Source organism: Streptomyces violaceorubidus (assembly GCF_000717995.1).
Lineage (GTDB): Bacteria > Actinomycetota > Actinomycetes > Streptomycetales > Streptomycetaceae > Streptomyces > Streptomyces violaceorubidus.
On the sequence record NZ_JODM01000007.1, the window covers coordinates 1 to 55,782 of the forward strand.

Below are 55,782 nucleotides of genomic sequence, written 5' to 3' on the forward strand. Positions count from 1 at the left end.
GTGTTGGCGGACGGCGAGGTCGATGGCGGCGGCGGTGTTCTCGGGTGCCATGCCGGAGGAGCCGCGGTGGGCGATGACGTCGGGTCCGGTGGCGGCCTGTGCGGTCGTCGAGGTCGCCGCCAGGGCCAGACCGCTCAGCACCGCCACGACCACCCCGGCAGCCCTGCCGCTCGCGCGCCTCACCGCGCCGTCCCGGGAGCGGTCGGAACCGAGGGTGCCGGTGCGGGCAGGGCGTCGAGCACCGCGGTGGCGGTCGTCATCGCATCTCCGGAGGGCTCGTCGGGGTAGGGGTCGTGCCGCTGGTTCCAGGCGTTCTCGAGCGCGAACCAGTCGATGGCGGCCGGAGGCCGTCCCGTGACCAGGGCGGTGTCGAGGGAGTCGAGGTACGTCGTCCAGCGCGTCGCGTAGAAGTCGCAGACCAGCCCGGACCACTCCCGGTTGGCGTAGTCCCGCAGGCCGCCCGAGTCGCTGCCGGAGCGGTGGCCCCAGGTGGTGAGGATCGAGCGGGCGTCGAACTCGGCGGCGTCGCGCTCCGCCCCGGTGCGGCCCCAGGACCTGGCGTCCGCCAGCCACGGGCCGAGCAGGAAGCGGGCGTCGGTGGCGAGCAGCCGGTCCAGCAGGGCCATGTCGGCCTTCCACTCGGCCGCCCCCGCGCGGAACCGGGACAGGTCACCGGCGTCGTAGGCGGCCTTGATCTCCGGGAGCAGGGAGCGGCTGCGGTTGGCCAACGCCTGGCGGGCGACGTCGACCAGGTCGAAACGGTAGGCGTCGGTGGTCCGCAGGGCCGGTGCGACCTTCAGCAACTCCGCCAGCGCCCGGCGCACCGTGTCCGGGTCGTAGCGCATCGCGCCGGGACTCCAGCTGGCCGCCGAGGTCGCCGTCAGCCGGGGACGGGCGGTGAAGAGGCTGTCCTGCGCCTCGCTCCAGGTGCCCGAGGGCATGCTGTACGGGCCCGTGCGCAGCAGCTCCCAGGCCCGGGCCGCGTGCGGATCGGGTCCGCCGTAGCGGCGTTCCGCGTACGCGGCGAACCAGGCCGCGTGGTCCACCGGCCCCGTGCGCCAGGCCAGTTCGGCGAACAGCTCGTGGGCGACCGGATTGCCGCCGGTGCCCTCCGGCAGGTAGGCGATGCCCGCGAGCGTGCTGCCGGGTTCGCCGCGCCACCGGTCGAAACGCTCGGCCCACACGGCGGTGTTGGCGCCGACGGTGGTGTGACCGCCGAAGTTGGGGATGGTGCCGAACGCGTAGGGCGCACCGTGCCAGGTGGTCTCGCGGTCGAGGCCGTCGTAGCGGTCGGACAGACCGTCGACGATGAGCAGCCTGCTCTTGTCGACGGCGTCGATGATCTGCGTCGACGGATTGTTCTGCCAGCCGATCAGGGTCCACACCGCACCGGGGCGCGCCGTCTGGAGCGCCTCCATCACGGCCCGGGCGGCATCCGGGACGGGCACGTTGCCCGGTCGGCCGCCTTCGTGCAGCAGATCCATCTTGTACATCGTGGAGTCGCCGAACAGCTCACGCTGGTGGCGGTAGAACGAGGCGGCGACCCCGGCGAACACGTCGGTGCGCGGGTCCAGCCAGTCGGGCCGCTCGAAGCCGACCCACTGGCCCTGGGCGACGACCGTGCCGCCGGGGTTGCGGTCGGTGAAGCCCGGCGGCACGGTGCCGTAGTAGCCGGGGAGCACGGGCGTCATGCCCAGCTCGCGCAACCGGTGCGCGATCCTGCGGCCGAGTGCGGCGCGGTCCTCGATCAGCCGCTCGGAGACGGGCCCGGCGAAGCCGGACATGTTCTGCATCAGCCACCACGGCTGGTGCGCGGGGCCCGGAATCCAGGATCTGAGCTCCTCCGGCGAGTAACCGAACTCCTGGAGGGTCTCGTAGTAGACCGCGTCCGCGCCCATCTGCACGAACACCTCGTTCGCCCCGTGCAGGGCGAGCAGATCGATCTGCTTCTCGTAGGAGGCCCAGTCGCGGTAGGCGCCGGAGTAGCCGTCGTCGGTGTCGTTGAGCGCGAAGCGGTGCGGCACCGAGGCCTGCCGGCGGACGGTGCCGTCGGGCGCGGGCAGGGTGCGCGGCAGCTTGGCCGTGCTGCGCCCGGGCCATCCGATGTCCACCTTGGCCGTGTACTTGAGGTACCAGTTGACGCCGCTGAGGATCACCGCGGGACTGGTGCCGCGGACCCGGACGTGGCCGGCGCGGCCGGAGACGCTGAACCAGTCGCCGGAGGCGGGGCGGCTCACCGGGACCAGCGTGAACTGCGAGACGTGGCGCGGCAGCATCCGGGCGAGCGCCGCCCGGGCGGAGTCCGTGGCGAAGGCCGGTCCGTGCGGCGGGGACGCGGCCGCGGGGGAGGAGGCGGGGGTGAGCGGGGTGGTGAGAAGAGCGAGGGCGGCGGCTGCGCAGAGGGCAGCCCAGGGTCTGAGGCTTCTCACGGTCACCTCTGGGGAGTTGTCGACGGGGTGTTGGTGAATATGGGGGTGGGCGAGCAACCAGTCAAGGGCGCCCCGCCGCGCGCAGGTGGGTCTTCGGACACCGCCGGGACGCGGCGGCGGTGGCCGGAACTCCGCTTGTGGCTAGGAGGTTCGTCGCGCCTGGTACACGGAGTCGTAGAGGGGGAAGACGTGCCGCAGGCCGGTCAGGGCGAAGAGCTGCTTGGTGGGGGCGTCCGTGATGACCAGCTTCAGTTCGCCGTGCACCGACTGGACCCGTTTGAGGGCGCCGACCAGCACACCCAGGCCCATGGAGTCGATGAACGCCACTGAGCGCAGGTCGACGACGAACCGGCGGCAACCGTCCGCGAGCCGCTCGATCATGTACTGCTTGATCGTCGGCACGGTGTACACGTCCACCTCGCCGCGGATCTCCACGATGGTCCAGTCCTCGACGGTGCTGTGGCTGATCTCGATGGGAGGTTCCATACGTACCCAACGGCATGCCCTGGGCAGAGGTGGCGCCGCACATTCGTTCTGCATATGCGTGAACGACTGGCCAAAGGATCACCTCAGGTATTGACCGTGCCCCAGACTGGGCGCATGGAGTTCTTCTGCTACCACCGCGACCGCACCGGCTCCCTCCCCCTGCGCGAGGAACTGATCGAGGCGCACTGGTCCTACATGGACGGGTACGCCGCGGAGATGATCGCGCGCGGCCCGACCCTCACCGCGGACCGCGAGGTCCCCACGGGCAGTGTGCACGTACTCGACCTGCCCGACCCCGCCGCCGCCCGCACGTTCGCCTTCGACGAGCCCGGCCACCAGGCGGGCGTCTACCGCGACGTGCTGCTGCGCAGGTGGCGCAACACGCTGGGCCGCACCATGTGGGACTTCCCCGGCGGCCGGAGCGGGGGCGACAGGTTCCTGGTGCTGGGCCTGGGCGCCGGGGAGGCAGTCGACCTGGAAGTGCCGCCGGGACGGGACGAGCTGATCGCCTACGGCCCCCTGCTGTCCGACGACGGCGACACCTGGCTGGGTACGGCGGCGCTGGTGCGGGCACCGGACCCGGCCACGGCACGGGCCCTGCTCACGGTGGACCGGTACGCCGAGATCGAGGTCAGTCCCTGGCAGTTCGGCGGACGTCCGTCCTGAACCGGCACCGGCACCGGCGAGGCCGGGACGGCGCCGGACCGCCCTCGTTCGCACCGGGGCAAGGGGGTAGCGCCCTCCCGCACGCGGCACCCCCGCCTGGAGCCGTGCCGAACCGCGGGACCGGTCGCCGGCGCGCCTCGACCGGCTCCGTCGGCTCCGCCGTGCGGGGTCCGCCGTTCGGGCCCATCCTGGAAGCCGGGCCACGAAGCCCACAGACCGACCCACCGGGAGGTCCTGTGATTCTGCTCGCGCTGCTTCTGCCAGTCGTGATGATGGCCTTCCTCTTCGCCGCGGACGCGCTCGAAGACCTGATCTTCCCGCCCCCGGCGGCCCCGGACGAGGACGCCCCGGCCGGGGACATCGCCCGGACCACGTCCCCCTGAGCGCGGCGCACCTCGTTCCGCCCCCTTCGCGGCACGGTGACGGCCGGCTGGGACGCGGTCGCCAAGGGCACGCCGTACGCGTGGGAGAACCGGTACCGGTACACCGGCACCTTCCGTAGCGCCGACGCGCCGCCCGGCGGTGGGAGCCGCTCAGGGCGCCGGGGACCAGCGCGGCGGCACACCGGCGAGCCGGCAGACGAGGAAGTACAACGGGATCGGCGCGGTGTAGGGCGAGTCGCCGTCGGGGCCGTGGATCAGGCGCGGCCCCGACGCCGCCCGCGCGCCCGGCCGCGCCCGGGTCCAGGACGGATCTCCGGCGACGTAGGGGGCGCTGGAGGGCCACGCGACGCCGATGTCGGATCCGGAGGGGACGATCCACCACCAGCGCCCCTCGTCGGCGAACACACACCCCGCGCGGGGAAGGCGGGCCAGAATGCGTTCGCCGTGGGACGCGGGGGTGCCCACGGCATCGTGTCCCAGGCCGGCGCGTACTCCGGCGGGGAGGCTCAGGGGGGCCGGGCTCGGGCGGGGCCGGCGGGCGGTGCCGGACGGGCACGAGCGGTCACGGACGGTGGCCGGGGACGGACGTGGCTCACGGGTGTGCTGCAGGTCCATGGGGGGTGGGTCCTTTGGCCGCGACCGACGTCGGGAGAACGTTGTCAGGCGAGACCGTCCCCCGAGGGTGGGGGGACATGTCGCCGACGGGGCGGTCCTGGTCGTCGGTCGAGAAATGCGGGCGGAAGGGGCAGGGGGTGGTGGAGCCACTGTGTCATCCGTCAACAACCGTGCGCAACCAGCAAGTTGAAAATTGCAGGTGCCGGAGTGCATGCTCCTGCGGCGGGACGACGCCCGTGACAGACTGGCGTGTCCGGGCCCGGGCGCGGGACGGCGAAGGGAAGACGGTGTGACCACGGAGACCGACTGGGGCGGCGCCCCCTCCGTGCTGCGGATGATCCTCGGGAGGCAGTTGGAGGAGTTCCGCACCCGCGCGGGCCTCACCTTCGAGCAGGCCGGTGAGGCGATCGGGGTGAGCCACTCCACGATCCGCCGGATGGAGGCGGCCAAGGTGGCCCGGTTGCGCCTCCCGGACGTGGAGAAGCTGCTCCAGGTCTACGGTGTCCGCGACCAGCAGGAGATCGACACCTTCCTCAAGTCGGCGCGCGAGGCGAACAAGCGGGGCTGGTGGCACACCTACCGCGACGTCATGCCGGACTGGTTCGCGGCGTACCTGAGCCTGGAACAGGCGGCCCTGCACATCCGCGCCTACGAGGCCGGTTTCGTGCACGGACTGCTGCAGACCCCGGCCTACGCGCGGGCCCTGCTGGGCGCGGGCAATCCGCACGCCTCCACCGTGGACACCGAGCGGAGGGTGGCCCTGCGCATGCGGCGCCAGGAGATCCTCACCCGCCCCTCGCCGCCCCGCCTGTGGGTGGTGATGGACGAAACGGTCCTGCGCTGGCCCGTCGGCGGCAGTGAGGTGATGCGGGAGCAGGTGGACCATCTGATCGAGGTGGGGCGGCTGCCGCACGTGACCCTCCAGATCATGCCGTTCGCCGGCGGACCGCACCCCGCCCTGCGCGCCGGCGCCTTCGACCTCTTCCGGTTCCGGGCCCCCGAACTCCCCGACATCGTCTACCTCGGCGGACTCGTGGGCGCCGTCTACCTGGACAAGGGCGACGACGTGGTGGTCTACCGCGAGGCCCTGGACCGACTGGGCGCCCAGGCGGTGCCCGCCCGGGGCACCGAGGAGCTCCTGGGCGCGCTGCGCAAGGAGTTGTGAGCGCTTCCACTCGTACCGCACCACCCCCATGGAGAAAGGCGAACGATGTCCGACAGCGGATGGCCGGCCGACCGAATCGACACCGAGCACGCGCACTCGGCCCGGATCTACGACTACATCCTGGGAGGGAAGGACTACTACCCCGCCGACCGGGAAGCGGGTGACGCGATGGCGCGGGAATGGCCCGCGCTGCCCGTCCACATGCGCGCCAACCGGGACTGGATGAACCGCGCGGTGCGGTGGCTGGCTGAGGAGGCGGGCATCCGCCAGTTCCTCGACATCGGCACCGGCATCCCCACCTCGCCCAACCTGCACGAGATAGCCCAGTCGGTGGCCCCCGCCTCACGGGTCGTCTACGTGGACAACGACCCGATCGTCCTCACCCTCTCCCAGGGACTGCTGTCCAGCACGCCCGAGGGCCGCACCACGTACATCGAGGCGGACTTCCAGCGCCCGGAGGCCGTCCTCGAGTCCGACGAGTTCCGCAAGACGCTGGACCTGGCCGAGCCCGTCGCGCTCACCGTGATCGCGATCGTCCACTTCGTCCTGGACGAGGACGACGCGGTCGGTATCGTCCGCCGCCTCCTGGAGCCCCTGCCCTCGGGCAGCTACCTCGCCATGACCATCGGCACCGCCGAGTTCGCCCCCGAGGAGGTGGGCCGGGTAGCGCGCGAGTACGCGGCCCGCGACATGCCGATGCGGCTGCGGACCCTCGACGAGGCCCACGAGTTCTTCGAGGGGCTGGAGCTGACCGAGCCGGGCATCGTCCAGGTCCACAAGTGGCGTCCGGACGGCACCGGGGAGCAGGGCATCCGGGACGAGGACATCGCGATGTACGGGGCGGTGGCCCGCAAGCCGTGACGGTCCGCAAGCCGTGACGGTCCGCAAGTCGTGACGGTCCGCGGGCCGTCACGGCTTGCGCACGGCGTCGGGCGGCCGGGTCAGATCACGCGGAACAGGTCCGCGGCGGCGTGCACGTCGGTGAAGTCCTCGACGGAGCGGAGGTTGTCGCACAGCGCCGCGAGGACCGATCCGGCCGCCGCGACGCGCGGGGCGCCGATGCCCACGCCGAAGACCCGGAAGCCCAGCCGGCGCTTGGCCTCGTTCCAGCCCCGCATCCACGCCTCGGTGACGCCGCAGTCGTCGTCGGTGAGCATCACGATGTCGCCCCGGGTGCGGGCGGCGTCGTTGAACTCCTCCTCGAGGAGTTCGCCCGCCGCCGACAGGGGCCGCTGGTAGCTGGTGCCGCCACCGAGGGCGTCTCCGCGAAGTCGAGGGTGCGGGTGAAATCCGCCGGCCGGCCGGCCGGGAAGCGGAAGACCCGGAGCCTGTCGGCGGCGGAGAACACGATGCCGACGAAGTCACGCCCCGCGTGGCGGGCCTGGTCCAGCAGGGCCAGCGCGCACGCCTTCGCCCACGCCTCCCGGGTGATGCCGCCGGGCCCCGCCTCGTACATGGAGTGCGAGGTGTCCACGCAGGCGATGACGGCGCCCCGGCCGGTGGCCTGTTCGCCCTGGCTGTCGTAGAGCATCAGCTCCCGGGCGGCGTAGCGCGCGGCGAACACCGCGCGCAGCTCGGGCAGTCCGAGATGGGCCAGTTCGGAGGGGACGACCCGGGAGAGGTCGTCGCCGAGTGTGACCCCGATCAGTTCGCCGGTGGCGTTCTCCACCTTGCGCGCCCGTTGCCCGTCGGCCATCCGGCGGAAGCGGCCGATCAGTTCGGCCCACTCGGCGAGCCGGCCGGTGCGCAGCCGCTCGGCCAGCCGGGCGCGCTCGTCGAAGGCCATCCGCTCCAGCTCGCCGGACCCGACGCCCCAGGCCCGCATCAGCGCGGCCTCCCTCCGCGCGGCCGACGCCGATCTCGCCACCGCGCCGCTCGCGGCGGCACGGATGCCGGGTACGGCCACCGCGAGCGACCGGGCGGCGTCGGAGGCGGCCCGTGCCTGGGCGGCCTCCGCCTCCTCGACCGCCCGTCGTACGGCATCGGCGGCGGGTCCCGGCACGGTGCCGTCCTCTCCGGCCTCGTCGGCGGCCTGCCGGAGCGCCTCAGCCACGGCGTCCGCCGCGTCCTCGGCCTTCCGCCGGGCCCGCTCCGCCCGCTCGTCCCGGTCCCGGGCGGGCCGGGAGTCGTCCAGCATCCGGCGCAGCGCGCTGCCCTGGGCGAGCACCGCCATGGCGGCGGCGTACGGGTCGCCGACCGTCTCCCGGTGCAGTTCGGCGAAGTCCGGTGACTCCAGCAGCGCGGTGACGATCCGGTGGTTGACCAGATGGGTGGGCGTCATCTCGGTGGCCTCGCGCAGCCGCGGAGCGGCTTTGTAGGCGGCCAGGAACGCGTCGGTGAGGAGGTCGTCGGTGTGCGGTTGGCGCACGCCCAGGTCGTCGGCCAACTCGCGCAGCGCGGCCGACTGTTCGTAGGTGTCGCGCCAGGCGATCCGGTCGAAGCGGTCCGCGACCACGGCCCCGGTGTGCCGTGCGGTGGCGCCTGCCGACCGGGCCAGCCACCTCCCGGCCAGGTCCGTCAGCCCGCCGAGCCGGCCCGCCGACCCGCCCGTGTCCGGGTCCGTGCCCTCGTCCATGGTGCCGTCCCGCCCCGTGCTCAGAGCTGGGCCCGCACGGTGCTCGCGTCCACGCCCAGGGCCTCGGTCAGCACCCGGGCACGCACCGCGCGCTGACGGCCGGTGACCCGGTCGATGGCGGTGGTGGAGCGGCCCGCGCCCACCGCCTCCTCGCGCAGTCTCTCCAGCCGCTTGCCCGCCGTGGCCAGCTGGTTGTGGGCCTTCTTGATGACCCACTCGCTGAGCGCCTCGCGGGACTGCCCGGCCATCGCGTCGAGCTGGGCCTCCAGTTCCCCGATGGTGTCGGCGAGGTCCAGGGCCTCTTTGGCGTCGGGGTTGACCAGGTGCAGCACCTCCCGCTCGACGGTCGGGCGCTCGGCGGGAGAGTCCCACAACACGTGGGTCAGCACCGACAGATCGCGCTCCGCGACCGAGGAGCGCCCGTCGAGGTACGCGGACGCCTGGAGCAGGCCCACCGCCTGCCGCCAGCGGCGGTCGGAGGCGATCAGCTCCTTGCGGCGCAGGGCGGCCCGGAGCGTGCACACCGCGTCCACGATCCCGTCGGGCACCTCCACGGCGGGGACGCCCTCGCCCACGGCGTGCCGCAACGCGGCCAGGTCCACGGTGGTCCGCCTCGGCGCCGCCCGGCGGCCCACGGCGGAGCGGACCAGAGCGGCGAAGTTCGACGGGTCCTCCAGGTACGTGACCTCGATCCGCACCAGCAGCCGGTCGTAGATCGCGGCCGAGTCCTCGCCGTCGGGCAGCTCGTTGCTCGCCGTGATCGCGCCGATGAGGGGGCAGCGGACGGGCTCGCCGCCGCTCTCGGGGTGGTAGATCCGCTCGTTGAGATAGCCCAGCGTCTCGTTCAGCGCCGCGGTGGAACACTTGAAGATCTCGTCGATGAAGGCGACGTGCGCGGTGGTGGCGCGCCCTTCGTAGACCTGGCGGTACTCCCCGCGCGCCAGCGCGGCGACGTCGATGGGCCCGAACATCCTGGTAGGCGCGGTGAACCTGGACAGCAGGATCTCCCAGTAGGACGCCCCTACGATCCGGCCGGTGAGTTCCCCGGCCAGTTCGGACTTGGCCGTTCCCGGCGGGCCGAGCACCAGCGAGTGCTGACCGGCCAGCAGCGTCACCAGCAGCGTCCGCACGACGTCCGCCCGCTCGTAGAAACGGTCCGACAACTCGTCGCCGATCGCCCGGAGTCGCGCTGCCGTGTCCGGTGCGGCCGCTGCCTCCTGCGGATCGTGCGGGCCCATGGCCGACTCCTCCCGTGTCCTTCGGTGGCGGTCCTGGCGGTCCTGGCGGGCCGGCGGGTCAGAGCCTATCCCGCACAAACGTCCGCTTCGTCGTCCCGCCCCCGACCTGCCCCTCGGCCCGCGCCTCGGTGGTGCCATCGACCAGACTGTCCACCATGAACCATTTCTTCCCGCCGTCGGCCCGCATCGTGTCGGCCGTGACCGCTTCCGTCCTGGCGGCCTGCTGCCTCACCGCGTGCTCCGGGGGCCGGGGCGAGGCGCCGGCGGCCCTCCGCGTCAACCAGGTCGGATACGCGTCCGGCGAGAAGAAGTTCGCCTATGTCATGGGGGACCGGGACACGCTGGCCGACGCCGAGTTCGAGGTCCTGGACGAGCGGGGCGACACGGCCGGGCACGGCGCCCTCGGCCCTTCCCTCGGCGGCTGGAACGGCACGTACACCGCCGTGCGCACGATCGACCTCTCGTCGCTGCATCGCACCGGCACCTACCGGCTGCGCCTGCTCGGCGCGGGCGGGGACCCGGAGGTCCGCTTCCGGGTGGCACCGGCCGGGCAGTTGCTGGACCCGCTGCGCTCGGACACCGTGCGCTTCTTCGGCACCCAGCGGGACGGCGAGGAGGTCCTGGCCGACGCGACCGGACGGGTGCCCTCGCACCTGACCGACGAGCGGGCCCGCGTCTACGCGCCGTCCCGCACCGGCTCGGCCACCGGGGGGACGGCCGCCGGCCCGGACCTGACCGAGGTCGGCGGTCCCGTGGACGTCTCGGGCGGGTGGTTCGACGCGGGCGACTTCCTGAAGTTCACGCACACCGCCTCCTACGTCGTCGCCCAGATGCTGACCACCGTCCGCGACACCCCCTCGGTGCCGGGGCTGCGGGAGGAGGCACGGTACGGCCTGCGATGGCTGGACCGGATGTGGGACGGGGAGACGGGCACGCTCTACGCCCAGGTGGGGCTCGGGTCCGGCGGCAAGGGGGTCCGCGGCGACCACGACGTGTGGCGGCTGCCGGAGGAGGACGACCGGCTCACCGTGCGACCCGGGGACGCCGACTACCTGATCAAGTACCGGCCCGTCTTCCGCGCCAACGAACCCGGGGAGCCCCTCAGCCCCAACCTCGCGGGCCGGGTGAGCGCGGCCTTCGCCCTGGCCGCGCAGACCGAGGCCGAGGACCACCCGACCGAGGCCCGCCAGTGGCTGGACAAGGCCGCCGCCGTCTACGCCCGGGCGGACACGCGGCCCGACGAGGGCGCGCTGGTCACCACCACGCCCGCGGACTACTACCAGGAGCACTCCTGGCGCGACGACCTGGAATGGGCCGCCGTCGAACTGGCCCGCGCCGCCGACGCCCTGGGCGATCCGCGCGGCTCGGGGTGGAGCGGCGAGGCGGTCGGCTGGGCCCGCGCGGCCCTGCGCGAGGATCGCGGCGGCGTCCTGGGCCCCGCCGACGTCAGCGCCCTCGCCCACGCCGACGTGCTCACCTCGGCGGACCCCGACGAGGGCCTCGCGAAGGCCCTCGGGGCGGAACTGAGGCGGCAGGTGGAGACGGGGAGGCGGCGCGCGGCCGGGGACCCCTTCCGGTCGGGCGTCATACCCACCGACTTCGACGCGGTGCCGAACACCTTCGGGCTGCTGGCGACCGCCGAGCTGTACGCCCGTGTCACCGGCGACCACCGGTTCGACGACTTCGCCGCGCAGCAGCGGGCCTGGGTCTTCGGGGCGAACGCCTGGGGCACCAGCTTCCTCGTGGGCGCGGGCGCCCTCTACCCGCACTGCCTCCAGCACCAGGTCGCCAACCTGGCGATGAGCCGCACCGGCCGCGGCGACATCCTGCGCGGCGCGGTCGTCAACGGGCCCAACGGCGCGGGCCTGCTGAAGGAGCCGGAGACCTTCGACGGGGCGCGCCCCTGCTCCTTCACCCCCGACGGCCGCAAGTGGTCCGAGTTCGACGGCCGCGGCGCCGGTTACGTCGACGACGTGCGGGCCTGGCAGACGGTGGAGCCGGCGGACGACTTCACCTCGACGGCCCTGTACGCCCTCTCCCTGACCGCCGCACGGTCCTGACCCGGGGAGCGGCCCCGGTGCCGGGGGCCGGTCCCGGGGCCGCTCCCCGGGTCAGGAAGCGGTCGGCCAGGTCCGCAGCAGGGCGTCCAGCGCGTCGAGGATCTCCGTCCAGCTCTCCTGCGAGTCGGGGGCGCTGTGGCTGAACCCTCCCGAGGCCTCCAGAGCGACGAAGCCGCTGAAGACGCTGCCCAACAGCCGCACGGCATGGGTCTGGTGGGGTTCCGCCAGGTGGTAGCCGCGCAGGATCGCCCGCGACATCTGGGAGTGCCGTGCCCCGGCACTGGAGGCCGCCGCCTCCGCGTCGAGGGGGAACTGCGTGGCGGCGAAGCGGCCCGGGTGCGCAAGGGCGTAGTCGCGGTAGACGTTCGCGAACGCGGTCAGCGCGTCCTTGCCGGCCCGGCCGGCCACCGCCTCGGAGGCCCGGTCGGCCAGCTCCTCCAGGGCAAACAGCGCGATCCCGGTCTTGAGGTCGTGGGCGTTCCTCACGTGCGAGTACAGGCTCGCCGTGCGGACGCCGAACCGCCGGGCCAGCTCCGTCGGAGTGGTGCGTTCGAAGCCGATCTCGTCGGCCGTCTCGGCCCCGGCCCTGATCAGACCCTCGGTCGTCAGTCCTACCCGAGCCACACCCGTCCTCCGCATCGCTCACCCGGCAGCCATGGGAGATTATGAGCTTGCCTAACAAGTTTAGGCAAACTCGGCATCCCGGTACTCGCGGGCCGCCGTCATCAGCTCGTTGAGCGCGTCCCTGGTGCGGACGAGGTCGGCGATGTGCTCGGTCAGCCGGTCCCGCTCCTCGGCCATGCGCTCCAGTGCCGCATCGGAATGGTCCGCGCTGGGCGCGTCCACGCAGGGCAGCAGCTCGGCGATGGTGCGGCTGGAGAGGCCCGCGGTGTACAGCCGCTGGAGGAACCTGACCCGTTCGACCTCGTGCTCCGTGTACTGGCGCTGGCCGCCCGCGCTGCGGGTGCTGACCAGCAGCCCCTGGTCCTCGTAGTAGCGCACCGACCGGACGCTGACCCCGGCCCGCGACGCCACTTCTCCGATGCGCATGCCCTGCTCCCTGCCGTGATCCGCGGCACACATACTTGCCTCTGACGTCAGTGTCAGGTTCTAGCGTAACCGTCGTGCCCGAGATCCGGGCCCGCGGACGACCAAGGAGTCCTGGCATGACGTCCCTCTTCGACCGTTACCGGCTCGGCGACCTGACGCTGCCCAACCGGACGGTCATGGCCCCGATGTCGCGCGGGCGTGCCGCCGCGGGCGGACCTCGCTCCGGTGGACGAGGCCACGTACTACCAGGGCGGTGACGCGGGCTACCTGACCTACCCGGCGTACCGGCGCACGGCCTGACGGCGGCCCGGGGGGTCGGCGGGAGCTGCCGTTAGCATGTTCGAGCCCGCGACGATCCGTGCGAGCGAGCTCTTTGTCCGACCCCTAGCAAACGGGCCACACAAGTGAACACCACACCCACACGAATATCCCCGCGAAGAGGCCCCGGCCTCCTGTTCGCCGCGTCGCGCCGGCCGCGGGCGGTGCTGTGGACCGCGGCGGGTGCGGTGACGCTCGGTTTCCTCCTCGCGCTGGAAGTGGCCGCGCGGCACTACGGTGTGCGGGGCCCGATCACCGAGCAGGCCCGCGAGGTGGTCTTCGCGCCCGACTCGGGGCCGCTGCTGTACGCCGGCCTCGCCCTGACGATGGTGGTGCTGACCTGGCGGCAGCGCCTGGTCGCGGCCGGTGCCGCGGTCGGCATCGACCTGGTCTTCTGGCTGGTGCGCTGGGTGGTCGGCGCCGACATGAACTTCGGCAACGGCGCGCTGTGGGTGGTCCTGGGCTGCGCGGTCGTCGCCGTGACGCGGCGCCGGGGCGGCGAGCGCGCCCTGCTCCTGAAGGGCACCGGGCTGGGGCTCCTGCTGGTGGCCGGGCACAAGACGGGCGACACCTGGCTGCTCATCACGTCGCAGACCCGCAAGGCGGTGCTCGACCCGTACGTCGCCACCGCCGACCGGGCGCTGGGCAACCCCTCGTGGCTGGTCGGCCGGTTCGTCGGGGCCACCGAACCGGTCGGCGACCACGTGCTCCACCTCGTCTACGGCCAGCTGCCCCTGGCCGCCGCCCTCGTCGGGCTGTACCAACTGCGTCACGTGGCACGCGAGCGCCGTTTCCCGAGCCACCACCTCGTGCGCACCTTCCTCGTCATCGGCCTGCTCGGGCCCGCCGTCTACATGATCTTCCCGGTGGTCGGGCCGGTCTTCGCCTACGGCCCCGACGGCGGCCAGTGGGCGGTGGCCGACCTGTGGCCGCACACCCTGCCGCCGGGCGGTACTCCGCACCCGATCCCGTTCGACGACATCACCCCGCGCAACTGCATGCCCAGCCTGCACACGGCCTGGGCCACGACGCTGTTCCTCCACTCCCGCAAGGGCTCCGGAGCCATGCGGTTCGCGGGGACGTTCTGGCTGGTCGCCACCCTCACCGCGACCCTCGGCTTCGGGTACCACTACGGCGCCGACCTCATCGCCGGTGTGGTGTTCGCGCTCACCGTCGAGGCCGCGATGCGCGCGTTCGCGCGGGGCTGGGACCGTGCGGCCCTCGGGCTGGTCGCCTACGGCGCGGCGGTGTTCGCCGCGCTGCTGGTGTCGTACCGGTTCCTGCCGGTGGAGATGGCCGAGCACCCGTGGGCGGCCGGGCCGCTGCTCCTCCTCGCGATGGGCTCCGTGATCCTCGGCTTCGTGCGGACCACCAGGCGGTGGGAGGCCGAGGCGGTACCGGTGCGGCAGCCGGGACCGCCGCGCCCCGCGGAACCGCAGCCCGAGCTGGTCTGAGGCCCGGGCCGGGGGCTACTTGAAGTAGTGGCCCTGCTCCAGGTCCGCGACGAGTCCGGGCTGGACGGGCTCCCACCCCAGCAGCTCGCGGGTCAGGACGCTGGAGGCCGCGCGGTTGGCGGCGAGGGGGCCCGCCAGCCAGCCGAAGTGGGCGTCCGCGTCCGAGGCCGGGACCGACACCACCGGCAGGCCAAGCTGCCGGCCGACCACCTCGGCGAGGTCCCGCACGGGCAGGCCCTCCTCCGCCACGGCGTGCAGTGTCGAACCCGCGGGGGCCTTCTCCAGCGCCAGGCGGAACAGGTGCGCGGAGTCGAGACGGTGCGCGGCCGACCACCGGTTGGTGCCGTCCGCGATGTAGCCGGAGACGCCCTTGGCGCGGGCGATGTGGATGAGGGCCGGGACGAACCCGTTGTCCCCCTCGCCGTGATTGGTCGGCGCCAGCCGCACCACCGAGGACCGGACCCCGCGGGCCGCGAGGGAGAGGGTCAGTTCGGCGGTGAGGGCGCGCACGTGCTGGGCGTCGCCCCGGTCGGCCGCGGCCGGGTCCGGGTCGTGGCCGTCGCGTTCGGTCGCCACCCGGCCGGGAAGGGCGGGGGTGCCGGACGCGATCGTGAACGGCCGGTCGGAGCCGGCGAGCGCCTCGCCGATCACCTCGACGGCCCGCCGGTCGGCCTCGCCGGCGCCCTTGAAGTCCCCCGAGAACGCGATGTCGTGCTTGAAGGCCAGGTGCACCACCCCGTCCGAGTCGGCGGCCGCGCCGCGCAGGACGTCGAGGTCGTCGAGGGTGCCGCGGACCACGTCGGCCCCGGCCGCGGTGAGCGCCTCGGCCGCGGCGTCCGAACGGGCGAGCCCCACGACCTGGTGACCCGCGCCGATGAGCTCGGGAACGACGGCTGAACCGATCCAACCGGAGGCGCCGGTGACGAAAACACGCATGAGATTCCCTCCAGAGATGTCCGTACATGGCGACTGCCGGTCCGGCCGGGCGCGGGCACGGCGGCGGGCGCAAGGCGCCGGAACTGTCGATGACAGCCGCTGTCATCGACAGTAACATGCGATGTCAGTCACTGTCATGCCTCGGACGCTGCCGCAGAGCGGACCCCGGTGCCTCGGTGCGGGGTGGCCGCTGTGCCTGGGTGCTGGGTGGCGGCGGTGCCGCGGAGCGCATTGGCCGCGGGTCGTCGCCCCAGGCGTCCGGCGTCGTCGCGTGCCCCGCGGTGTGCCCCGCCGCGCGTGCCACCGCCTTGCTCCGGCCGAAGACCTCGCACTGCGCCGGCACGTCACCGGCCCGGGGGACCCGTCCGAGCGTCGCGCTCCCAAGCCCGGATCCTGTTGCAGGGGCGCGGACGGCGGTCGAGGGGAGGAACAGCTGCAGCGGGAAACCGGGGCTGTCCGCCACGCCGGCCGAGCCGGTCCGGCCGGGCGGAGCAGAAGCCGTCGAGATGTGGATGCATGCCCTCGGTCCTGGCGACGCGGGTAGGCCTGACCGGCCGGCCGGCCGGCCGGACCGGGACTCGACTGGACTCGGCTCGGCTCGGCTCGGCTCGGCCGGAGTCTGCGGCAGGGGTCAGGCCTTGTCCTGCATGGACTCCCGGGCCGGATTGCGCTGCTCGGCGGCCTTGAAGTCCCTCTCGCCCGCCTTCTCCCGTACCCCCTTGGCGATGCGCTCCCCGATGGTCCGGTCGATGTTCGACCAGTACGCGAAGGCCCGCTGGAGCACGGGTTCGGTCACCTCGTTCAGGAGGTGGTCCACCACGTTGGAGACCAGCCGGTCGCGGGCCGCGTCGTCCAGCACCTCGCGCACCAGGGTGCCCGGCTGCCCCCAGTCGTCGTCCTCGGCGTGGCTGACGTAGGCCGTGCGGGTGATGGCCCCGTCCGTCTCCCAGCCGGGCGGTGTGCCGAAGTGCTCCGTGTCGGCGGCCGGACCCCCCTTGGAGTTCGGCGCGTAGACCGGGTCGGTCGTCTTCCGGTAGGCCATCGCACCGTCCTTGGAGTAGGTGCGGACGTCGACCACCGGGGCGTTCACCGGAAGCTGCTGGTAGTTCGCGCCGATCCGGTAGCGGTGGGCGTCGGCGTAGGAGAAGAGCCGGGCCAGCAGCATGCGGTCCGGGCTCGGGCCGATGCCGGGGACCAGGTTGTTGGGCTGGAAGGCGGCCTGCTCGATCTCGGCGTGGTTGTCCGTCGGGTTCCGGTCAAGCGTCATGCGGCCGACCGGGATCAGGGGGTAGTCGCCGTGCGGCCACACCTTCGTCAGGTCGAAGGGGTTGAACCGGTAGCCCGCGGCGTCGGCGTACGGCATCACCTGCACGTGCAGCGTCCAGCTGGGGAAGTCGCCGTCGCGGATGTGCTCGAACAGGTCCCGCATGTGGTAGTCGGTGTCGGCCGCCGCCATCTGGTCGGCCTCGTCCTGGGTGAAGAACTCGATGCCCTGGTCCGTCTTGAAGTGGTACTTCACCCAGAAGCGCTCGCCCGAGGCGTTGATCCACATGTAGGTGTGGGAGGTGTAGCCGTTCATGTGGCGCCAGGTGCGCGGGATGCCGCGGTCTCCCATGAGCCAGGTGACCTGGTGCGCGGACTCCGGCGAGAGGGTCCAGAAGTCCCACTGCATGTCGTGGTCGCGCAGGTTGCTGTCCGCCCGGCGCTTCTGCGACCGGATGAAGTGCTGGAACTTCATCGGGTCCTTGACGAAGAACACCGGCGTGTTGTTGCCGACCATGTCGTAGTTGCCCTGGCTGGTGTAGAACTTCACCGCGAAGCCGCGCGGGTCGCGCCATGTGTCCGGGCTGCCGCGCTCGCCCGCGACGGTCGAGAAGCGGGCGACCAGGTCGGTGCGCGTACCCGGCTGGAAGACCGCCGCCTTGGTGTAGGCGCTCACGTCGTGCGTCACTTCGAAGTGGCCGAAGGCGCCGCTGCCCTTCGCGTGCGGCTGGCGCTCGGGGATGCGCTCCCGGTTGAACTGCGCCATCTGCTCGATGAGGTAGGCGTCCTGGAGGAGGACCGGACCCGCCGGGCCCGCGGTGAGCGAGTGTTCGTCGCTCTCCGCGGGCGCGCCGGAGTCCGTGGTGGTGGCAGGCGGGGTGTCCGTCATGGAACTGCCTTTCGTCGGGGAGGGGCTGACGCCCGGAGAGCGCGCGAGACGGACACGGGGCACGGGGCCCCCTCCGACCTGCCCGGCAGAGCGTCACCGCCGATGCCCGGGCCGCGCCCGCCCGGGCCCACGCGGTCCCCGCGGCACGCCTGCCCCCAGGTGGCCACGCCGGTCCGTTCCGCGTGCTCGCCCATCCGTGCAGGACCCTCCGGAGTGCCGTCGTCCGTATCAGTCTCCGCCGCCGGCCTGCGCCCGCAAGCGGAGCGGGCGGCACGAGCGAGGGGGAGGGGCGCGCGCGAGGTGGAGGAGCACGTTCCCGCGACATGGAGTTCTCCCGCGCCCACGTCACCGGCGTGGGGGACGGGAGTCGTCGAGCCGGGTGAAGGGCTGCTGGGGCCGGGTGAGGACCTGCTCGGGCCGGGTGGATCACGTGGTCGGCGACGGTGAGAAACTGGCGGTGCCCGCGACGCGCCGCGGCCGGACGGTCACGCGGCACGGGTCGCCCGCCCCCGCTTCCACCGGAGAACGCCATGAGCCACGCCGCCGACCCCAGCCGTTACGACGGCACCATGCACTACCGCCGCACCGGACGCTCCGGGCTCGACCTGCCCGCGCTGTCCCTGGGCTACTGGCACAACTTCGGTGACGACAAGCCGTTCGAGACCCAGCGGCGGATCGCCCTGCGCGCCTTCGACCTCGGCATCACCCACCACGACCTCGCCAACAACTACGGCCCGCCCTACGGATCGGCCGAGATCAACTTCGGCCGGATCATGCGGCAGGACCTGGCGCCGTACCGCGACGAGCTGGTGATCTCCACCAAGGCCGGCTGGGACATGTGGCCCGGTCCCTACGGCCAGGGCGGCGGCTCCCGCAAGTACGTGCTCGCCTCCCTCGACCAGTCCCTGAAGCGCATGGGCCTCGACCACGTCGACATCTTCTACTCCCACCGCCTGGACGCCTCCACTCCGCTGGAGGAGACCATGACGGCGCTGGACACGGCGGTGCGGCAGGGCAAGGCCCTCTACGTCGGCATCTCCTCCTACGACGCCGAACGCTCCCGGCAGGCCGCGGCGATCCTCCGCGACCTGGGCACGCCCCTGCTCATCCACCAGCCGTCGTACAACCTGCTCAACCGGTGGATCGAGACCGAGGGCCTGCTCGACGCCGCCGCCGACGAGGGCTTCGGCGTCATCGGCTTCACCGCGCTCGCCCAGGGGCTGCTCACCGGCCGCTACCTCGACGGCGTGCCGGAGGGCTCCCGCGCCACCCAGGGCAAGTCCTTCGCGACGGACTGGCTCACCGAGGACACCGTCCGACGGCTGCGCGCGCTCAACGGCATCGCCGCCCGCCGGGGCCAGAGCCTGGCGCAGATGGCGCTCGCCTGGGCGCTGCGCGACCCGCGCGTCACCTCGCTGGTGATCGGGGCCTCCCGCCCCGAGCAGCTGGAGGAGAACGTGGCCGCCCTGGCCAACCTCTCCTTCGACGACGACGAACTGGCCGAGATCGACGAGTACGCGGTCGTCGACGGCGACGTCGACCTGTGGCGGCAGGCGCGCACCGGCGACCTCGGCTGAGGCGATCCCTGCCCGGGGTGGCGCTCAGCGCCCGCCGGTGATGCGCAGCACCCGGGGCGGCCGGTCGGCCGGTTCGGGCAGCCGCAGCGGCTCCCGGCCGGGTGTGATGCTGCCCAGCAGTGACGCCCGGCGCGCACCCGTGCCCGAGGGGATCGCGCCGGGCAGGCCGTTGACGGTCAGGAAGCCCAGAAGGGCGAAGGCCAGTGCCTCCTTGGCGTCGTACGGCAGCCCGAGCTCGTCGCTGGGGCCGAGGCCCACCCCGGGCAGCTCCTCGGCGATCATGCGCATCAGCACCGGGTTGCGCGCACCGCCGCCGGACACGATCAGCCGCGTGACACCGTGCGCGCGGCAGGCGTCGGCCACCGTCACGGCGGTGAGCGCGGCCAGGGTGGCCAGGACGTCGTCGGGTTTGGCGACGGGCGCCGCCGCGAGCGCCTCGAGCAGGTACGGCAGGTGGAAGTGCTCCTTGCCGGTGCTCTTCGGAGCCGGCCTGCCGTAGTAGGGGTCGTCCAGCAGCAGCCGCAGCAGCGCCGGATCGACCCGGCCCGCCCCGGCCCGGCGACCGTCCTGGTCGTACTGGGCGACGCCGCCGGTGAAGTGCCGTACGGCGGCGTCCATCAGGGCGTTGGCGGGACCGGTGTCGAAGGCGAGCGGCTCGGTACCGGGGGCGACGACGGTGATGTTGGCGATCCCGCCCAGGTTGAGGGCGGCGGGGACGCCGGGCAGCGCCGCCAGGGCGAGGACGTCGGTCATGGCGACCAGCGGCGCCCCCTGACCCCCGGCCGCCACGTCGTTGGCGCGCAGGTCGGACACGACGGGCAGGCCGGTCGCCTCGGCGATCCAGGCAGGCCTGCCGAGCTGGAGGGTGCCGCGCACGGCGCCGTCCTCGACCCAGTGGTACATGGTCTGCCCGTGCGAGACCACCAGGTCGGCGCGGCCCCCGCACAGCTCGCGCACGGCCCGCACGGCCACGTCGGCGAAGGCCTGCCCGATGCCGGTGTCGAGCCGGGCGACGGTCCGCATCGTCGCCCCAGCCGGTGGCAGGCTGCTCGCGATCAGGTCGCGCAGCTCGTCCGGGTAGGGGTTGGAGAGATGGCCGAGCGGGCGCATCACCAGTGCCTCGCCCCGCAGTTCGAGGTCGGCCGCGGCCACCTCGATGGCGTCGTAGGACGTGCCTGACATCAGGCCGATCACACGCACGGTGCACTCCTGTGGGGGTGGGACGGGGCGGACGGGATCAGTTGCGGCCGGCCGTGCTGGTCAGCCGGTCGGGTCCGGTGCCCGGCTCCTCGTCGGGCGCCGGTCCCGCCGAGGGCTCCGGTGCCCGGTGGAACAGGCTCAGCACACCGCCCACGAGCAGGGTGATCAGTACGCCGATCGGCACCAGCCACTGGGCCGCGATCGCCTGGGACACCGTGGTCCCGCCCGTCGTGACGTCGATCTTCACCCCGCGCACGATGTACGTCATCACCCCGATGGTGACCAGGAAGGCCACGATGGAGTCGGCCTCGCCCGCGCGTTTGACGAGCCGCCCCAGCAGGAAGGCGCCGAGCAGCGCGCCGTAGGTGTAGCCCGCGATGGTGAGGCCGGTCAGGTACACGTTGCCGGTGCTCGCGCTGAACGCGCAGGCGAAGACGGCCATGAGCGTCGCCCACACCAGCGTCATCCAGCGGGCGAGCCTGAGCAGCGCCTCCTCGGACGGTGTGGTGCGGAAGAAGCTGTGGATGATGTCGGCGACCGTCGAGTTGGACATGGAGTTCAGCGCCGAGGACAGCGAGCCCATCGCGGCGCCCAGGATGCCGGCCACGAGCAGGCCGGAGACGACCACGGGCAGCCCGTGCAGGATGAACTCGGGGTAGAGGTTGTCCGAGCTGGACAGCCCCAGCTCCGTGAAGGACTTGCCCTCGTTGTACGACCACAGCAGCGCGCCGACGAGGGAGAAGGCGGCGAACTGGACGGTGACGAAGACACCCGAGGCGATCATGGCCTTCTGGCCCTCGCGCAGTGTCCTCGTCGCCAGCACGCGCTGGACGATCAGCTGGTCGGAGCCGTGCGAGGCCATGGCGAAGATGGCGCCGCCGACGATGGCCGTGGGCAGGGCGAACGGGCTGGTGAGGATGTGGGCGAGGTCGAAGTCGGTGTCGAAGAGCGCGAACTTCCCGGCGTGCAGGGCCCGCGCGTAGCCGTCACCGCCGACGTGGGCGGAGAGCACCGCCACGGCGAGGACCGCGCCGCCGAGGTAGAGGACCATCTGGATGGCGTCGGTCCAGATGACCGCCTTGATACCGCCCAGGTAGGTGTAGACGACGGTGATCAGCGTGATCACCACGATGATCACGCGGTAGCTCGCATGCACACCGAACTCGTCGAGCAGCAGCTTGATGGGGATGGCGGAGGCGAACAGCCGCACGCCCTCGGCCAGGAGCCGGGTGAACACGAAGGTCACCGAGGCGAGCCCCTGCAGCTTCAGCCCGAACCGGTCGCCCAGGTACTGGTAGGCGCTGACGAAGCCGCCGCGCTTGTACAGGGGGATCAGTACGGTGGCGACCACGACGCGTCCCACGACGTAGCCCAGGGCCAGTTCGACGTTGCCGAACCCCTGGCCGCTGTAGGCACCGCCGGGCACGCTGATCACCGTCAGCACACTGGTCTCCGTGGCGACGACGGAGAACGAGACCGTCCACCACGGCATGTGGCCCTCACCGACGAAGTAGTCCTTCGCCGACTTCTGCCGGCCTGCCTTCCGCAGGCCGATCCAGGCGATCCCGATCAGATAGACCACGATCACCACGAGGTCGAGCTGGCGCACGCTTGCTCCTAGGCACTGGCCGGTGGGGTCGCCGGCGAGGGGGGAGGGGGACTGGCGGTCGTCCGGCGGACACGGACGACGAGGGAGGCGTGAGGGGTGGCGGGTTCCAGCGCCAGCAGGCGGGCCCCGTCAAGGGGGTCGCCGAGCGGGGACAGGAGCCGCACGGGGAGGTCCGAGCCGGTGATCCGGGCGGTCAGCGGCGCCAGCAGGACGGGGCCGAGACCCGTCAGACCACCGGTGACGGCCATCGGCAGCGGGTCGCCGTCCACGGTGATCCGGCCGGCCGCCGCGAGCGCGGTCTCGGCCAGGTCGGCCGCCGCGTCCCGGACGATCGCCGCGGCCACGGCGTCCCCGGCGTCGGCGGCGCGGGCCACCTCGGGGGCGAACGAGGCGGCCGTACGGGCGGGATTGCCGTCCCGTCCGACGGTCGCCGGGAGCCGTTCGAGGTCTCCGAAGAGGCCGACGGCCGCGTCCAGCAGGGCGGTGTCCGGGCCCCGCCCGTCGTGGGCCCGCAGGGCCGCGCGCAACCCGGCCGTGCCGATCCGGGCGCCGCTGCCGTCGTCGCCGAGCAGGGGACCCCACCCGTCGACGCGCGCGTACGTCCCGTCGGCGCCGATGCCGACCGCGACCGCCCCGGTGCCGATCGCCAGCACCACCCCCGCCCGGCCGCCGAGCGCGCCGGCGTGGGCGGTGACGGCGTCGCTGGTGACGGCGGCCTCCCGGACGGGCAGGTCCGCCAGCAGGGCATCCGCCAGGGAGCGGGCCGCGGCGGGGGCCGAAGCCGCTCCGGCGGCCCCCACGAGGACGGACCGGGGCCGGGCGCCGCCCGGTTCCCGAAGGAGCGGCTCGACGGCGGCGCGCACGGCCGCACGGGCCGCCGCCACCCCGTCGGGCGCCGCCAGACCGGGGGCACCGGCAACGGAACTGACGGCCCGTGACGAGTCGGCGCTGTTCCACAGCATGGCGCGGCAACCGGTCTTCCCGAGGTCTACCGCCACTACTGAAGTCATACGGCCTGCCCTTTGCCCGAGGGGACCCGGCACGTCGTGAGCCACCGGGTCGTCGGTGACCGGCGCGGATCGCCGTCCGAGTATGGGAACGGCGCCCTCCGTATGTCAATAAGTAACGTCGCGTTGCCCACCACGTAACTTTTTGACCTCTCCGGGTCACCCCCTTACCCTGTGGGCACCACATCCAGGAGGGGCCATGGTCCGCCAGTCCTCGTCCCGCGGGCCGGAGCCGTCCGCCCAGGACGCCCCGCTCGCCGACGTCCTCACGCGCGTCCGCGCCGCCCGGCCCTCCCTGGCCCCCTCGGAGCGACGGGTGGCCGACGCGGTCCTCGCCGACCCGGGACAGGTCGCGGAGCTGTCCATCCACGCGCTGGCGGAGCGGGCGAGCACCTCGGCGGCCACCGTGATGCGGTTCTGCCGCACCATCGGCACGGGCAACTACCCCCAGCTGCGCCTGGCCCTGGCCGCCGCCGCCGCGCGGGAGCACGCGCTGGGCGGGGAGCGCGCGGCGCAGGGCGGCACCGACATCAGCCCGACGGACTCGCTGGACCGGATAGTCAGCAAGATCATTTACAACGAGGTCCGGGCCCTGGAGGAATCGGGCGCCGAACTCGACGTGGACGCGCTGGGCCGGGCGGTCGACGCGGTGGCCAAGGCCCGCAGGGTCGACATCTTCGGCGTGGGGGCCAGCGCGTTCGTCGGCCAGGACCTGCACCAGAAGCTCCACCGCATAGGCCGGATGGCGTTCATCTGGAGCGACCGGCACGCGGCGCTCACCGCCACGGCCCTGCTGGGGCCCGGCGACGTGGCCCTGGCCGTCTCCCACTCCGGGGAGACCGAGGACACCACCGAGCCCCTCCAGGCCGCGGCCGAGCGCGGGGCCACCACCATCGCCCTGACCAACGACCCGGGCTCCACCCTCGCGACCAGTGCCGACCTCGTGCTGACGACCTGCGCGCGGGAAACGCCGTTCCGCTCCGGCGCCACCGTGAGCCGCATCGCCCAACTGGCTGTCATCGACTGCCTCTTCGTCGGCGTCGCCCAGCGCTCCTACGACGCGGCGACCACCGCCCTCGAAGAGACCTACGGCGCCGTCCAGCGCCGGCGGCGCCCCGCGCGCCGTACCGGCTGACGGCCCGTCACGACCGCACGGTCCGCACACCGCCCGCGTCCGGGTACTCGCCCTCGCGCAGGCCCGTCACCAGCTCGCGCGGCAGACCGTGGGTGTCGTGGAGGTAGCGGAAGTCCTCCTCTCCCAGCGGGCCCCGGAAGCGGGGCCGGGCGAGCACGCTCCGGCCGCGTTCCAGGAGGCGCCGGAACCGGCGCTCCTCCTCCACCAGCAGCCGCCGCACCAGGCCGGGGAGACCGGGGTCGCCGTCCTGCCGGAAGTGGTGCAGGGTGTGTGTGATCAACTCGTCCGGCAGGTCCCCGAGCACGCGCGAGGGGTCCCCCCGCCACAGCACGGTGAGCAGCCGTCGCACCAGGCGGCGCAGTACATGGCCCTGGCCGGTGGGCGACGGCCGGACTCCGTCGCCGACGACCACGACGGCCGACCGGAGGTGGTCGCACACCACCCGGAACGAGGGTTCGTCCAGCGGCCACAGGCCGGGCACCAGCCGCCGCCACGGCTCGAAGACATCGCAGTCGAACACCGACGACTTGCCCTGCAGGAGCGAGGCGAGACGTTCCAGGCCCAGGCCGGTGTCGACGTTGCGCTGCGGCAGGGGCACGAGGCGTCCGTCGTCGAGGCGGCGGTGGCGCATCATCACGTGGTTCCACACCTCCACCCAGCGGTCGTCGCCCGTGGGGGTCGACCGCGGCGGACCGTCACCGCTCCACAGGAAGATCTCCGAGTCGGGTCCGCAGGGGCCGACCGGGCCGTTGGACCACCAGTTGTCGTCCACCGTCGGCTCCACGGGGACGCCGCGCTCCTGCCACAGCCGCAGGGACTCGGTGTCCGGCCCCACCCGCTCGTCACCCCCGTACACGGTGGCGTGCAGCAGGCCCGGGTCGATCCCGAGGCCCTCGGTGAGCAGCCGGTGGGCCCAGTCGAGGCTCCGCGGGCCCTCGTAGTCGCCCAGCGACCATGTGCCGAGCATCTCGAAGACCGTCAGATGGCTGCTGTCGCCGACCTCGTCCAGATCGGTGGTGCGCAGACAGCGCTGCACGTTGACCAGCCGCCGGCCCAGCGGGTGGGGGCGGCCCTCCAGGTACGGGGTGAGCGGGTGCATGCCGGCGCTGGTGAACAGCACCGGATCGCCCGGCCCGGGCAGCAGCGTCGAGCCGGTGATCCGGCGATGACCCTGATCCTCGTAGTACTCGACGAACGTGCGGACCACGTGTTCGGTGTCCATGGGACGACTCCTTCGCATCGGGGCGGGGAGGCGCCGGAGAACGGATCCGTGCGGTCCTCGCAGCGAGGCGAAGGCGGCTGAGCGCCGCGGGAACCACCGACGGGCCGTTTCCGGTCGCCGGTGGAAGAGGGGAAGGTCAGACGGCGGCAACCGGCGAGCTGGTCGCTCGCGCGGTCGCGAAGGTGCGGGTGCCGATGACGTTCATGCCGTGAAAGATAACGCTCCGGGCGGCTGCGGGCACCCGGATATTCACCGGCCGCGGGGTCATCGGGAATCTGCCGGAACAGGAAGGTCCCCCGCCCACACGGCAGGAGTCCGGTCCGACCACGGCTGCGCCCGTTCCAGTTGTCCGGCGAGGCGGAAGAGGAGGTCCTCGCGTCCGTAACCGGCGGCGAACTGCATGCCGACCGGCAGGCCCGTCCCGGCGTCGGCCGTCAGCGGAACGGACATGGCGGGTGTGCCCGCCACGTTGAACGCATGGCGATCTACCGGCACTTCGAGACCAAGGACGCCCTGGTCGCCGAATGGCTGCGGATCCTGGCCGCCGAGTACCAGGCGCCCTTCGACCGCGTCGAGGCCGAACACCCCGGCCGGCCCCGCGAGCAGATCCCGGGTCTGGCCCGCTTCATCGCCGACGGGCTGCCGGCGCTCTCCTACCGGGGCTGCCCCTTCGTCAACTCCCTCGCCGAACTGCCCGACCGCACCCACCCCGCGCGCCGGGTGATCGAGGAGCACAAGGCCCGCCAGCTGCGCCGGCTGACCGGCATGTGCGCCGAGGCCGGGCTGCCCGACCCCGAGCAGGTCGCGGCCCAGCTCACCTTCGTGCTCGAAGGGGCGCAGGTCAGCACCCAGAACGGGAGCGTCGACCGGGCGGGGGAGCGGTTGATGCGCATCGTCGCGACGATCCTGGACCAGGAGCTCCGCACGGGGAGTGCGTGATCCCCGGAGGACCTCGCGACGTCAGCGCGGGGCGGAACCGCCGTCGCGGTGCGGTGCCGTCGCCCAGGAGGGCAGCCAGGTGTCCTCGGGCAGCGGGGCCAGGCTAGCGAAGTGGTCGACGACCGCCCGCAGACCCGGGTGCGGATTCTCGCGGGGGAGGATGAGCGAGAGCGGGTAGGCGAGTGTCGGCCTCGCGATCGGGATGCGGCGCAGATCGTGTCCGGTCGGCCAGATGTACCGGTCGCGCGAGCCCACGAGGGTGGCCACGTCGTCGGAGTCGGCGAGGATGTCGAGGAGTACCTCGTTGCCGAAGTTCGGGCCCGCGGCGTCCACACGCAGGCCGAACGCGGCGGTGAGCTGATCGTAGAACTCCGCCCACTCGCTGCCCGGCGCGATACCGGGCACCCAGATCCGGTGTCCGCGCAACTGGGCCGGGGTCACCGTGCGTGCGGAGGCGAGCGGGTGCCCCGGGCCGACGACGAGTTCCAGCGGGGAGTGGAACGCGTGGATCATCCGCAGCTCGCGCGGCAGGTCGGCCGGGTCGGTGACGGAGCGGAAGGAGGCGTCGATGTCGCCCGCCCGCACGGCGGCCACCGCCAGCCGCGGGTCGTCGACCTTCAGCGTCACCACGTCGAGCGCGGTCTCCGGATGCGAGCGCCAGTAGTCGTGCAGGACGACGGCCTGCGCGCTCCGCAGGCCCAGAACGTCGATCCGCAGCGCCCGCGAACCGCGTCGGATCGCGGCGACGGCACGGTCGGCATGCGCGACGACGTTCCGCGCGTGCGGCAGGAAGGCCTGCCCGTCCAGGGTCAGCTCGACCCCCCGGGCGGTGCGGGTGAACAACCGGACGTCGAGTGCGCGTTCAAGGGCCGCGATCCGCTTCGAGACGGCCTGCTGCGTCACACCCAGCTCGTCGGCCGCGTGCCGCAGCTGTCCCAGCTCGGCCGCGCGGACGAACGAGCGCACCGCCTCCGTATCCATGCCGACGAGCATAGGACAGCCCCAACCGATGGTTGTGGCCCGCACCTGCCACCTTCGGCGATGAACGCCCGCCCGGCGTCGAACGGGGACCGGCGGGGTCACGCCGGGCCGAAACCGCACTCGCCCGGTGCCATAACCTCGTCCGTGGAAACGTCAGTTGCCATGTGTGTCCACACCCAGGAGGCGGCGGTGCTCAAAAGCGGCGGCTCGCGATTGCTCGTCTGCGCCGTGGCGCTGGCCTGCTGGGCGCTGGTGGGGCCCAGCGCCCCCGGCGGCGCGCTGTCCGGCGGCTCGCTGCCCGTGGAAGCCGTCAAGGACGTCGTGCCGAACCGGGTCATGACCTGGAACCTGTGCAACCCCTGCGACGCGAGCAACCTCGACCGGGCCGCGGAGATAGCCGCGCACGCCCCCCAGGTCGTCGGCATGCAGGAGGCCTGCGCACGTGACGTCGACCGGATCCGGGACTACCTGGAGGCCTTCCACGGGCTGGTCTACCACGTCGAGTACGGGACGGTCCTGGAGAACTGGGGCCGCTGCGGGGGAGCGCCGTGGAATCCGGGGGGCTTCGGCCAGGCCATCCTGTCGGCGGCACCGATGACGGACCGGGTCAACGTCGAATACCCCGACGGCGGATCCGAGGACCGCGGCTATCTCGCCGTCACCACCGAGGTGGGCGGCCGGCCCGTCCGGGTCTTCAACACCCACCTCGCCCAGCGGCGTCAGGAGGACTTCAGGAAGGACCAGGTCCGCGTGCTGGCCACCGAGGTCGCCCGGCAGGACCGCGCCATAGTCCTCGGCGACTTCAACGCCGTGCCCCAGGCCCCCGAGCTCGGCCCCATGTGGGACCTGGCCACGGACGCCGACCCGCGGTGCCATCCCTCGCCCGTCGGCACCTGCGCACCGACCACGGACTGGCAGAGCAAGTTCGACTACGTCTTCCTGCGCGGCATCGCCCCCGGCGAGCACCGGGTGGTCCCCACCGAGCACTCGGACCACGACATGCTGTACTCCGACCTGGACGTGACCTGAGCCGCCGTCACCCGATGCGGTGCCTCTCCCAGAAAAGGCCGAGGTCGTCACCGGTCATGGACTGGGCGGCCCGCTTGAAGTCCTCGGTGGAGGAGACGCAGTAACCCGGCCAAGTCCGCCCGCACCGCGTGGAATCCGTCGAAGAACGGGCGGGGGTACTCACGTCGGACCGTCTCGTGCGCGGCGGCGAGTGCCGTCAGGGCGGCGCGGTCGGGGTGCTCGGCCGACACGCTCACGAAGTCGATGTCAAAGGGCGCTCGGCGGCGACGGCGCCGAGGTGCCGTTCCTGCGCTACCTGCCCGAGCGCCTCGGCCCCCTCGGCACACGCGTCGGGACGGCCCTGCGCGAGCGGCTGGCCGAAGAGCCCTCCTTCGTCGCCTTCGAGGGCTACGACACCGTGGCGGTCCTCGCCCAGATGCTGCGCGCCCACGGCACCGACCGGACGAGGATCGCCGCATCCTGGGCGGACGTCTCGGTCGAGGGCACCCGTGGACGGATCCGCTTCTCCCGCACGCCGGACATCGGTGGGTGGCAGTGGGCCTGGGCGCCGGTCCAGGTCGTCGACCGGGATCCGGCGCGGCCCGGCCGGTTCCGTGTCCTGCGCTCCGCCGACGCGGCGGCACGCTGACCCGCGCAGGTGACCCGCGCAGGTGACCCGCGCAGGTGACCCGCGCACATGAACCGCGAGGGGCTGCGAGGTCGGGTCAGCCGTGCATCGGCCCGCGGTGGAAGGCCGCGAGGGCCTCGTCCATGGGGCGGGGTGCGGTGGTGATGCCGCCCACCAGGCACGCGCCGCGTGCAACACCGAGTACTCCATCACGGGCGATGGCCGTGCACAGGGGTCGGCCCGCGCTGCCGCCGCGCATGCGCGCCGTCGCCCCGGGTAGGAGCCTGCCGTGCGAGGGCATGACGCGAGGGCCCCAGGAGTGAGGAGCGTCGGACGTGATTCGAAAGCTGCAGGCGGTCGCACTGGACTGCGCCGATCCGGTACGGCTCGCGGAGTTCTACGCGCAACTGCTCGGCGGGCGGGTGGTCGCGGACCCGGACGATCCCGACTGGATCGAGGTGGAGGGCTTCGAGGGAACGCCGCTGGCCTGCCAGCGGGTGGACGGCTACCGGGCGCCCGAATGGCCCGGCCAGGACCGCCCGCAGCAGATCCACCTGGACTTCGACGTCGACGACCTCGAAGGCGAGGAGAAGCGGGCCCTCGCACTCGGCGCGACCGTCCTGGAGCGGACGGACCAGGTCCGCCCCGACGCCAACTGGCGGGTCTTCGCGGACCCGGCCGGCCATCCCTTCTGCCTCTGCCTGCACTGAGCCCGGCGGCCGGTGCGGCGCGGAGCACGGCACCCGTCAGCCGGCCTCGGCCGCCGCCGCCAGCACCCGGGCCAGCTCGGCGGGCCTGGAGACCATGGGCCAGTGGCCCGAGTCGATGTCCGCGAAGTCGACGCGCGCGGCCCGGGCGAGTTCCGGCACCTCGCCCCCGTCGATCCACTTCCGCGCCTGCGCGGGCGTGAACTCGGGGCACACGACCACGACGGGCACGTCGAACCGGCGCTCGTCCGTCAGCCGCACCATGCCCCTGGCCACGGCCTCGGGCACCGGAATCGCGGCCGCCGCCAGCTCACGCCTGGCCTCCTCGTCGAGGTCGGCGGCGTCGGGCCCCTGGAAGGGCTCCCAGCCGGGAAAGGGCATCGCCCCGCCCCTGACCTCGAAGAAGTCGGCGTACGGCTGCCCGTCCGGGGTCGGGACCCCGCCGATGAGCGCGACCTTGGCCACCCGCCCAGGCCGGCGGTCGGCGGCCAGCCAGGCCAGTGCACAGGCGGCGGAATGCCCCACCACCATGGGCTTGCCGGGCGCCGCGTCCACCGCGGTCAGCACGGCCGCCACCTGATCGTCGAGCGTGGCGTCCGCCGCGCCGTCGCCCTGCCCCGGGAGGGTCAGCGGCACCGGACGGTGGCCGAGCGACTCCAGCGTGGACGCGACCCGGTCCCAGACGGATCCGTCCAGCCACAGGCCGCCGATGAGCAGAATGTCCATGATCGGTTCCCTTCGTTGCCGGGCTTCACCGTAGGAGGAGATCCGGACGATCCAGTGCCGGTTCGTTCCCCGTGATCCCGCCGGGCGTCCTCGGCGCGCACTAGCCTGCTCCCGTGCCCAACGACCCCAGCCCCACCGCGCGGGCGCTGCGCGCCCTGGAGATCCTCCGGACCCGGCCCACCACCACGGCCGACGAACTCGCCGAGCGGCTGGGCGTGACGGAGCGGGCGGCGCGCCGGTACGTCGGGATCCTCAGGGAAGCGGGCATCCCGGTGGAGTCGGCCCGGGGACCGCACGGCGGATACCGGCTGGGCCGCGGGATGCGACTGCCGCCCGTGCACTTCACCCAGGCCGAGGCCCTCGGCCTCGTCATGGCGGCGCTCAGCGGCCGACCCGCCGTGACCGACGCCGCCGACCTCGTCGGTGCCGCCCTGGGAAAGGTCGTCAAGGCACTGCCGGAGAGCGTCGGACGGCAGGCGGCACTGCTGCGGGAGTACGCGTCCGCCGCCCCCGACCCGTACGCGGCCCACCCGGACCCCGCCGTCACCAGCTCCCTGGTCGAGGCCGTGGCCCACCGGCGCCGCGTGCTGCTCACCTACCGGAGCGAGTCCGGCAACGCCTGGGAGGAGGAGGCGGACCCCTGGTCGCTCGTCGTCCGTCACGGGCGCTGGTACCTGCTGTGCCACTCCCACCGCGCGGACGCCGTCCGCACCTACCGGGTGGACCGGGTCGGCGAGGTCCGGTGCACCGCGCACGGATTCGACCCGCCCCTCGGCTTCGACCCGGTGGCGGTGCTGGAGGAGAACCTGGGCACCGGATGGCAGTTCGCCACCCGCGTGGTCTTCGACGCCCCACCGGCCGAGGTCGCCCCCTGGATCCGCCCGCCCATGGGCCGGCTCGAACCCCTGGGCGAGGGCTGCGTCCTGGTCGGCAGCACCCGGAACCCGGACATGTACGCGCAGGAGTGGCTCGCGAGGGTGCCCTTCCCCTTCCGGATCGACGGCGGCGAGGAACTGCGTGCCGCGGCCGCCGCACTCGCGGCGCGCTTCACCGCCGCGGTGTCGGACCGGCGGCCCGGCACCCGGCCGTCGACGGACTGAAGGCGCTTCCCGGTCGCCGGGCCGGACGGCGGCTGAACCGCTGGTTGCACCGGGTTGAACCTTCCCGGCCGAGGCCAAGTCGGCCGACGACGGCGGGACTCCGGATCGCGGCGCACCGATCCTGTCAGGCGCAGCGTGTCCGTCGCCCCGAGGAGCCAGCCCCTGATGACCGGCACCATGCCCACCGCCAAACGCACGGCCCCGGCCGCCGGTGGGGCAGCGCCGCGTCATGGGCACCCCCCGTGCCGGGACAGCCAGGGGCTGCGCGCGGTGGCCGTCGGGCTGGTGGTGCTCTCCCACGCAGGTGTGCCGGGGGTCGGCGGCGGCTACATCGGCGTCGACGTCTTCTTCGTGATCTCCGGCCACCTCATCACCTCGCTGCTGCTGCGAGCCGCCGCCTCCGCCACGGGGACCACGGTCATCGACCCCACCCCCTGGGCCGAGGCACTCGCCCCACTCCTGGCGGCACCGCCGGACCGTCTCGTCGGCGAGTCCTGAGACGGGGACGACCGCGGGTGTGGCGCCGGCGACGGGCGTGCGCGATCATGTCTTCGATGGAGACACGCTTCGTCGGCATTCCCGAGCTGGTCGAGATCCCGTCCGTGGCGGTCGTCGTCGACGTCATGCGCGCCTTCACCGTCGCCGCGTGGGCCTTCGCCCAGGGGGCGGAGAAGATCGTCCTGGCCCGGTCGACGGACGAGGCCCTGGCTCTCAAGGCACGCCACCGGGACCGGGTGGCGCTCAAGGACGGTCCGCCCGCGCCCGGTTTCGACCTGGTCAACTCCCCGGGCCTGCTGCGCCGCGCCGACCTCACCGGACGGACCGTCGTGCAGAAGACCACGGCGGGGACGGTCGGCGCCCTCGCGGTCAAGGACGCGTCGCTGGTGCTGTGCGCCGGCTTCGTGGTAGCCGAGGCGACGGCCCGGCTCCTGCGGCAACGCGCCGTCGGGCGGGTCACGTTCGTGGTCACCGGCGAGGACGGACGGGCCGACGAGGACCTGGCGTGCGCCCAGTACATCGCGGCCGGAGCGACCGGGGCCGGTACGGACGCCGCCGGGTTCCTCCGCCGCGCCGCCGCGTCCCGTGCCGCCACCGAGCTGGCCGAGGGCGTGCGTCAGGGCGTCCACCCCGACGACGTCGCCCTCTGCCTCGAAGTCGACCGCTTCCCCTTCGCCATGGTCGCGGCGCGGGAGGGCTCGCTCATGGTCGTGCGTCCGTGGGCCGTGCCCGGTCGGAGTGAGCGCCTGCCGTAGGGGTGGGGCTCGGGAGGAGCGGATCGCGGAGATGCCGAACTGCAGGCGGACCTTTTTGCTCACCAGGCTGCCGCCCGCCTCGAGCCGCTGGTTGTCGACCAGGCCCCAGTCCCGGCGGTCGAGGGTGGTCGTCCCGTCGAAACCGGCCCGCTCGTAGCAGAACGCGTCCACGACCGAGCCGAGGTGGTCCAGTTGGAGTTCGGCGGATCGGGTCGTGCCCCGGATGGTGGGATCTCCCGTCATGCGGAGGCTCTCTGCGGACTCCTGGACGGTGGAGGTGCTGCGGAAGGTCATCTCCTCGTCGGCGAAGGACCCGCGGACGGTGGTGGCCATGGCGTGCCGCACGGAGAAAACGATCCGGCTGTGCGGGCGGTCCATCGACCGCCCGCACAGCCGGATCGGGCGTGGCCGCCGCTGTCGCGGACCGCGCGGCGAACCGATCCGGCCCGGCGGCCACCGGCTGCACGTCGGTGACGGTCTGGCGACGGCCGAAGATACCCATGATGCGGCCCTTCCAGGAGTGATCACTTCGTGTTGCCACGAAGCCGATCGGTGGCCCGCGGTGAGATGGGGGGCCTCGTCCGGGCTCCCTCACCCCGACCGCGAAGCTGCACGGCTTCGCCACGAGGCCCCCCACCCGGGGCCTCTCCTAGCGGAGCCGCCCCAGTGCCTCCCGCAGTCGCCGGGCGTCCCGCAGCCGGTGTTCGTAGGTGGCGCCCAGGACGAGCAGCAGGAGTCCGGCGAGCGCCGGAGGCGCCCATCGGGGGAGTGCGCCGACGACCTGGGTGAGGTACGGGGCCAGCTCGTGCAGCGCCACCAGCGCGAGCACACCCGCGCCGAGGACCAGGGGCGCCTGGAGCCGCTGCCGGGCGCCCAGCAGCGTCACCGCCAGCGCGGCGGCGCCGAGCAGCAGGTGCCGCAGCCAATGGTGGTCGTCCCAGGCGGCGAGCAGGCTCGGCACCAGGGTGGCGGCCAGCCCGGCACCGTACGCCGTCCACGAGGAGACCGCCGTGTCGCGGCGCCGGCGCAGGAAGCCGACGACCAGCGCGGCCCCGGTCACCGGCAGTGTGTAGGCCTCCGGGGTGCCTACGTCCCACGCCGCCAGGCGCACCCAGGTGGCCAGCAGGAACAGCGCGGCCGCCGCCCAGCCGGCCGCCCGCCGTTCCGGCCGCAGCGCGGAGGCGGCCACGAGGACACCGCACAGGGAGAGCACCAGGGCCAGCGTCGGCGGCTCCTGCACCGCGAGCGCGAGGGCGAGCAGTCCCGCCGCCGCGCCCGCCCCTTCGACCGGCACGGTCGCGGGCGACCCGCCCGACCGCGACGCGATCAGGGCGGCGGCCGAGGGCACGACGAGCACCAGCAGCGCCGTGTGGTGCGGGGCGAAGCCGGCGGACGCGCCGATCGCGCAGGCCAGCGCCGTGGCGTGACCGAGAGCGGCGGGCGCGGTGAACGCGGCGGCCCCCGGGTGGCGGCCGACCGCCCCGAACAGGACGGTGAGCGCCGCGAGTACACCGATCGTCGCGGACTCCGAGGCCAGCGAGAGGAGAGCGAGGTCGACCGAGGTGACGAGGGCCAGCAGCAGGGCCGTCAGGGCCAGCGGCGACGGCCCCTCGTCGGCGCGGCCGGAGCGCACCGCGAGGCCCAGGGCCGCCACGACCACGGCCGCCTGCACCACCAGCCCCACCGTGTAGGGAAGGTGGAGCGCCGCCGGGAGGACGAAGACGGCCGCCCAGCCGAGGACGAGGGCCACCACCAGCACGGCCGTACGCCGGGCCGTACGGCGCCCGGCCACCACCAGCGCCGCCGTCACCACGGCGAGGACCAGGGGCACGGTGCTCGCGCACGGCGGCGGGGGTACGTCCGTGAACACGGCGTCCCGGACGGTCCGCGGCGCGCCCGACCAGGGCGTGGCGGCCCGAGCCGCCGGACCGAGCACGCACCCGACGACCAGTGGGAGGGCCCACAGCACCGCGAAGCCCTGGACCGCCGCGGCGGCGCGCACAAGCCCCTGGCGCAGGGGCTGGGCGAGCGGCGTACGCTCCGCCGCCAGCAGCGCGATCGCGCAGGCCAGGCACCCCGGCACCGTCCACTCGCCGGGCACCGAGACCCGCAGCACACCTCCGGTCCCGGCGACCAGGAACAGACCCGCGGCCACCGCCGAGCCCATGGCGACCTCCCGGTTCGGGACGAAGTGGCCGGCCGTCAGGGCGAGGGCCGCCGCCACGACCAGGAGCGCCGCCGCCCGTGCGGCCGCGCCCGGGTCGGACGCGCTCCAGCAGAGCCACCCGGCCGCCAGCACACTCGCGGCGCCCGCACCGAGCGCGCCGACGACGGCGACCACTCGTACCGGCACCGGCGCCGACCTGGCACGCAGCGCGACGGCGGTGCCGCCCGCCGCGGTCGCCAGCAGTACGGCGGTGAGCGTGTGCGGACCCGCGTCGGCCGCGATCGCCGCCAGCAGCAGCGGCAGGTGAGCGCTCGCCACCGCGAGCGGGAGCGGATGCCAGAGCCCGAGGCGCATGCCGTAGGCGGCCCACAGCGCGGCCAGGACGGCGGACGCGGCGGCGGTGTAGCCGATACCGTCCGTGCCGGTGAAGGCCACCTCGTGGAGCGCGTAGGCGTCGAGGACGGTCAGGGCCGTCCCCAGAGCGGCCACGGCCTCGGCCGTCGACCTCAGCCCGCGCCGCAGCAGCGCCACCGGCGCGCCCAGCACCGCCACGGTCAGCGCGCCGAGGACCAGCGCACGCCCCGCGATCCCCAGGTGGCCCCAGCTGACCAGGGTGAACGCGATCGCCGCGATCGTCAGCAGTACGCCACCGAGCACCAGCAGTACGTTCTGCACACTGGGCGCGCCGGCCTCCGGCCGACGGGCGGCGGCACCGGCACCCGGGCCGGGGGGGCCACCCCTGCGGTGGCGCCCCGGGAGCCTGGGCGCGCTGCCGGACCGCGGTCGCCCGCAGGGTGTGGACCAGCCACGCACGGCGCCGCAGGAGGACGGCACGGCGCAGGTCGAGTTGCCGCAGCTCGGCGTCGAGGACGCGCAGTTCCTCGGCTGGGGGCGGAAGGTTCGTCATGCCTCGGAGTGTGGCCCTCGCCACGTGCCCGGACATGAGCGCGGATACTCAGTTCGTACTCACCACTGCGCGCGGCCTTCCCGGTGGACAGGACCGCACCATCACGTCGAGATGGATGTGGTTGCGCACGGCCCCGTCGTCGGAGGCGCGGCGGAACTCGAGGTACGGCCCGACGCCCTTGGCCGAGCGCAGCAGAACCCGGTCGTCGCTCAGCCGGTGGACGGTCCAGTCGATGGCCTCGCCCCAGAACCGGACCGTCTCCCTCGGGTCGGCGCAGTCGACGACCACGCAGGCGATGGGTCCGGTGTCCCGGTACAGCTCACGGGGCTCCAGGACGCTGAAGACATTGCCTTCCGGGTCGGCCATGACGTTCCAGGGCGTTTCGCCCCGGCCCGCGTCGGCGTGCGTCGCCCCGAGCCCCTCCAGGCGGGTGACCAGCTCCGCCTGATGGGCGTCGGAGGCGGTGGCCAGCTCGAGGTGCACCCGGTACTCGACCGTCTCCGGGTCCGGGACGCGCACGAGATCGATGCAGAGGGCGGACGGGTCCGGCCAGTCGAAGCCCTCGGGTTCCAGGTTGGTGACGCCGGGCCCTTCGCTCGACATGCTCCAGCCGAGCGCCTCCGCCCAGAACCGGCCGAGCGCCGCGTCGTCCCCGGCCTTGAAGTTCACCTGTACGAGTTCCAACGTCATCCGGCACACCCTAGCCGCACGCAACGGCCGGACAACCCGGCCCCCAGGGAGGCCCGAGCTGTCCGGCCTGGCCGTGCCCGCCGTTCGGCTCAGCAGGTGCGGCCGGTGTACCAGGCGCCGTCGATGTCGGAGCTGGAGCCGATCCAGGTCACGCCGGGTCCCACGCACTGTTCGCTGTTGGGCCCCCAGTCGTCGATCTCGATGACGATGTGCGAGCCGTCCGAGGTGCAGTGGTTGTAGTAGGCGTCGGAGGCGGTCTCGTAGAAGCCGCAGGGATTGGCCGCGGCCGGACCGGCGGTCAGGGTGACGGCGCCGGCGGAGGCGAGGGCCAGCGCGAGGGAGGCGAGGGCGCTGGTCACGATACGGCGAAGTGACAAGGAGGACTCCAAGCGTGAGGGGATCGCCAGCCGGGACTGCCGGTGTCTGCCGATCCGTTGCCGATGCGACGCCCAGACTCACAGCTCGGGGGAGGCGTTGGGGTGAACGGGGGCGCCGTTCACCCGGGGAAACGATTAACTGCTGCGCCGATCGGTTGATCTCCGCAGGGTTCACCGGATGCCGTCACGTCAGCGTCGCCGTGACCGTCCGAACCGGGCACGCCGGGCTCGTCGCCCGGCAGGGGCGGTGTCCGGGGTGGACAGCCGCAGCGCCGTACGGCGGCGTGCGACCAGGCCGACCGCGATCAGCAGCAGGAACGGCAGCCAGGCGATCGCGTACGCGACGCCGTAGTGGCGGATGTCCAGGATCGACCGACTCGGGTCGACGTCGCTGCTGTTGACGCCGAAGAACGCCAGCAGCAGCGCGGGCGGGAGCGCGATGAGCGAGCCGACGGCGATCACCGCGGCCAGCACCCGGTCCCGGTCCTCGGCGTACTGCTGGGCCGCCGTCTCGAGGTCGACGCGACGCGTCGCGAGCACGGCGTTCACGCGCTCGACGATGCGGGAGGTGTTGGCCAGCGCGTCCGCCAGCGACGACACGTCGCGCAGGGACGAGTGGAAGCTCTCGACCAGCAGCTCCGGTATGAGGATCGTGTCGGCGTACACCTCGACGCTGAAACTCAGGTCGAGCTGCAGATCGTTGAGCCGGCGCGAGAGCTGCGCGACCAGGGCACGGGCGTCGTCCGTCGTCTCGACCGCCGCCGCCCGGTCCAGCTCCAGCGCCTCGAACGCCTGCCGCCGGACGCGGTGCACGGCCGCGACCGCGGTGAGGATGCCGGCGGCGGCCAGCCCGAACGCGTTCTCCACCGAGGGGGCGTAGCCGACGATCAGTGACACGCCCCTGCCGTGCGCGACCATGGTCTGGCCGGCGTTGTTCAGCGTCTCCGGCCGCCGGATGCCCAGGGTGGCGCCGGTGTGGCTGTCCAGCGTGCCGCGCAGCACGATGGTCACCACGTCCTGGCCGACCGCGTCGCCGGGCACGTGCTCGGCCAGCAGCCCCCGGGCGAGGTCCGCGCCGGGGAACACGCTCTGGTGGACGTTCCGTCCGAATTCGAGAGGCGGCTGGTCGGCGGGCCGGTCCGGGATGCCGTACGCGCGCAGGCGCCCGTCGAGCCACTCGGTGAGCGGCACTCCCCCGACGCGGGTGGCGGAGCGGTTCTGCCACGTCGCGTAGAGGGTCTCGGCGATCGCGTCCGCCCCGTCGGCGTCGTCCGCGATCTCGACGTCCACGAAGAGCAGCGGGTCCCGCCGGGGCGTGACGGCCAGGGTGACGGCCGCACCCTCGACCCGGGCCGCCGCGCTGGGGGGCAGCGTGAGATCGCGGACGCGCTCGTGCAACACCAGTCGGGGCAGCAGCAGTTCGGCAGCTTCCACGTGGGCGGTGAACCGGCCGAGACCCAGCGCCTCGGACAGCGGACGGAGCATGTCGTCGGGCACCCGCACCTGCGGCGCGAGGTTGTACATCAACAGCAGGCGAGTACGAGTCCTGACAGCTGCGTCGGACCGTGGCACAACGTCCTCCTCCGGCTGACACCGTGTGGGGCAGCAGCCTAGGGGGCCACCAGGCAACGGGAGTTGTTTTTGCGCCTCGGAGGCGATTCCGGAGCGGCCACCTGGAACTGCCGTGCGCCGGAACCGATTTGGGGGGGTCGTGGGTGTGAAACGGCTTCGAGAGGCAACCCGAAGGTCACCGAAGGAGAAAGCAACCGATCTACGACAACTCGGGAGAAAGCATGGCCACTTACAGTAGAACGGGAACCCACAAGGGCGGCAGGACCAGCGGACTGGCGATCGCCGGTCTGGTCTGCGGCATCGTCGGACTCTTCATCCTGCCGATCGTCCTGGGGCCGCTCGCGATCGTCTTCGGTGCCGTGGCACTGCGTCAGACCGGGTCCGCGATGGCCAAATGGGCACTCGGTCTCGGAGTGGTCGACATCCTGCTCATGATCGTGATGTTCGCCGTCGCGGCCAACAACGGGGGCAGCTTCTCCTGGCACATCGGCTGACGCCCTCCCTGCGGCCCCGCCCCGCCCCGAGCGCCGGTCTCATCGGTTCCCGAGCGTCTCCCTCCGGCCCTGTTCGCGCAGCCCCCAGGGTGACCCGTACTCGGTGAGCAGGTCGAGGAACGGGCGGGCCGGCAGGGCCTCGGCGCCGAGGACGCCGGCGCCGGACCAGGCGCCGGTGGCGAGCAGTTCGAGGGCGACGACCGGGTTGAGGGCCGTCTGCCAGACGACGGCCTGCGACCCGTACTCGCGCATGGACCACTGGTTGTCGACCACGTGGTACAGGTACACCTCGCGGGGCCTGCCGTCCCGGACGCCCGTGACCCAGGTGCCGGCACAGGTCTTGCCGGTCATCCTGTCGCCCAGGGTCGCGGGGTCGGGGAGGCACGCGGCGACCACGTCACGCGGGGAGACCCGGACCGGTCCGTCCGGGCCCGGCACGGTGACCTCGGCGGTCGAGTCCAGGCCCAGCTCGTGGAGGGTCTTGAGCCGGGCGATGAAGGCGTCCCCCAGGCCGTACTTGAAGGTGACACGCCGGGCGTCCACCCAGCGGGGGATCAGCAGCACCTCCTCGTGCTCCACGTTCACGCACTCCACCGGCCCGATCCCCTCGGGGAAGTCGAAGACCTCCGGCTCGCTGAAGGGCGCGGTGGTGAACCAGCCGCGTTCCCGCTCGTAGACCACCGGCGGGTTCAGACACTCCTCGATCGTGGTCCAGATGCTGAAGGACGGGGCGAACTCGTAGCCCTCCACCCGCAGGTCGGCGCCGTCCCGGACGCCGATCTCGTCGATCTCGTCGAAGAGCTCGTCCGCGGCGTACCGGGCGAAGACGTCGGACAGCCCCGGCTCCACGCCCATCCCCACCAGGGCCATCCGCCCCGACTCCGCCCAGCGCCCGGCCAGTTCGAACTGCGCGTCACCGAGCTTCACCCCGCACTCCTCGTACGGCCGGGCGGCGTGCGGAGCGGACAGCGACATGGCCATGTCCATGTAGTGGACCCCGGCGGCGAGGGCCGCCCGGAACAACGGCATCACGAACCGCGGATCCGTCGCGTTCAGCAGGATGTCGCACCGGTGCTCCGTGAGCGCCCGCCGCACCGCGCCCTTGTCGGCGGCGTCGAGGCGCAGGGCAGTGAACCGGTCACCCCCTCCCGGCAGCGCGTCGACCGCCGCCCGTGCGCGGGAGGGGTCGTAGTCGGCCACGACCATGTGGGTCAGGAACTTCCTGCGGGCCGCGATCCGGGTGACGGCCGTGCCGACACCGCCCGCGCCGACGAGAAGAACTCGCATGACCAAGACCTTTCGTACGGGAGGCCGCTGCCTCCGGACCGCTCCGATGCAACAGGACCCGCCGTTGTAAGGTCAACCGCGTTGGCATAAGGATCGCCGTGGCCCGACCCGGCCCGGCGCGGCCGCGATCGGAGGTGGCGGATGCCGAAGAAGGTGGTGCCCGAGGAGGCGCGACGCAGGCGCAGGCCCACCCGGCAGGGAGCGGTGCTCTCGGAGGCCCTCATCGTGGAGACCGCGCTGCGGGTACTGCGCGAGCACGGCACCGCGGGGCTGACCGCCCGACGGCTGGGCGCGGCGCTGGGGGCCGATCCGAGCACCCTGTACCGCTACTTCACGGGCATGGACGATCTGGCACGGGCCGTCGGCAACGAGCTGATGGGGCGGGCTCTGGACGGATGGACGGCGGGCCGTGGATGGCGTGCGGACCTGCGCTCCCTCGGTCTCGCCCTGCACTCCTCCTACCTCGCCCACCCCCAGGCCGCCGTGCTCACCGCCAGCCGGGTGAGTGGACGGGCGCGCGAGATCGCCGTGGACGAGGCGATCCTCGGCATCCTGCGGGGCGCGGGGCTGTCCGACGAGGCCGCGGTCCGCTTCTACCACGCGTTCATCGACCTGACCCTGGCCTTCGCCGCGCTCGACGCGGGTTCGCTGGCCCTTCCGGAAGAAGCCCGCAGGACCGACGAGGACATGTGGGCGTCCACCTACGCCCGGCTGCCCGCCGCGTCCCACCCGAACATCGCCGCGACCGCCGGTCACCTCGCGGCCCGCATGCCGCACAGCGCCTACCCGGTGGTCCTGGAGACCCTGCTGGACGGCATCGCCGCCGAACCGGCCACCGCGCCACAGCTCAGGCCAGGGCGTTCACGGCGGCCGTGAACAGACGGGGCAGGCGAGCGGCCGCGGGCATGATGTGAGGGGCGAGGACGGGTTGCAACCGGGCTCTCACCAGCAGTTCGGTCAGCAGCCGGTGACGGCGGGTCGCATGCCTCCAGTCGCTGTCGTAGCGGCGGGGCGTGCCCCGGCGCAGGTTGGCGACCAGAGCCTCGGCGCCGATCAGCGCGAGGGCGACACCCTCACCGGTCAGGGCGTCCACGTACCCGGCGGCGTCGCCGACGAGCAGGACCCTCCCGTGGGAGCGGGTGCGGGACCGCTGCCGCAGTGGCCCGGCGCCCCGCACCGAGGTGGTGGCGCTGTCCGGCGGAAGACGGTCGGCCAGATCGGGGAAGTCCTCCAACTGGGCGCTGAAGGACGCGCGACGCGTCGTGAGCAGGGCGATGCCGACGAGCCGGGGCCCGATCGGGGTGACGTACGCCTCCGCGTGCCGGCCCCAGTGCACTTCGACGTACGGCGACCAGGGCGCCACCGCGTAGTGCCGGCGCAGCCCGTAACGCGGCGCGCCCCGGGTCCTCACCTCCAGGCCGAGGGAGCGCCTCACCCGTGAGTGCAGCCCGTCCGCCGCGACCAGCCACCGGGCGCGCAGCCCCGTACCGGGCACGCTCACGCCCGTGCCGTCCTGCCTCACCTCCGCCACGCGCAGCGGCAGTACGGGCACCCCGGCCGCCAGCACCGCGCGGTGCAGCATGCCGTGCAGGTCGGTGCGCCGGACCCCCCGGCCGGGGCCGTGGCGGAACGCGGCCTGGACCTGGCGGGCACCCTGGACGTAGCGGATGCCGGCGAGGGGGACGCCGGGGACCTCCAGACCGAGCGCGGCGAGGGAGCGGACGGCGCCCGGCATCAGGCCCTCGCCGCACGCCTTGTCGACCGGCGCCGGGCGCGGCTCGACGACGACGGCGTCGAGACCGGCGTGCGCCGCGTGCAGGGCGGTGGCCAGGCCGGCGGGGCCGCCTCCGACGATCAGCAGGTCGTGCTGGGCACTCACGCGGGCACTGCCCGGGCGAGGGCCGTGTTCTCACAGCGGAGGCGGACGGCGAGCAGCAGCGCGTCGGCCACGGAGAAGACGGCGGCCGTGAGCCACGCCGAGTGCACCAGCGGCAGGGCGGCGACCTCCACCACGACCGCCACGTAGTTGGGGTGCCGCAGGAAGCGATAGGGCCCGGCACCGACCAGACGTGCTCCGGGCACGACGATGACCCGGGTGTTCCAGTACGGCCCGAGCGTCGCGATGCACCACCAGCGCAGCGCCTGCGCCAGGAGCGCGAGGGCCAGCATGGGCCACCCCAGAGCAGGCACGAACGGGCGGTCGAAAAGCAGGGGTTCGAGCAGGCAGCACACGAGCAGCCCGGCGTGCAGGGCGACCATGACGGGGTAGTGGCCGCGACCGTGCTCCACCCCGGAGCGGGCGAGTGTCCACGCCGCGTTGCGGCGCGCGACGAAAAGTTCGGCGAGGCGTTCGACGGAGACGGCGAGGACGAGCAGCGTGTACCACGGCATGGGAGCACCTCACCAGCGCAGGAGCACGAGTTCGGAGCAGAATCCGGGGCCCATCGCCACCAGCAGGCCCCAGGTGCCGGGCTCCGGTCGACGATGTCCCCGGACGCTCTCCAGGATGTGCAGCACCGACACGGACGACATGTTCCCCACCGCCGCGAGGGAGCGCCGTGAGGGGTCGAGGGTGCCCTCGGGCAGGCCCAGGGTCTCGCTGACCGCGGACAGGACCCTCGGGCCTCCCGGATGGCAGATCCAGGCCCCGATGTCGTCGACGCCCAGGTCGTGCTCCGCCAGGAACGCGCGCACGTGCCGGCCGAAGTGGCCCCTGACGATGTCCGGGACACCGGCGTCGATCACGACGCGGAAGCCGCCGGCGCCGATCTCCCACCCCAGGAGCCGCTCGGTCCCCGGATAGAGATGACTGCGCGTGGCGACCAGCCGCGGTCGGGCCGCGGGCGACTCCGTGCCGCCGCCCCGCGCGCCTCCGTGTGCGACGAGTGCCGCCGCACCGTCTCCGAAGAGCGCGCCCGCCACGAGGTTGGCACGCGAACCGTCTCCTCGCTGGAGGGTCAGCGAGCACAGTTCCACCGTGAGCAGCACGGCGGTGTCCCCGGGGTGCCCGCGCAGATGGTCGTGCACCCGGGCGAGACCGGCGGCGCCCGCGACACAGCCGAGGCCGAACAGCGGCAGCCTCTTGACGTCGGGCCGCAGCCCCACGCGCCCCGCCAGCCGGGCGTCCAGCGACGGAGCGGCCACTCCGGTGATGGAGGCGAAGACCAGCAGGTCGACGTCGGCCGGTCCCAGTCCCGCCTCGTGCAACGCGCCCGTGAGCGCCTCCTCGCCCAGTGCGAGGCCCGCCTCGATCCAGGCGTCGTTGCTGCGCCCGAAGTCCCTGAGAAGGGCGTACTGCTCGATCGGCAGCGCCAGATGACGGGTCCGCACCCCCGCGGAGGCGTGCAGACGGCGCAGTACGGCGCGGTCCGCCCCCGGGGGCAGGCACAGGTCGCCGATCGGCTCGGTGAGCTCGTCCTGGGCGTACCGGTGCGGCGGCAGCGCGCACCGCACGGCGGCGACGGTGGGTCCCGCGGTGGGCGGCGGCGCAGGACGCCGCGCGGTGGAGGGCGCGGCGGACGGGGGAGGGGCATGCTCGACGATCACGGGGACACGCATGTCGCCCATGCCTTCCTCGGCCGGCGGTCCGACTACCGTGCGTACGTGTCACTCCACCCGTCTGGGGTTCTCCCGCGTTCGCCGAGCAGAGTCCTGGCGCTGTTGCGCTCCTGCCATCCGGAACCGACGGTCGCCGTGACCCTCTTCGTGTCGGCCCTCGCCCTGGCGGCGGGCCGCGGGCCGGCCGGGTCGGCGGCCGTGACCCTGGCCGTACTCGCCGGCCAGCTCTCGATCGGCTGGTGCAACGACGCGGTCGACGCACGGCGCGACACGGCCTGCGGGCGCGGCGACAAGCCGGTGGGCTCCGGGGAGCTTCCGCGCGCGGCCGTGGCCGCCGCCGCGGGGACGGCCCTGCTCCTGTGCGTACCGCTGTCCCTGGTGTGCGGGGGCGGTGCACCTGGGGGGCGTGGTCGCGGGCTGGACGTACAACCTGTGGCTGAAGCACACGGTCCTGTCACCGCTGCCGTACGCCGCGGGCTTCGCGTCCCTGCCGGCCTTCGTCACCCTGGGTCCCCCCGCGCCGGTCTGGCCCGCCTGGTGGGCCACGACCGCGGCTGCCCTGCTCGGCGTCGGAGCCCACCTGTCGAACGTGCTCCCCGACATCGAGGACGACCTCGCGACCGGTGTGCGCGGGCTGCCCCAGCGGCTGGACCGGCGGACCTGCCGGTGGCTGGCGCCGGTCGTGATGCTCACGGCGGTGGGTGTGCTGGCCGCGGGACCGCCCGGCACGGTCGGGGCCACCGGCTGGGCGCTGACGGGGGCGGCCGTGGCCGTCGCCGTCGCGGGGACGGCCGTGCGGTCGGGGCCGCGCAGCCGATGGCCGTTCCGGGCGGCCATCGTGGTGGCCGGCATCGCCGTGGCGCGCCTGCTGCCGCTCGCTCCCGACATGACCTGAGCAAGCGGTCCAAGGCTCCGCGGCACCCTCCGGAAGTGGCTCGTCCGGCCGCTGCCGAAGTGGCCCACACGGGGCAAGCGGCAGGAGCATACGGTCGAGAGGACGACGCGCGGTGTGCCCGTGCCGGCCCGCACGGGCATCGTGTGCCCGATGACCGCCACTCCCTGCGAGGACCCCTTATGCAAGCCATCACCGTCCATGACCCCGAGGCGGGTGCCGACGGACTCGCCCTGACGGAACTGCCCCGTCCGCACGCCGCCGAGAACGACGTCGTCGTGCGGGTGCACGCCGCGGGCTTCACCCGCGGAGAACTCGACTGGCCCGCCACCTGGACGGACCGGGCCGGCCGCGACCGGACGCCGAGCGTTCCCGGACACGAACTGTCGGGGGTGGTCGAGGAACTGGGATACGGCACCACCGGTCTCACCGTCGGCCAGCGGGTGTTCGGCATGGCCGACTGGACGCGCGACGGATCGCTGGCCGAGTACACCGCCGTGGAGGCCCGCAACCTGGCGCCCCTTCCCGCGGACGTCGACCACACCGTGGCCGCCGCGCTGCCCATCTCGGGGCTGACCGCGTGGCAGGGCCTGTTCGACCACGGACGGCTCACCGCCGGGCAGACCGTCGTGATCCACGGCGCCGCGGGAAGCGTCGGGTCGGTCGCGGTCCAGCTCGCGCGCGAGGCGGGCGCGCGGGTGGTCGCCACCGGTCGTTCCACCGACCGGGACACCAGCTGCGCCCTCGGCGCGGACGTCTTCCTCGACCTCGAGTCCGAGCGGCTGGAGGACGCGGGGGAGGCCGACGTCGTGTTCGACGTCATCGGCGGCGACATCCTCCGCCGCTCGGCCGCGCTCGTACGCCCCGGCGGCACACTCGTCACCATCGCCGCGCCGCCCGAGGTCCGGCCGGAGAACGGCCGGGCGGTGTTCTTCGTCGTCGAACCCGACCGGGCCGGGCTCATCGAACTCGTGCGACGGGTCAGGGACGGGCGGCTGCGGCCGGCCGTCGGGGAGGTGCGTCCGCTGGCCGAAGCCCCCGCGGCCTTCGCGCCCGGCCGCGGCAGACACGGCAGACACGGCAGGACGATCATCCGCATCGCCTCCGACACCCCCGAGGCGGCGGGCTCCCGGTGAACGACATCTCGCTCGACGCCCTTCCCCTGCCCGGTACGGCCACGGCGGCCGCCGCCCTGGACGTGGCGACCGCCCACCTCTCCCCGGCCCTGCTCAACCACTCCCTGCGTGCCTACACGTGGGCGGCGGCCCGCGGCACGGCGGAGGGCGTCTCCTTCGACCCGGAACTGCTCTACGTCGCCGCGCTGTTCCACGACATCGGGCTGGTGCCGGTCTTCGACAGCCACACCGTCGCCTTCGAGGAGGCGGGCGGGCACGTCGCCCGCGTCTTCGCCGCCGGGGCCGGCTGGCCCGCCGAGCGCCGTGCGCGCCTGGCCGAAGTGATCGTGCGCCACATGTGGCCGCGGGTGGACGTCGCGGCCGACCCCGAGGGACACCTGCTGGCCCGCGCCACCGCGACCGAGGTCGTCGGCAGGGAGGCGGACGCCTACCCCGCCCGCTTCCGCGACGAGGTGCTGGACCGCTACCCGAGGCTGGACCTCGCCGCGTCGTTCCTGGCGTGCTTCCAGGACCAGGCGGCGCGCAAACCCGACAGCTCGGCGGCCGGCGCGGTGCGCTCGGGTCTCGCGGAGAGAATGGCCGCCAACCCGCTCGACTCCACCGCCTGAGTCCCGACGGCGGCCACGGCGGCGGCCGGGAACCGCGACCGCGCCGCCAGGGCTTTTCGGACGGCGCGGTCAGGGCACACGGTCGCTGACCGCGCCGTAACGAGACGAGACACGGGAGATCGACGTGGCGGACGACCCGCATCGCCAACAGGACCCTACCGATCAGTATCCCCGCCCGGACTTCCCCGGTCAGGACCAGCCGCACCCGGGCTGGACCGGGCCCATGGACCCACCGCCCGACCATGGCGAGGAGACGTACCGCGGATCGGGACGCCTGACGGGTCGCAGGGCCGTCGTCACGGGCGGTGACTCCGGCATCGGCCGAGCGGTGGCCCTGGCCTTCGCGCGCGAGGGCGCCGACGTGCTGTTCACCTACCTCGATCAAGAAGAGGACGAAGCACGGGAGACGACCCGCCTGGTGGAGAACGCCGGGCGCAGGGCCGTGGCCGTCCCGTGCGACATCCGTGAGGAGCGGAACTGCCGGTCGCTGGTCGACCGGGCCGTGGCGGAGTTCGGCGGCATCGACATCCTGGTGAACAACGCCGCCTACCAGATGTCCCAGCCCGACGGCATCGAAGCGATCACGACGCAGCAGTTCGACCGGGTGATGCGGACGAACCTGTACGGCATGTTCTGGCTGACGAAGTTCGCGCTGCCGCACATCCCCGAGGGCGGCAGCGTCATCAACACCACCTCCGTGCAGGCGTACAAGCCCAGCCCGCACCTGCTGGACTACGCGATGACCAAGGGCGCGATCGTGACCTTCACCCAGGGGCTCGCCCAGATGGTCGCGCAACGCGGTGTCCGGGTGAACGCGGTGGCGCCCGGCCCGGTGTGGACCCCGCTGATCCCGGCGACCTTGCCGGACACGGCCGAGTTCGGGAAGCAGAGCCCCCTGGGCCGCCCCGCGCAACCGGCCGAGCTGGCACCGGCGTACGTCTACCTCGCGTCCCAGGAGGCCGGATACGTCACCGCGGAGATCCTGAACGCGACCGGTGGAACCCCCCTGCCCTGATGCGGGGGAGCGGGCCGCTCCGACGGGGCTCAGGCCGCCTGGGTGAGTTCCGCGCGCCCGAAGAGGATCGCGTAGCCGGTGGGCAGTTGGGCGAGGATGCGGTCGAGCAGGTCCGGGCCGGCGAGGCGGGCGACGACGCCCAGGACCGAGCCGACGTCCCAGCGCGTGGTGGCCAGGGTGCCGCCGGTGCGGGTGGCGAGGTCCCGGACGAAGGCCCAGCCGGTCATCGAGTCGGTTCCCGGTATCTGCGCGGCGAGGATCTCGGCCGCCTCGCGGGGGAGACGGGCCGCCAGCTCGACGCGTTCCTCGCCGGTGACACGGCGGCCGAGGGCGGCCAGGACGGTGGACACGACCTCCTCGGCCCGTTCCCGCGTGGGATAGGCGCCGTGGTAGCGGACCTGCTCCAGCATCTGGACGAACGACATGGCCGGCTCGGGGGCGATCGTCGTCGGCGCCGTCTGGGGCTGCATCGGTGAAGGGTGCCTTTCTGGGTTGTGGGGCGGTACGGCCTGCTCGGCCGGTGAGGGGTGAGGGGTGAGGGGTGAGGGGTGAGGGGTGACGGTGGTCGGTGGTCGGTGGTCGGTGGTCGGTGGGGCGCGAGGTGTCAGTCCGCGCAGGTGCGGTCCGTGCTCGGGGTGGTGGTGTCCTGCGGCCGGCCGAAGAGCAGGTCGTACCCGGGCGGGAGCTGGAACAGGACACGGCGGGTCAGCTCCTCGCCGGCCGCGTCGGCGGCCACGCTGAGCACGGCCCCGCCTCCGCCTCAGCCGGAGATCTCCTTGTGGTCCGCGCCCGCGCCGATCGAGATCTTGCGCGGCTTGGCCCGCTCGGCGATCGGCACGCGCAGGGTGAGGACGCCCGCGTCGTAGTCGGCACTGATGTGCTCGGTGTCGAGGGTGTCCGCGAGCACCACCTGGCGGGAGAAGACACCGAAGGGGCGTTCCGAGAGCTCCATCTGCACGTCGTCGCCCCTGGCGGCGGGACGGCGTTCGGCCCGGACCGTCAGCATGTTGCGCTCGACGTCGATGTCGATCGCGTCCCGGTCGACGCCGGGGAGGTCGAGCGCGATCACGTACACGTCGCCCTCGCGGTAGGCGTCCATCGGCATCGCGGACGGACGCGACCAGGTGCCGGATGTGCTGGGGAACAACTGCTGGGTGAGCCGGTCGAGCTCACGGAAGGGGTCGGTGCGCATCAGCATCAGAAACACCTCCAGTTCGAGCGGATCCGCTCATGCGCTGCTTCTTGCTTTTCTTGTAGCATGTCATCGCAACGATGACAAGTGACGGTGTCGTCGCAAGGGTGACACCGGCGTCGGGAGGTGACCATGCCCGCAGACCCGCAGGAATCCGCACCCCAGCCCGTGTCCTTCCTCGCCGCCGAGGCAGCGCTGGCGGCGATCGAGGAGGCGGTGCACAGTGCCCAGGCACCGCCGCACGCGAGGCAGCCCGGCGGCGAGGTCAGCTCCGACCAGGCGCTCGCCGCGCTGCTGCTCCTGCGCCAGATGCGCGACCAACTCGCCGGGTGGGAGACGGGTCTGATCGAAACCGCCCGTGAGGCGGGCGCGAGCTGGGCCGACCTCGCCCGTCCCCTCGGCGTCGCCAGTCGGCAGGCCGCCGAACGCCGCTATCTGCGCCTGCGCCCCGGCGCCCCCGGCAGTACCGGCGACCAGCGCGTCCAGGCCACCCGCGACCGCCGCGCCGCCGACCGTGCCGTCACCACCTGGGCCCGGGGCAACGCCGCGGACCTGCGCCAGCTCGCCGGCCAGATCACCGCGCTCGCGGGCCTCCCGGCCCGGGCCCGGACCCCGCTGGTGCAGGCACTGGGCCAGGACGACGCCGCCGGGCTCATCGGGCCGCTGTCCGGCGCCCGTGAGCACCTGGGCGCGCACCATCCGGAACTGGCCGACCGCATCGACACCCTCACCCGGCGCACCGACCAACTCCGGCGCACCGGCGGCAGCGAGGACCAGTCGCCCGGGGAATGAGTCCTCGCGGCGAAGGTCTTGACCGGAGGTTGTCCGGAGTCAGGAGGGGTACCCAGCCGATCTCGAGAGGAGAGACGTGTCCGAAGAGACTGTGAAGAACGTCTTCGTCGTCGGTCTCGACGAGGCGAACCTGCCGACGCTCCAGGCCGTGCCGGGCGCCCGATCGATGCGCTTCCACGGCCTGTTGACGGTGGAGGAACTCCAGGACGGCGAGGTCTCGGTGTCCGAGGTCCTGGAGAAGGCCCAGCGCGAGCTGGACGCCTTCGAGGGAAGCATCGACGCCATCGTGGGGTACTGGGACTTCCCGGTCAGCACCCTGGTGCCGATCCTCGGCGAGCGTTACGGCACCCGCACCACCAGCCTGGAGTCGGTGGTCAAGTGCGAGCACAAGTACTGGAGTCGGCTCGAACAGCGGGAGGTCACCGACTGCCACCCGCGGTTCGGCCGCGTCGACCTGCGGGGCGACCCGCCGCGCCCGCCGGACGGCGTGCGCTTCCCGATGTGGCTCAAGCCGGCCCTGTCCTACTCCTCCGAACTCGCCTTCGGCGTCGGCGACGAGGAGGAGTTCCACAAGGCCGTCACGGAGATCCGGGAAGGCATCTCCCGCGTCGGCCGCCCCTTCGAGCGCATCCTCGACCGCATCGACCTGCCGCCCGAGATGGACGGCGTCGGCGGCCGGGTGTGCCTCGCCGAGGAGGAGTGCGCGGGCATCCAGGTCGCCGTGGAAGGCTATGTGCACCAGGGCGAGGTGACCGTCTACGGCACCCTGGACTCCATCGACTACCCGGACTCGGCGTGCTTCCTGCGCCACCAGTACCCCTCCACCCTCCCCCCACAGGTGATCGGGCGGATCCACGACGTCACCGAGCGCGTGATGCGCCGCATCGGCTTCGACTCGGCGACCTTCAGCGTGGAGTACTTCTACGACCCGAGCAGCGGGCGGATCAACCTGCTCGAGATCAACCCCCGCCACTCCCAGTCGCACGCCGAGCTGTTCCAGTACGTCGACGGGGTGCCCAACCACCATCCCATGCTGGCGCTCGCCCTCGGCTCCGATCCCACCATGCCGTACCGCGAGGGCCCCTACGCGATGGCCGCGAAGTGGTACTACCGCTGGTTCACGGACGGTGTGGTGCGCCACGTGCCCTCGCCCGAGACGATCGCGCGGATCGAGCGGGAGACACCGGGGGTCAGGATCCATGTCCTGCCGGAGGCGGGCCGGCGGCTGTCCGACCTGTCCCAGCAGGACAGTTACAGCTACGAGGTCGCGCACATCTTCACCGGCGGGAACGACGAGGACGAGCTGCGCGAGAAGTACGACCACTGCGTGGCGGCGCTCGGGCTCACCTTCGACGGGCCCGACGCGGGAGCACGACGGTAAGGAGTACGCCGGACCCATGCGTTACGTGACCCAACTGCCCCACGAGACGAAGGAAGAAGAGCACGTCGTCATCCCGATGTCCGACGGCGTCCGCCTGTCGGCGCGGGTGTGGCGGCCCCTGTCGTCCGACCACGAACCCGTGCCCGCGGTCCTGGAGTACATCCCCTACCGCAAGCGGGACCTCACCGCCGTCCGCGACTCCGTCCACCACCCCTACATCGCCGGGCACGGCTACGCGTGCGTCCGCGTCGACCTGCGCGGTACCGGTGACTCCGAGGGGGTCCTCCGGGACGAGTACCTGGAACAGGAGCAGCGTGACGCCGAGGAGGTGCTGGCCTGGCTCGCCGACCAGCCGTGGTGCGACGGGAGCACCGGGATGATGGGCATCTCCTGGGGCGCCTTCGCCGCCCTCCAGGTGGCGGCCCGGCAGCCGCCGAGCCTCAAGGCCATCGTCATCGCCTCCTTCACGGACGACCGGCACGCCGACGACATGCACTACATGGGCGGCGCGATGCTGTCCGACAACCTGGCCGAGGCGGGCACCATGTTCGCCTACGCCACCTGTCCGCCCGACCCGGCCGTGGTCGGTGACCGCTGGCGCGACATGTGGCACGAACGCCTCGAACACACCCGGCCCTGGGTGCTGGAATGGCTGCGGCACCAGCGCCGCGACGACTACTGGCGGCACGCCTCGGTCGCCGAGGACTACCAGGCCGTACGATGCCCCGTCCTCGCCTCCAGCGGCTGGGCGGACGGCTACTCCAACGCCGTCACCCGGCTGCTCGCCCACCTGGACGTGCCCCGCAAGGGCCTGATCGGCCCCTGGTCGCACAAGTTCCCCCACCTCGGCGAACCCGGCCCCGCCATCGGCTACCTCCAGGAGGTGGTGCGCTGGTGGGACCACTGGCTCAAGGGCGTCGACAACGGGGTCATGGACGGCCCCATGCTGCGCACCTGGATGCAGGACAGCGTGCCGCCGTCCACGTCCTACGAGGAACGGCCGGGTCGCTGGGTGGCGGAACCGTCCTGGCCCTCCCCGAACGTCCACCCGGTCACCCACCCGCTCAGCCGGCACCGCATCGAGGAATCCGTGGAGGCGTCGTCCGACCAGGGCGGGAGGGCCGGGGCGGGGGACGTACTGACCGTGCGTTCGCCGTTGTCCGTCGGCCAGTTCGCGGGCAAGTGGGCCTCCTACAACGCGCCGCCGGACCTGCCCTACGACCAGCGTGAGGAGGACGGCGGTTCCCTCGTCTTCGAGACCGACCCGCTCACCGATCCGCTGGAGATCCTGGGCTCACCGACCGTGGAACTGGATCTGTCGGTCGCCGAACCGGTCGCCATGGTGGCCGCGCGTCTGTCCGACGTGCGCCCCGACGGAGCCGCGACCCGGGTGACCTACGGGTTGCTCAACCTCACACGCTGCGAGAGCACCGAGCAGCCCGAGCCGCTGGAACCCGGCCGCCGCTACCGGGCCACGGTCCACCTCAACGGAGTGGCGCAGTCCTTCCCGCCCGGACACCGCATCCGCCTGTCCCTGTCCACCTCCTACTGGCCGCTCGCCTGGCCGCCGCCGAGGCCCGCCGAGCTGAGCGTCCGCGAGCGATCGAGCACCCTCACCCTGCCCGTCCGGCCGGCGCACCGCCCCGACGACACTCCCGCCGACCCCTTCGGCCCCCCGGAGGGGACCCCGCCGCTGACGACGACCACGCTGACCCCTCCGGAGGAACGCTGGGAGGTGCGGCGCGACCTGATCGGCTACGACGCCGAACTGGACATCGTCAAGGACCGGGGCCTGATCCGCTGCGACGACATCGGCGTGGACGTCGGTTGCCGGGCGCACGAACGGTACGCGGCGACCGCCGACGACTTCACCTCGGTGCGGGGCGAGTCGACCTGGACCATGCGCTTCGGGCGGGACGACTGGGACGTCCGCGTGGTGACCCACACCCGGCTCAGGTGCGACGAACGAAGCTTCTTCGTGGACGCCACCCTCGACGGCTACGAGGCGGGCCGCCGCGTGTTCTCCCGCACCTGGAACGAGACGGTGCCGAGGGACCTGCTCTGACCGCACTGCACTGCGCGGCAAGGAGGTCTGCGCTCCCCACCGACGACGGGGACGCTCCCTCCCGGCACATTGGAGCGGCGACGCCCGAGGGGCACTCGACGGCGCTGCGGCGTCCGAGGCCGGAGTCGGGGGAGACGACATGCAGGGGACGGCACTGGCGAGAGCCGCGCTGCAGGAGATCGCCCGGGCTGCGCGCGAGGACGGTCGAGACCGGGCGCGGCTGAGGAAGCTGGTGACCGAGCGGCTCGCCGACAGCGAACTGGGGGCCCTGGCCCTGGCCCGGCTCGACGACAGCCCGGGTGAGGGCTCGAAGGCCGTGGCGCGCGTGGTCCTGGCCGAGGCGGTGCGGGCCGATGCGGCCTTCGCGTCGGAGTTGAGGGCGACGCTGGTACGGGTGCTGGGGGAGCGGGCGCTCACGGCCGTCCCCTCCCTGCCGCCCCGGCCGGACTTCGCTCCGACCGCCGACCGGTCGCCCTCACCGGCAGCGGCCGCGTATGTGCCCCTGCTCGTACAGCCGCCGGTGTTCCAGGAGGCGCAACGCGCACCTCTGCCCGACGCCAGGCCCGTCCTTCGCCGCCCGCATGCCTCTGTTCGGGTGGGTTCGTCGCACACCGGCGCGTTGCCGCATCCTCGTTCCGGCCGGTGGCGGAGCATGCCACGCATGCTGTCCGGACTCCTGGCCCGACTGGTCGACCTGCTGCTCGGACGCCACGGCAGTTCGCTGCACCTGAAGGCCTCGTGTGCCGCGACGGCCCTCCTGGTGATCGTGGTCCTTTCGGGTTCGTACCTCGCGGTCCTCGCCGAGCGCGGCGCACCGGGGGCTCAGCTGACCACCTATCCGCGGGCCCTGTGGTGGTCCGTGGAAACCGCGACGACCGTCGGCTACGGCGACCTGTATCCCGTGACCCTGTGGGGGCGGCTCGTGGCCGTGGTGGTGATGGTCGCCGGAATCACCTCCTTCGGCCTGGTCACCGCGGCGCTGGCCACCTGGTTCGTCGGGCGGGAACAGGAACGCCGGGGTCACTTCGTGCGCCACACCGAGGAGGCCGCCGAAGAGGTGTACGCGCAGGCGACCCGAGCGCTGCACGAGCGTTTCGACCGGCTGGAACGCATGCTCGGCGACCACCGCGACGGTCGGTCCCCGTGACGGTGCTCGCGAGGCTTCGTGCAGACCGCGGGGGAAACGGCCCCGCGCACCGCCTACGCCGTGCCGTCGGCCTCGGCGGCCAGGGCGGCGAGGTAGCCGTCCAGAAGCTCGACCTGCCGCTCCGGCGGGAAGGTCGTCGGATCGAAGAGGGCCTGGACCACCAGTCCGAGGACGAAGGACTGCGCGCTCGCCGCGATCCGCGCGGCGTCGCCCGGAGGCAGTTCACCGAGTTCCTGCGCGGCGGCCACCCGTGTGCGCAGCCTCTCGCGGCCCTGCGCGTACTTGCCGGCGTAGTCGGCGGCCAGGGCGGGGTCGGAGAGAGCGGCGTCCCAGGACGAGACCCAGACGCGGTTGCTGTCGGTGGCCTCCGTGGTCAGCGGCAGGATGTCCAGCAGGGCGCCCCGGAGGGCGGCCAGGCCCCGGCCCGCGGGGCGGCGGGGGCGGGAGAGGGTGCGCTGCTCCAGCAGGTCGAGGGCGTATGCGACGAGGGCGCGCTTGGTGGGGAAGTAGTGCGTGAGCAGGCCCGTGGTCGCACCGAGTTCGGCGGCGACGGCGCGCAGGGTCAGACCGGCGAAGCCGCGGGTGGCCATGACCTGCCAGACCGCCGCGGAGACGTCCCGCCGCCGGGCCTCGTGATCTCCCTTGGTACGTGGCATGCCGCCACGGTACATTGGCATAACAAGCGTTGTGCAAACGGGGAGGTCTCATGTTCTCGGTGTCGCTCGGTGGCGCTGCTCGCCTCGCTCCGCTGGAGGTGTGGCACGCCGAGGAGTTCGCGGGCCATCTGGACCGGGCTCGTGAACACATCCGCCCCTGGGTCGGGCCCGCGTTCGTCACCGACGACACGGAGGGGGCGAGGGCCACTCTCCAGCGGTATGCGGCACGCCAGGCCGACGACGGGGCTCGCCTGTACGGCATCTGGCGCGAGGAAGTGCTGGTCGGCGGTGTGATGTTCACCGACTTCGACGCGGCCTTGGGCAACTGCGAGATCGGCTGCTGGCTGGAGCCGTCGGCCGAGGGCCACGGTCTGATCACGCGGGCCTGCGGCCTGTTGCTGGACTGGGCCTTCACGACCCGAGGACTGCACCGGGCCGAATGGCACTGCCGGGCGGACAACCAGCGCAGCGCCGCGGTGGCCGAGAGGCTCGGCATGACCCTGGAGGGCGTGCGGCGCGAGGCGTGGCCGTACGGCGGCGTGCGTCACGACAAGCAGGTCTGGGCGATCCTGGCCCCGGAGCACCATTGAAGCGGCGGTCGAGAGGCCGAGAGGTCAAGACGCAGGGTGAGACCCCCTCACGGCCCCGGGTTCGGCCCAACGCCGCCTCCAAGGGGATCTCATCTCCCGGAACCCAGTCTTCTTCGCGCGTGCGGAGCGGCGTGCGGTGAGCCACTGGTCGTGCTCCGACGCGAGGCCGTGACGGCCTGCCGGCCTGCCGGAGCTGCTCAGGCGTCGGTGAAGAGGGGGTCGTAGGGGGAGCTCGTGCGACCACCCGACATGAAGGAGACGAAGTCGCCCACGAAGGCGCTGCGGCCGTATGCCGAGTCCGTGGTGGCGGGGTCGCGGTGGAAGGCGGTGCGGAAGAGTGCCCGGTACTCGTCCGCGTCGATGGTGCCGTTGCCGTCCTTGTCGGTCGCGTCGAACAGCACCTCGGCGACGCGGATCAGCGCGGGCCCGGCCAGGGAGGGCACGGCGGCGGAGTACTCGGCGGCGCTGACCCGGCCGTCGCCGTCGGTGTCGAGGGCGTCCTGGAGTTCGCGCCACCAGGCGGCGAAGGCGTCGTAGAGCCGGGACTCCTCCGGCTCCTCCAGGTCCAGGCGGGTGGACAGTTCCCGCGCCATGGCCGCGAGGTCCGGCCAGTCGAGGTGGCCGTCGCCGGTCTGGT

The 55,782-nt window shown here is 73.2% G+C and carries 51 protein-coding genes and 7 pseudogenes (1 of these 58 only partly in view); 27 read left to right on the forward strand and 31 right to left on the reverse strand.

The genetic code is table 11. The annotated features are described in order from the left end of the window. From IE94_RS37930 to IE94_RS0112530, 3 genes and pseudogenes are all read right to left on the reverse strand, one after another. Window positions 1-183, reverse strand: a pseudogene (locus IE94_RS37930) (hydrolase); the annotation flags it as partial. Beyond that, window positions 180-2,429: an alpha-N-acetylglucosaminidase gene (locus IE94_RS0112525; protein WP_051777463.1), complete on the reverse strand. Its 2,250-nt coding sequence runs from the start codon at window positions 2,427-2,429 to the stop codon at window positions 180-182. The pseudogene IE94_RS37930 and the gene IE94_RS0112525, both read right to left, overlap by 4 nt. 141 nt (window positions 2,430-2,570) lie before the next feature. After that, the gene (locus IE94_RS0112530; RefSeq protein WP_030182538.1) at window positions 2,571-2,915 is read right to left on the reverse strand and encodes an STAS domain-containing protein; all 345 of its coding nucleotides are present in this window, start codon (window positions 2,913-2,915) and stop codon (window positions 2,571-2,573) included. Window positions 2,916-3,029: 114 nt separating this feature from the next. Between IE94_RS0112530 and IE94_RS0112535 the strand changes: the two genes are divergently transcribed. Both IE94_RS0112535 and IE94_RS39100 read left to right on the forward strand, forming a co-directional pair. Further along, window positions 3,030-3,581 (forward strand): YciI family protein, encoded by a 552-nt coding sequence (locus tag IE94_RS0112535; protein WP_030182541.1) that lies wholly within the window; start codon window positions 3,030-3,032, stop codon window positions 3,579-3,581. Between the two features lie 236 nt (window positions 3,582-3,817). Beyond that, window positions 3,818-3,964 carry a hypothetical protein gene (locus IE94_RS39100; protein ID WP_037922471.1) on the forward strand — a complete coding sequence of 49 codons (147 nt, stop codon included), beginning with the start codon at window positions 3,818-3,820 and terminating at the stop codon, window positions 3,962-3,964. Window positions 3,965-4,114: 150 nt separating this feature from the next. On the opposite strand, the gene IE94_RS0112545 is transcribed toward IE94_RS39100, so the two are convergent. Next, window positions 4,115-4,579: a hypothetical protein gene (locus IE94_RS0112545; RefSeq protein WP_030182543.1), complete on the reverse strand. Its 465-nt coding sequence runs from the start codon at window positions 4,577-4,579 to the stop codon at window positions 4,115-4,117. Between the two features lie 289 nt (window positions 4,580-4,868). Here IE94_RS0112545 and IE94_RS0112550 point away from each other — a divergent pair, with 289 nt between their 5' ends. Together IE94_RS0112550 and IE94_RS0112555 are read left to right on the forward strand one after the other, a co-directional pair. Then, a complete protein-coding gene (locus tag IE94_RS0112550) occupies window positions 4,869-5,744 on the forward strand; it encodes a helix-turn-helix domain-containing protein (RefSeq protein WP_030182545.1) in 876 nt (291 codons plus the stop codon). 45 nt (window positions 5,745-5,789) lie between these two features. Continuing rightward, a complete protein-coding gene (locus IE94_RS0112555; RefSeq protein ID WP_030182548.1) occupies window positions 5,790-6,605 on the forward strand; it encodes an SAM-dependent methyltransferase in 816 nt (271 codons plus the stop codon). 80 nt (window positions 6,606-6,685) lie between these two features. Here the strand turns inward: IE94_RS0112555 and IE94_RS35440 are convergent. Next, window positions 6,686-8,319 (reverse strand): annotated as a pseudogene (locus IE94_RS35440) (VWA domain-containing protein). 20 nt (window positions 8,320-8,339) lie between these two features. Then, window positions 8,340-9,557: an AAA family ATPase gene (locus IE94_RS0112565; protein ID WP_030182550.1), complete on the reverse strand. Its 1,218-nt coding sequence runs from the start codon at window positions 9,555-9,557 to the stop codon at window positions 8,340-8,342. A gap of 155 nt (window positions 9,558-9,712) precedes the next feature. On the opposite strand from IE94_RS0112565, the gene IE94_RS0112575 reads away from it, so the two are divergent. Further along, window positions 9,713-11,617 carry a glycoside hydrolase family 9 protein gene (locus IE94_RS0112575; RefSeq protein WP_030182552.1) on the forward strand — a complete coding sequence of 635 codons (1,905 nt, stop codon included), beginning with the start codon at window positions 9,713-9,715 and terminating at the stop codon, window positions 11,615-11,617. 51 nt (window positions 11,618-11,668) lie between these two features. Here IE94_RS0112575 and IE94_RS0112580 read toward each other — a convergent pair whose 3' ends face one another. Continuing rightward, complete coding sequence (locus IE94_RS0112580) at window positions 11,669-12,241, reverse strand: TetR/AcrR family transcriptional regulator (protein WP_030182554.1); 573 nt, start codon at window positions 12,239-12,241, stop codon at window positions 11,669-11,671. Between the two features lie 60 nt (window positions 12,242-12,301). After that, window positions 12,302-12,667, reverse strand: a complete 366-nt coding sequence (locus tag IE94_RS0112585; RefSeq protein WP_030182555.1) for a MerR family transcriptional regulator — start codon at window positions 12,665-12,667, stop codon at window positions 12,302-12,304. Between the two features lie 116 nt (window positions 12,668-12,783). On the opposite strand from IE94_RS0112585, the pseudogene IE94_RS39105 reads away from it, so the two are divergent. Together IE94_RS39105 and IE94_RS0112595 are read left to right on the forward strand one after the other, a co-directional pair. After that, window positions 12,784-12,937: pseudogene (locus IE94_RS39105) on the forward strand (alkene reductase); the annotation flags it as partial. A gap of 134 nt (window positions 12,938-13,071) precedes the next feature. Beyond that, on the forward strand, window positions 13,072-14,439 hold the full coding sequence (locus IE94_RS0112595) for a phosphatase PAP2 family protein (protein ID WP_037922474.1): 1,368 nt from the start codon (window positions 13,072-13,074) through the stop codon (window positions 14,437-14,439). 15 nt (window positions 14,440-14,454) lie between these two features. Here the strand turns inward: IE94_RS0112595 and IE94_RS0112600 are convergent, their stop codons facing one another. Next, window positions 14,455-15,375, reverse strand: a complete 921-nt coding sequence (locus IE94_RS0112600; RefSeq protein WP_030182567.1) for an SDR family oxidoreductase — start codon at window positions 15,373-15,375, stop codon at window positions 14,455-14,457. 631 nt (window positions 15,376-16,006) lie between these two features. Then, window positions 16,007-17,527 carry a catalase gene (locus tag IE94_RS0112605; protein WP_030182570.1) on the reverse strand — a complete coding sequence of 507 codons (1,521 nt, stop codon included), beginning with the start codon at window positions 17,525-17,527 and terminating at the stop codon, window positions 16,007-16,009. 530 nt (window positions 17,528-18,057) lie between these two features. Here IE94_RS0112605 and mgrA point away from each other — a divergent pair. Next, the gene (gene mgrA, locus IE94_RS0112610; protein WP_030182573.1) at window positions 18,058-19,104 is read left to right on the forward strand and encodes an L-glyceraldehyde 3-phosphate reductase; all 1,047 of its coding nucleotides are present in this window, start codon (window positions 18,058-18,060) and stop codon (window positions 19,102-19,104) included. Between the two features lie 24 nt (window positions 19,105-19,128). Here mgrA and IE94_RS0112615 read toward each other — a convergent pair whose 3' ends face one another. The 3 genes from IE94_RS0112615 to IE94_RS0112625 are packed head-to-tail and all read right to left on the reverse strand — an operon-like array spanning window position 19,129 to window position 22,923. After that, window positions 19,129-20,304, reverse strand: a complete 1,176-nt coding sequence (locus tag IE94_RS0112615; protein WP_030182574.1) for an anhydro-N-acetylmuramic acid kinase — start codon at window positions 20,302-20,304, stop codon at window positions 19,129-19,131. Window positions 20,305-20,341: 37 nt separating this feature from the next. Next, the gene (locus IE94_RS0112620) at window positions 20,342-21,913 is read right to left on the reverse strand and encodes a sodium:solute symporter (protein ID WP_030182575.1); all 1,572 of its coding nucleotides are present in this window, start codon (window positions 21,911-21,913) and stop codon (window positions 20,342-20,344) included. An 8-nt stretch (window positions 21,914-21,921) separates the two neighbouring features. Next, the gene (locus IE94_RS0112625) at window positions 21,922-22,923 is read right to left on the reverse strand and encodes an N-acetylglucosamine kinase (RefSeq protein WP_030182577.1); all 1,002 of its coding nucleotides are present in this window, start codon (window positions 22,921-22,923) and stop codon (window positions 21,922-21,924) included. Between the two features lie 196 nt (window positions 22,924-23,119). On the opposite strand from IE94_RS0112625, the gene IE94_RS0112630 reads away from it, so the two are divergent. Beyond that, the gene (locus IE94_RS0112630; protein WP_030182583.1) at window positions 23,120-24,055 is read left to right on the forward strand and encodes a MurR/RpiR family transcriptional regulator; all 936 of its coding nucleotides are present in this window, start codon (window positions 23,120-23,122) and stop codon (window positions 24,053-24,055) included. 7 nt (window positions 24,056-24,062) lie between these two features. On the opposite strand, the gene IE94_RS0112635 is transcribed toward IE94_RS0112630, so the two are convergent. Then, window positions 24,063-25,277 (reverse strand): alanine--tRNA ligase-related protein, encoded by a 1,215-nt coding sequence (locus IE94_RS0112635; protein ID WP_030182586.1) that lies wholly within the window; start codon window positions 25,275-25,277, stop codon window positions 24,063-24,065. Between the two features lie 264 nt (window positions 25,278-25,541). Next, a pseudogene (locus tag IE94_RS37935) lies at window positions 25,542-25,751 on the reverse strand (amidase); the annotation flags it as partial. On the opposite strand from IE94_RS37935, the gene IE94_RS0112640 reads away from it, so the two are divergent. Next, a complete protein-coding gene (locus IE94_RS0112640) occupies window positions 25,674-26,216 on the forward strand; it encodes a TetR/AcrR family transcriptional regulator (RefSeq protein WP_425337964.1) in 543 nt (180 codons plus the stop codon). The pseudogene IE94_RS37935 and the gene IE94_RS0112640 sit on opposite strands and share 78 nt — an antisense overlap. Before the next feature lie 21 nt (window positions 26,217-26,237). Here the strand turns inward: IE94_RS0112640 and IE94_RS0112645 are convergent, their stop codons facing one another. Next, window positions 26,238-27,197, reverse strand: a complete 960-nt coding sequence (locus IE94_RS0112645) for a LysR family transcriptional regulator (protein ID WP_037922497.1) — start codon at window positions 27,195-27,197, stop codon at window positions 26,238-26,240. A 162-nt stretch (window positions 27,198-27,359) separates the two neighbouring features. Here IE94_RS0112645 and IE94_RS0112650 point away from each other — a divergent pair, with 162 nt between their 5' ends. The 3 genes and pseudogenes from IE94_RS0112650 (at window position 27,360) to IE94_RS0112665 (ending at window position 29,543) form a co-directional block, all read left to right on the forward strand. Next, the gene (locus IE94_RS0112650; RefSeq protein WP_030182599.1) at window positions 27,360-28,226 is read left to right on the forward strand and encodes an endonuclease/exonuclease/phosphatase family protein; all 867 of its coding nucleotides are present in this window, start codon (window positions 27,360-27,362) and stop codon (window positions 28,224-28,226) included. A gap of 253 nt (window positions 28,227-28,479) precedes the next feature. Beyond that, window positions 28,480-28,854 (forward strand): annotated as a pseudogene (locus tag IE94_RS0112660) (ABC transporter substrate-binding protein); the annotation flags it as partial. Between the two features lie 314 nt (window positions 28,855-29,168). Further along, window positions 29,169-29,543, forward strand: a complete 375-nt coding sequence (locus IE94_RS0112665) for a VOC family protein (protein ID WP_030182604.1) — start codon at window positions 29,169-29,171, stop codon at window positions 29,541-29,543. Window positions 29,544-29,579: 36 nt separating this feature from the next. On the opposite strand, the gene IE94_RS0112670 is transcribed toward IE94_RS0112665, so the two are convergent. Continuing rightward, on the reverse strand, window positions 29,580-30,266 hold the full coding sequence (locus IE94_RS0112670) for an alpha/beta fold hydrolase (protein WP_030182607.1): 687 nt from the start codon (window positions 30,264-30,266) through the stop codon (window positions 29,580-29,582). 113 nt (window positions 30,267-30,379) lie between these two features. Between IE94_RS0112670 and IE94_RS0112675 the strand changes: the two genes are divergently transcribed. The 3 genes from IE94_RS0112675 to IE94_RS0112685 all read left to right on the forward strand — a co-directional run bounded on the left by IE94_RS0112675 (window position 30,380) and on the right by IE94_RS0112685 (window position 32,619). Next, window positions 30,380-31,366, forward strand: coding sequence for a helix-turn-helix transcriptional regulator (locus IE94_RS0112675; protein WP_030182610.1), 987 nt, complete (start codon window positions 30,380-30,382; stop codon window positions 31,364-31,366). Window positions 31,367-31,531: 165 nt separating this feature from the next. After that, the gene (locus IE94_RS0112680; RefSeq protein WP_030182612.1) at window positions 31,532-31,864 is read left to right on the forward strand and encodes an acyltransferase family protein; all 333 of its coding nucleotides are present in this window, start codon (window positions 31,532-31,534) and stop codon (window positions 31,862-31,864) included. Between the two features lie 56 nt (window positions 31,865-31,920). Beyond that, window positions 31,921-32,619, forward strand: a complete 699-nt coding sequence (locus tag IE94_RS0112685) for a 2-phosphosulfolactate phosphatase (protein WP_030182615.1) — start codon at window positions 31,921-31,923, stop codon at window positions 32,617-32,619. A gap of 12 nt (window positions 32,620-32,631) precedes the next feature. On the opposite strand, the pseudogene IE94_RS37940 reads toward IE94_RS0112685, so the two are convergent. The 5 genes and pseudogenes from IE94_RS37940 to IE94_RS0112710 form a co-directional block, all read right to left on the reverse strand. Then, window positions 32,632-33,121: pseudogene (locus IE94_RS37940) on the reverse strand (YceI family protein); the annotation flags it as partial. A 147-nt stretch (window positions 33,122-33,268) separates the two neighbouring features. Next, window positions 33,269-35,693: pseudogene (locus IE94_RS35450) on the reverse strand (SCO7613 C-terminal domain-containing membrane protein). A gap of 48 nt (window positions 35,694-35,741) precedes the next feature. Continuing rightward, window positions 35,742-36,383: a VOC family protein gene (locus tag IE94_RS0112700; RefSeq protein ID WP_157849340.1), complete on the reverse strand. Its 642-nt coding sequence runs from the start codon at window positions 36,381-36,383 to the stop codon at window positions 35,742-35,744. 89 nt (window positions 36,384-36,472) lie between these two features. After that, window positions 36,473-36,760, reverse strand: coding sequence for a DUF6355 family natural product biosynthesis protein (locus tag IE94_RS0112705; RefSeq protein WP_030182621.1), 288 nt, complete (start codon window positions 36,758-36,760; stop codon window positions 36,473-36,475). 189 nt (window positions 36,761-36,949) lie between these two features. Then, window positions 36,950-38,284, reverse strand: coding sequence for a hypothetical protein (locus IE94_RS0112710; RefSeq protein ID WP_030182624.1), 1,335 nt, complete (start codon window positions 38,282-38,284; stop codon window positions 36,950-36,952). 269 nt (window positions 38,285-38,553) lie between these two features. Here IE94_RS0112710 and IE94_RS0112715 point away from each other — a divergent pair, with 269 nt between their 5' ends. After that, window positions 38,554-38,826 carry a DUF4190 domain-containing protein gene (locus IE94_RS0112715; RefSeq protein ID WP_030182626.1) on the forward strand — a complete coding sequence of 91 codons (273 nt, stop codon included), beginning with the start codon at window positions 38,554-38,556 and terminating at the stop codon, window positions 38,824-38,826. Window positions 38,827-38,865: 39 nt separating this feature from the next. On the opposite strand, the gene IE94_RS0112720 is transcribed toward IE94_RS0112715, so the two are convergent. After that, window positions 38,866-40,113, reverse strand: coding sequence for a saccharopine dehydrogenase family protein (locus IE94_RS0112720; RefSeq protein ID WP_030182628.1), 1,248 nt, complete (start codon window positions 40,111-40,113; stop codon window positions 38,866-38,868). A gap of 141 nt (window positions 40,114-40,254) precedes the next feature. Between IE94_RS0112720 and IE94_RS0112725 the strand changes: the two genes are divergently transcribed. Continuing rightward, entirely contained in the window at window positions 40,255-40,989 is a 735-nt protein-coding gene (locus tag IE94_RS0112725) for a TetR/AcrR family transcriptional regulator (RefSeq protein ID WP_030182629.1), read from the forward strand. Here the strand turns inward: IE94_RS0112725 and IE94_RS0112730 are convergent. Genes IE94_RS0112730 through IE94_RS0112740 form a run of 3 tightly spaced genes read right to left on the reverse strand, consistent with a single transcriptional unit; the run spans window position 40,961 to window position 43,671 of the window. Beyond that, window positions 40,961-41,992, reverse strand: coding sequence for an NAD(P)/FAD-dependent oxidoreductase (locus IE94_RS0112730; protein WP_030182630.1), 1,032 nt, complete (start codon window positions 41,990-41,992; stop codon window positions 40,961-40,963). The genes IE94_RS0112725 and IE94_RS0112730 overlap by 29 nt on opposite strands. Continuing rightward, window positions 41,989-42,504 carry an isoprenylcysteine carboxyl methyltransferase family protein gene (locus tag IE94_RS0112735; protein WP_030182631.1) on the reverse strand — a complete coding sequence of 172 codons (516 nt, stop codon included), beginning with the start codon at window positions 42,502-42,504 and terminating at the stop codon, window positions 41,989-41,991. The genes IE94_RS0112730 and IE94_RS0112735 overlap by 4 nt, the downstream gene beginning before the upstream one ends. Window positions 42,505-42,513: 9 nt before the next feature. Further along, window positions 42,514-43,671, reverse strand: coding sequence for a type III polyketide synthase (locus IE94_RS0112740; RefSeq protein ID WP_078606464.1), 1,158 nt, complete (start codon window positions 43,669-43,671; stop codon window positions 42,514-42,516). A gap of 391 nt (window positions 43,672-44,062) precedes the next feature. On the opposite strand from IE94_RS0112740, the gene IE94_RS41720 reads away from it, so the two are divergent. From IE94_RS41720 to IE94_RS0112760, 4 genes are all read left to right on the forward strand, one after another. After that, entirely contained in the window at window positions 44,063-44,566 is a 504-nt protein-coding gene (locus tag IE94_RS41720) for a UbiA family prenyltransferase (RefSeq protein WP_342450754.1), read from the forward strand. A 179-nt stretch (window positions 44,567-44,745) separates the two neighbouring features. Next, a complete protein-coding gene (locus IE94_RS0112750) occupies window positions 44,746-45,699 on the forward strand; it encodes an NADP-dependent oxidoreductase (RefSeq protein WP_030182635.1) in 954 nt (317 codons plus the stop codon). Next, window positions 45,696-46,307 (forward strand): HD domain-containing protein, encoded by a 612-nt coding sequence (locus IE94_RS0112755; protein ID WP_245235227.1) that lies wholly within the window; start codon window positions 45,696-45,698, stop codon window positions 46,305-46,307. The genes IE94_RS0112750 and IE94_RS0112755 overlap by 4 nt, the downstream gene beginning before the upstream one ends. Before the next feature lie 124 nt (window positions 46,308-46,431). Continuing rightward, entirely contained in the window at window positions 46,432-47,322 is an 891-nt protein-coding gene (locus IE94_RS0112760) for an SDR family oxidoreductase (RefSeq protein ID WP_030182641.1), read from the forward strand. A gap of 29 nt (window positions 47,323-47,351) precedes the next feature. Here IE94_RS0112760 and IE94_RS0112765 read toward each other — a convergent pair whose 3' ends face one another. From IE94_RS0112765 to IE94_RS0112775, 3 genes are all read right to left on the reverse strand, one after another. Next, a complete protein-coding gene (locus tag IE94_RS0112765; protein WP_030182644.1) occupies window positions 47,352-47,792 on the reverse strand; it encodes a DUF2267 domain-containing protein in 441 nt (146 codons plus the stop codon). Window positions 47,793-47,926: 134 nt separating this feature from the next. Then, complete coding sequence (locus IE94_RS39885) at window positions 47,927-48,067, reverse strand: hypothetical protein (RefSeq protein WP_157849341.1); 141 nt, start codon at window positions 48,065-48,067, stop codon at window positions 47,927-47,929. A 15-nt stretch (window positions 48,068-48,082) separates the two neighbouring features. Continuing rightward, window positions 48,083-48,520, reverse strand: coding sequence for an Hsp20/alpha crystallin family protein (locus IE94_RS0112775; protein ID WP_030182646.1), 438 nt, complete (start codon window positions 48,518-48,520; stop codon window positions 48,083-48,085). Between the two features lie 126 nt (window positions 48,521-48,646). Here IE94_RS0112775 and IE94_RS0112780 point away from each other — a divergent pair, with 126 nt between their 5' ends. From IE94_RS0112780 to IE94_RS0112795, 4 genes are all read left to right on the forward strand, one after another. Continuing rightward, the gene (locus tag IE94_RS0112780) at window positions 48,647-49,306 is read left to right on the forward strand and encodes a hypothetical protein (protein WP_037922479.1); all 660 of its coding nucleotides are present in this window, start codon (window positions 48,647-48,649) and stop codon (window positions 49,304-49,306) included. Between the two features lie 76 nt (window positions 49,307-49,382). After that, on the forward strand, window positions 49,383-50,687 hold the full coding sequence (locus IE94_RS0112785) for an ATP-grasp domain-containing protein (RefSeq protein ID WP_030182654.1): 1,305 nt from the start codon (window positions 49,383-49,385) through the stop codon (window positions 50,685-50,687). A 16-nt stretch (window positions 50,688-50,703) separates the two neighbouring features. Further along, window positions 50,704-52,752, forward strand: a complete 2,049-nt coding sequence (locus IE94_RS0112790; RefSeq protein WP_030182662.1) for a CocE/NonD family hydrolase — start codon at window positions 50,704-50,706, stop codon at window positions 52,750-52,752. A gap of 652 nt (window positions 52,753-53,404) precedes the next feature. Then, on the forward strand, window positions 53,405-53,899 hold the full coding sequence (locus IE94_RS0112795; RefSeq protein WP_078606473.1) for a potassium channel family protein: 495 nt from the start codon (window positions 53,405-53,407) through the stop codon (window positions 53,897-53,899). Between the two features lie 53 nt (window positions 53,900-53,952). Here the strand turns inward: IE94_RS0112795 and IE94_RS0112800 are convergent, their stop codons facing one another. Then, entirely contained in the window at window positions 53,953-54,555 is a 603-nt protein-coding gene (locus IE94_RS0112800) for a TetR/AcrR family transcriptional regulator (RefSeq protein ID WP_245235228.1), read from the reverse strand. 50 nt (window positions 54,556-54,605) lie between these two features. On the opposite strand from IE94_RS0112800, the gene IE94_RS0112805 reads away from it, so the two are divergent. Beyond that, entirely contained in the window at window positions 54,606-55,145 is a 540-nt protein-coding gene (locus IE94_RS0112805) for a GNAT family N-acetyltransferase (RefSeq protein WP_030182667.1), read from the forward strand. A gap of 197 nt (window positions 55,146-55,342) precedes the next feature. On the opposite strand, the gene IE94_RS0112810 is transcribed toward IE94_RS0112805, so the two are convergent. After that, window positions 55,343-55,782, reverse strand: partial view of an oxygenase MpaB family protein gene (locus tag IE94_RS0112810; protein WP_030182669.1) — the 3' end only. The gene runs 1,036 nt beyond the window's last position; 440 of the gene's 1,476 nt are visible here — the last part of the coding sequence; its start codon lies beyond the right edge, outside the window — the gene reads right to left on this strand; it ends in the stop codon at window positions 55,343-55,345.

Bases quoted from the DNA above. Each gene is read 5' to 3' on its own strand.
- IE94_RS0112625 (WP_030182577.1), bottom strand. From the start codon at position 22,923: ATGACTTCAGTAGTGGCGGTAGACCTCGGGAAGACCGGTTGCCGCGCC.
- IE94_RS0112685 (WP_030182615.1), top strand. From the start codon at position 31,921: ATGGAGACACGCTTCGTCGGCATTCCCGAGCTGGTCGAGATCCCGTCC.
- IE94_RS0112790 (WP_030182662.1), top strand. From the start codon at position 50,704: ATGCGTTACGTGACCCAACTGCCCCACGAGACGAAGGAAGAAGAGCAC.
- IE94_RS0112740 (WP_078606464.1), bottom strand. From the start codon at position 43,671: ATGCGTGTCCCCGTGATCGTCGAGCATGCCCCTCCCCCGTCCGCCGCG.
- IE94_RS0112575 (WP_030182552.1), top strand. From the start codon at position 9,713: ATGAACCATTTCTTCCCGCCGTCGGCCCGCATCGTGTCGGCCGTGACC.
- IE94_RS0112720 (WP_030182628.1), bottom strand. From the start codon at position 40,113: ATGCGAGTTCTTCTCGTCGGCGCGGGCGGTGTCGGCACGGCCGTCACC.
- IE94_RS0112795 (WP_078606473.1), top strand. From the start codon at position 53,405: ATGCCACGCATGCTGTCCGGACTCCTGGCCCGACTGGTCGACCTGCTG.
- IE94_RS0112735 (WP_030182631.1), bottom strand. From the start codon at position 42,504: ATGCCGTGGTACACGCTGCTCGTCCTCGCCGTCTCCGTCGAACGCCTC.
- IE94_RS0112750 (WP_030182635.1), top strand. From the start codon at position 44,746: ATGCAAGCCATCACCGTCCATGACCCCGAGGCGGGTGCCGACGGACTC.
- IE94_RS0112765 (WP_030182644.1), bottom strand. From the start codon at position 47,792: ATGCAGCCCCAGACGGCGCCGACGACGATCGCCCCCGAGCCGGCCATG.
- IE94_RS0112600 (WP_030182567.1), bottom strand. From the start codon at position 15,375: ATGCGTGTTTTCGTCACCGGCGCCTCCGGTTGGATCGGTTCAGCCGTC.
- IE94_RS0112545 (WP_030182543.1), bottom strand. From the start codon at position 4,579: ATGGACCTGCAGCACACCCGTGAGCCACGTCCGTCCCCGGCCACCGTC.
- IE94_RS0112635 (WP_030182586.1), bottom strand. From the start codon at position 25,277: ATGGACACCGAACACGTGGTCCGCACGTTCGTCGAGTACTACGAGGAT.
- IE94_RS0112805 (WP_030182667.1), top strand. From the start codon at position 54,606: ATGTTCTCGGTGTCGCTCGGTGGCGCTGCTCGCCTCGCTCCGCTGGAG.
- IE94_RS0112535 (WP_030182541.1), top strand. From the start codon at position 3,030: ATGGAGTTCTTCTGCTACCACCGCGACCGCACCGGCTCCCTCCCCCTG.
- IE94_RS0112800 (WP_245235228.1), bottom strand. From the start codon at position 54,555: ATGCCACGTACCAAGGGAGATCACGAGGCCCGGCGGCGGGACGTCTCC.
- IE94_RS0112645 (WP_037922497.1), bottom strand. From the start codon at position 27,197: ATGGATACGGAGGCGGTGCGCTCGTTCGTCCGCGCGGCCGAGCTGGGA.
- IE94_RS0112725 (WP_030182629.1), top strand. From the start codon at position 40,255: ATGCCGAAGAAGGTGGTGCCCGAGGAGGCGCGACGCAGGCGCAGGCCC.
- IE94_RS0112775 (WP_030182646.1), bottom strand. From the start codon at position 48,520: ATGCTGATGCGCACCGACCCCTTCCGTGAGCTCGACCGGCTCACCCAG.
- IE94_RS0112585 (WP_030182555.1), bottom strand. From the start codon at position 12,667: ATGCGCATCGGAGAAGTGGCGTCGCGGGCCGGGGTCAGCGTCCGGTCG.
- mgrA (WP_030182573.1), top strand. From the start codon at position 18,058: ATGAGCCACGCCGCCGACCCCAGCCGTTACGACGGCACCATGCACTAC.
- IE94_RS0112715 (WP_030182626.1), top strand. From the start codon at position 38,554: ATGGCCACTTACAGTAGAACGGGAACCCACAAGGGCGGCAGGACCAGC.
- IE94_RS0112530 (WP_030182538.1), bottom strand. From the start codon at position 2,915: ATGGAACCTCCCATCGAGATCAGCCACAGCACCGTCGAGGACTGGACC.
- IE94_RS0112700 (WP_157849340.1), bottom strand. From the start codon at position 36,383: ATGACGTTGGAACTCGTACAGGTGAACTTCAAGGCCGGGGACGACGCG.
- IE94_RS0112555 (WP_030182548.1), top strand. From the start codon at position 5,790: ATGTCCGACAGCGGATGGCCGGCCGACCGAATCGACACCGAGCACGCG.
- IE94_RS0112670 (WP_030182607.1), bottom strand. From the start codon at position 30,266: ATGGACATTCTGCTCATCGGCGGCCTGTGGCTGGACGGATCCGTCTGG.
- IE94_RS0112605 (WP_030182570.1), bottom strand. From the start codon at position 17,527: ATGACGGACACCCCGCCTGCCACCACCACGGACTCCGGCGCGCCCGCG.
- IE94_RS0112780 (WP_037922479.1), top strand. From the start codon at position 48,647: ATGCCCGCAGACCCGCAGGAATCCGCACCCCAGCCCGTGTCCTTCCTC.
- IE94_RS0112680 (WP_030182612.1), top strand. From the start codon at position 31,532: ATGACCGGCACCATGCCCACCGCCAAACGCACGGCCCCGGCCGCCGGT.
- IE94_RS0112650 (WP_030182599.1), top strand. From the start codon at position 27,360: ATGTGTGTCCACACCCAGGAGGCGGCGGTGCTCAAAAGCGGCGGCTCG.
- IE94_RS0112630 (WP_030182583.1), top strand. From the start codon at position 23,120: ATGGTCCGCCAGTCCTCGTCCCGCGGGCCGGAGCCGTCCGCCCAGGAC.
- IE94_RS0112565 (WP_030182550.1), bottom strand. From the start codon at position 9,557: ATGGGCCCGCACGATCCGCAGGAGGCAGCGGCCGCACCGGACACGGCA.
- IE94_RS0112710 (WP_030182624.1), bottom strand. From the start codon at position 38,284: ATGTACAACCTCGCGCCGCAGGTGCGGGTGCCCGACGACATGCTCCGT.